This window comes from Komagataeibacter diospyri (assembly GCF_043995075.1).
In the GTDB taxonomy this organism is placed as follows: Bacteria; Pseudomonadota; Alphaproteobacteria; order Acetobacterales; family Acetobacteraceae; genus Komagataeibacter; species Komagataeibacter diospyri.
The window spans coordinates 3,276,201-3,333,871 of sequence record NZ_CP171836.1 but is presented as its reverse complement, the minus strand read 5'-3'; the positions used below and the strand labels follow the sequence as shown (position 1 = coordinate 3,333,871).

The 57,671-nt window shown below is 63.5% G+C and carries 54 protein-coding genes (2 of these 54 cut by a window edge); 19 read left to right on the top strand and 35 right to left on the bottom strand.

What is annotated here, in order from left to right:
* The 11 genes from thiL to ACE2AA_RS15445 all read right to left on the bottom strand — a co-directional run.
* Positions 1-798, bottom strand: partial view of a thiamine-phosphate kinase gene (thiL, locus tag ACE2AA_RS15495; RefSeq protein ID WP_395370383.1) — the 5' portion only. Its footprint begins 198 nt before the window's first position; only the first 798 of its 996 coding nucleotides appear in the window; the start codon lies at positions 796-798; its stop codon lies off the left edge, out of view.
* Positions 799-813: 15 nt separating this feature from the next.
* The gene (gene nusB / locus ACE2AA_RS15490; RefSeq protein WP_141262321.1) at positions 814-1,392 is read right to left on the bottom strand and encodes a transcription antitermination factor NusB; all 579 of its coding nucleotides are present in this window, start codon (positions 1,390-1,392) and stop codon (positions 814-816) included.
* Between the two features lie 72 nt (positions 1,393-1,464).
* Positions 1,465-1,971, bottom strand: a complete 507-nt coding sequence (nrdR, locus tag ACE2AA_RS15485; protein WP_141302489.1) for a transcriptional regulator NrdR — start codon at positions 1,969-1,971, stop codon at positions 1,465-1,467.
* 62 nt (positions 1,972-2,033) lie between these two features.
* The gene (recQ, locus tag ACE2AA_RS15480; protein ID WP_395370382.1) at positions 2,034-3,869 is read right to left on the bottom strand and encodes a DNA helicase RecQ; all 1,836 of its coding nucleotides are present in this window, start codon (positions 3,867-3,869) and stop codon (positions 2,034-2,036) included.
* 23 nt (positions 3,870-3,892) lie between these two features.
* Positions 3,893-4,267 carry an OmpA family protein gene (locus ACE2AA_RS15475; RefSeq protein ID WP_141262318.1) on the bottom strand — a complete coding sequence of 125 codons (375 nt, stop codon included), beginning with the start codon at positions 4,265-4,267 and terminating at the stop codon, positions 3,893-3,895.
* Between the two features lie 134 nt (positions 4,268-4,401).
* On the bottom strand, positions 4,402-6,099 hold the full coding sequence (gene cydC / locus ACE2AA_RS15470) for a thiol reductant ABC exporter subunit CydC (RefSeq protein WP_141302487.1): 1,698 nt from the start codon (positions 6,097-6,099) through the stop codon (positions 4,402-4,404).
* Positions 6,096-7,811, bottom strand: a complete 1,716-nt coding sequence (gene cydD / locus ACE2AA_RS15465) for a thiol reductant ABC exporter subunit CydD (RefSeq protein ID WP_141262316.1) — start codon at positions 7,809-7,811, stop codon at positions 6,096-6,098. The genes cydC and cydD overlap by 4 nt, the downstream gene beginning before the upstream one ends.
* A 98-nt stretch (positions 7,812-7,909) precedes the next feature.
* A complete protein-coding gene (locus ACE2AA_RS15460; RefSeq protein ID WP_193557718.1) occupies positions 7,910-9,712 on the bottom strand; it encodes a sensor histidine kinase in 1,803 nt (600 codons plus the stop codon).
* A 3-nt stretch (positions 9,713-9,715) separates the two neighbouring features.
* Positions 9,716-9,898, bottom strand: coding sequence for a hypothetical protein (locus ACE2AA_RS15455; RefSeq protein WP_010514389.1), 183 nt, complete (start codon positions 9,896-9,898; stop codon positions 9,716-9,718).
* A gap of 146 nt (positions 9,899-10,044) precedes the next feature.
* Positions 10,045-10,608 carry a sigma-70 family RNA polymerase sigma factor gene (locus ACE2AA_RS15450; RefSeq protein ID WP_395372234.1) on the bottom strand — a complete coding sequence of 188 codons (564 nt, stop codon included), beginning with the start codon at positions 10,606-10,608 and terminating at the stop codon, positions 10,045-10,047.
* A 110-nt stretch (positions 10,609-10,718) separates the two neighbouring features.
* Entirely contained in the window at positions 10,719-11,207 is a 489-nt protein-coding gene (locus ACE2AA_RS15445) for a sigma-70 family RNA polymerase sigma factor (RefSeq protein WP_141262315.1), read from the bottom strand.
* A gap of 127 nt (positions 11,208-11,334) precedes the next feature.
* On the opposite strand from ACE2AA_RS15445, the gene ACE2AA_RS15440 reads away from it, so the two are divergent.
* The 3 genes from ACE2AA_RS15440 (at position 11,335) to ACE2AA_RS15430 (ending at position 15,459) form a co-directional block, all read left to right on the top strand.
* Positions 11,335-12,075, top strand: a complete 741-nt coding sequence (locus tag ACE2AA_RS15440; RefSeq protein ID WP_141262314.1) for a response regulator — start codon at positions 11,335-11,337, stop codon at positions 12,073-12,075.
* Between the two features lie 129 nt (positions 12,076-12,204).
* Positions 12,205-13,584: a trehalose-6-phosphate synthase gene (locus tag ACE2AA_RS15435; protein WP_395370378.1), complete on the top strand. Its 1,380-nt coding sequence runs from the start codon at positions 12,205-12,207 to the stop codon at positions 13,582-13,584.
* Positions 13,585-13,632: 48 nt separating this feature from the next.
* Positions 13,633-15,459 (top strand): ABC-F family ATP-binding cassette domain-containing protein, encoded by a 1,827-nt coding sequence (locus ACE2AA_RS15430; RefSeq protein ID WP_395370376.1) that lies wholly within the window; start codon positions 13,633-13,635, stop codon positions 15,457-15,459.
* Here ACE2AA_RS15430 and ACE2AA_RS15425 read toward each other — a convergent pair.
* On the bottom strand, positions 15,447-16,451 hold the full coding sequence (locus ACE2AA_RS15425) for a Gfo/Idh/MocA family protein (RefSeq protein WP_395370374.1): 1,005 nt from the start codon (positions 16,449-16,451) through the stop codon (positions 15,447-15,449). The genes ACE2AA_RS15430 and ACE2AA_RS15425 overlap by 13 nt on opposite strands.
* A gap of 276 nt (positions 16,452-16,727) precedes the next feature.
* On the opposite strand from ACE2AA_RS15425, the gene secD reads away from it, so the two are divergent.
* Both secD and secF read left to right on the top strand, forming a co-directional pair.
* Positions 16,728-18,278, top strand: a complete 1,551-nt coding sequence (gene secD, locus ACE2AA_RS15420) for a protein translocase subunit SecD (protein WP_141262309.1) — start codon at positions 16,728-16,730, stop codon at positions 18,276-18,278.
* A 13-nt stretch (positions 18,279-18,291) separates the two neighbouring features.
* On the top strand, positions 18,292-19,242 hold the full coding sequence (gene secF / locus ACE2AA_RS15415) for a protein translocase subunit SecF (protein ID WP_141302519.1): 951 nt from the start codon (positions 18,292-18,294) through the stop codon (positions 19,240-19,242).
* 146 nt (positions 19,243-19,388) lie between these two features.
* Here the strand turns inward: secF and ACE2AA_RS15410 are convergent, their stop codons facing one another.
* Together ACE2AA_RS15410 and mscL are read right to left on the bottom strand one after the other, a co-directional pair.
* Entirely contained in the window at positions 19,389-19,838 is a 450-nt protein-coding gene (locus ACE2AA_RS15410; protein ID WP_395370372.1) for a hypothetical protein, read from the bottom strand.
* 135 nt (positions 19,839-19,973) lie between these two features.
* On the bottom strand, positions 19,974-20,489 hold the full coding sequence (gene mscL, locus ACE2AA_RS15405) for a large conductance mechanosensitive channel protein MscL (protein WP_141262307.1): 516 nt from the start codon (positions 20,487-20,489) through the stop codon (positions 19,974-19,976).
* 250 nt (positions 20,490-20,739) lie between these two features.
* On the opposite strand from mscL, the gene rpmE reads away from it, so the two are divergent.
* From rpmE to ACE2AA_RS15390, 3 genes are all read left to right on the top strand, one after another.
* Positions 20,740-20,970, top strand: a complete 231-nt coding sequence (gene rpmE, locus ACE2AA_RS15400; RefSeq protein ID WP_010507580.1) for a 50S ribosomal protein L31 — start codon at positions 20,740-20,742, stop codon at positions 20,968-20,970.
* Positions 20,971-21,156: 186 nt separating this feature from the next.
* Positions 21,157-21,690 (top strand): Hsp20 family protein, encoded by a 534-nt coding sequence (locus tag ACE2AA_RS15395; protein WP_395370371.1) that lies wholly within the window; start codon positions 21,157-21,159, stop codon positions 21,688-21,690.
* Between the two features lie 250 nt (positions 21,691-21,940).
* Positions 21,941-22,528 carry a DUF1013 domain-containing protein gene (locus ACE2AA_RS15390; protein WP_141262305.1) on the top strand — a complete coding sequence of 196 codons (588 nt, stop codon included), beginning with the start codon at positions 21,941-21,943 and terminating at the stop codon, positions 22,526-22,528.
* A gap of 42 nt (positions 22,529-22,570) precedes the next feature.
* Here the strand turns inward: ACE2AA_RS15390 and ACE2AA_RS15385 are convergent, their stop codons facing one another.
* Positions 22,571-22,741, bottom strand: coding sequence for a YdcH family protein (locus tag ACE2AA_RS15385; RefSeq protein WP_010507586.1), 171 nt, complete (start codon positions 22,739-22,741; stop codon positions 22,571-22,573).
* A 160-nt stretch (positions 22,742-22,901) separates the two neighbouring features.
* On the opposite strand from ACE2AA_RS15385, the gene ACE2AA_RS15380 reads away from it, so the two are divergent.
* The 3 genes from ACE2AA_RS15380 to ACE2AA_RS15370 are packed head-to-tail and all read left to right on the top strand — an operon-like array spanning position 22,902 to position 24,781.
* On the top strand, positions 22,902-23,102 hold the full coding sequence (locus ACE2AA_RS15380; RefSeq protein WP_010507587.1) for a YdcH family protein: 201 nt from the start codon (positions 22,902-22,904) through the stop codon (positions 23,100-23,102).
* 24 nt (positions 23,103-23,126) lie between these two features.
* Complete coding sequence (gene purE / locus ACE2AA_RS15375; protein ID WP_141262304.1) at positions 23,127-23,642, top strand: 5-(carboxyamino)imidazole ribonucleotide mutase; 516 nt, start codon at positions 23,127-23,129, stop codon at positions 23,640-23,642.
* Entirely contained in the window at positions 23,639-24,781 is a 1,143-nt protein-coding gene (locus ACE2AA_RS15370; protein ID WP_141302469.1) for a 5-(carboxyamino)imidazole ribonucleotide synthase, read from the top strand. The genes purE and ACE2AA_RS15370 overlap by 4 nt, the downstream gene beginning before the upstream one ends.
* Here the strand turns inward: ACE2AA_RS15370 and ACE2AA_RS15365 are convergent, their stop codons facing one another.
* A complete protein-coding gene (locus ACE2AA_RS15365) occupies positions 24,782-25,453 on the bottom strand; it encodes a RadC family protein (protein ID WP_395370370.1) in 672 nt (223 codons plus the stop codon).
* A gap of 83 nt (positions 25,454-25,536) precedes the next feature.
* Here ACE2AA_RS15365 and ACE2AA_RS15360 point away from each other — a divergent pair, with 83 nt between their 5' ends.
* Positions 25,537-26,229: an HAD hydrolase-like protein gene (locus tag ACE2AA_RS15360; RefSeq protein ID WP_110556709.1), complete on the top strand. Its 693-nt coding sequence runs from the start codon at positions 25,537-25,539 to the stop codon at positions 26,227-26,229.
* A gap of 6 nt (positions 26,230-26,235) precedes the next feature.
* Here ACE2AA_RS15360 and ACE2AA_RS15355 read toward each other — a convergent pair whose 3' ends face one another.
* Positions 26,236-26,913 carry a JAB domain-containing protein gene (locus ACE2AA_RS15355; RefSeq protein WP_395370369.1) on the bottom strand — a complete coding sequence of 226 codons (678 nt, stop codon included), beginning with the start codon at positions 26,911-26,913 and terminating at the stop codon, positions 26,236-26,238.
* Between the two features lie 86 nt (positions 26,914-26,999).
* Here ACE2AA_RS15355 and ACE2AA_RS15350 point away from each other — a divergent pair, with 86 nt between their 5' ends.
* The 5 genes from ACE2AA_RS15350 to ACE2AA_RS15330 all read left to right on the top strand — a co-directional run bounded on the left by ACE2AA_RS15350 (position 27,000) and on the right by ACE2AA_RS15330 (position 33,625).
* Positions 27,000-29,213, top strand: coding sequence for an ATP-dependent helicase (locus ACE2AA_RS15350; protein WP_395370368.1), 2,214 nt, complete (start codon positions 27,000-27,002; stop codon positions 29,211-29,213).
* The gene (locus tag ACE2AA_RS15345; RefSeq protein WP_141302463.1) at positions 29,214-30,116 is read left to right on the top strand and encodes a 50S ribosomal protein L11 methyltransferase; all 903 of its coding nucleotides are present in this window, start codon (positions 29,214-29,216) and stop codon (positions 30,114-30,116) included.
* Complete coding sequence (locus ACE2AA_RS15340; protein WP_141262299.1) at positions 30,109-30,627, top strand: GNAT family N-acetyltransferase; 519 nt, start codon at positions 30,109-30,111, stop codon at positions 30,625-30,627. Before ACE2AA_RS15345 ends, ACE2AA_RS15340 begins: the two co-directional genes overlap by 8 nt.
* A 24-nt stretch (positions 30,628-30,651) precedes the next feature.
* A complete protein-coding gene (locus tag ACE2AA_RS15335) occupies positions 30,652-32,424 on the top strand; it encodes a M24 family metallopeptidase (RefSeq protein ID WP_395370367.1) in 1,773 nt (590 codons plus the stop codon).
* A 172-nt stretch (positions 32,425-32,596) separates the two neighbouring features.
* Positions 32,597-33,625 (top strand): isocitrate/isopropylmalate dehydrogenase family protein, encoded by a 1,029-nt coding sequence (locus ACE2AA_RS15330; protein WP_141262297.1) that lies wholly within the window; start codon positions 32,597-32,599, stop codon positions 33,623-33,625.
* 192 nt (positions 33,626-33,817) lie between these two features.
* On the opposite strand, the gene uraH is transcribed toward ACE2AA_RS15330, so the two are convergent.
* From uraH to ACE2AA_RS15245, 17 genes are all read right to left on the bottom strand, one after another.
* Positions 33,818-34,174 carry a hydroxyisourate hydrolase gene (gene uraH, locus ACE2AA_RS15325; RefSeq protein WP_141262296.1) on the bottom strand — a complete coding sequence of 119 codons (357 nt, stop codon included), beginning with the start codon at positions 34,172-34,174 and terminating at the stop codon, positions 33,818-33,820.
* Entirely contained in the window at positions 34,171-34,686 is a 516-nt protein-coding gene (uraD, locus tag ACE2AA_RS15320) for a 2-oxo-4-hydroxy-4-carboxy-5-ureidoimidazoline decarboxylase (RefSeq protein ID WP_395372232.1), read from the bottom strand. Before uraD ends, uraH begins: the two co-directional genes overlap by 4 nt.
* Before the next feature lie 8 nt (positions 34,687-34,694).
* Positions 34,695-35,606: an allantoinase PuuE gene (puuE, locus tag ACE2AA_RS15315; RefSeq protein WP_395370366.1), complete on the bottom strand. Its 912-nt coding sequence runs from the start codon at positions 35,604-35,606 to the stop codon at positions 34,695-34,697.
* A gap of 20 nt (positions 35,607-35,626) precedes the next feature.
* On the bottom strand, positions 35,627-36,856 hold the full coding sequence (locus ACE2AA_RS15310; protein WP_141262294.1) for an alanine--glyoxylate aminotransferase family protein: 1,230 nt from the start codon (positions 36,854-36,856) through the stop codon (positions 35,627-35,629).
* The gene (locus tag ACE2AA_RS15305; protein WP_395370364.1) at positions 36,853-38,124 is read right to left on the bottom strand and encodes an allantoate amidohydrolase; all 1,272 of its coding nucleotides are present in this window, start codon (positions 38,122-38,124) and stop codon (positions 36,853-36,855) included. Before ACE2AA_RS15305 ends, ACE2AA_RS15310 begins: the two co-directional genes overlap by 4 nt.
* Positions 38,118-39,710, bottom strand: a complete 1,593-nt coding sequence (locus ACE2AA_RS15300) for a gamma-glutamyltransferase family protein (RefSeq protein ID WP_141262292.1) — start codon at positions 39,708-39,710, stop codon at positions 38,118-38,120. Before ACE2AA_RS15300 ends, ACE2AA_RS15305 begins: the two co-directional genes overlap by 7 nt.
* Positions 39,710-41,083, bottom strand: a complete 1,374-nt coding sequence (locus ACE2AA_RS15295; RefSeq protein ID WP_395370362.1) for an AtzE family amidohydrolase — start codon at positions 41,081-41,083, stop codon at positions 39,710-39,712. The genes ACE2AA_RS15300 and ACE2AA_RS15295 overlap by 1 nt, the downstream gene beginning before the upstream one ends.
* Entirely contained in the window at positions 41,080-41,316 is a 237-nt protein-coding gene (locus ACE2AA_RS15290; RefSeq protein ID WP_141262290.1) for a DUF4089 domain-containing protein, read from the bottom strand. The genes ACE2AA_RS15295 and ACE2AA_RS15290 overlap by 4 nt, the downstream gene beginning before the upstream one ends.
* 42 nt (positions 41,317-41,358) lie before the next feature.
* Entirely contained in the window at positions 41,359-42,816 is a 1,458-nt protein-coding gene (locus ACE2AA_RS15285; RefSeq protein ID WP_395370360.1) for an NAD(P)-binding domain-containing protein, read from the bottom strand.
* 170 nt (positions 42,817-42,986) lie between these two features.
* Positions 42,987-43,943, bottom strand: coding sequence for a LysR family transcriptional regulator (locus tag ACE2AA_RS15280; RefSeq protein ID WP_395370359.1), 957 nt, complete (start codon positions 43,941-43,943; stop codon positions 42,987-42,989).
* Entirely contained in the window at positions 43,940-44,794 is an 855-nt protein-coding gene (xdhC, locus tag ACE2AA_RS15275; RefSeq protein WP_395370357.1) for a xanthine dehydrogenase accessory protein XdhC, read from the bottom strand. The genes ACE2AA_RS15280 and xdhC overlap by 4 nt, the downstream gene beginning before the upstream one ends.
* Before the next feature lie 5 nt (positions 44,795-44,799).
* Positions 44,800-47,163 (bottom strand): xanthine dehydrogenase molybdopterin binding subunit, encoded by a 2,364-nt coding sequence (gene xdhB / locus ACE2AA_RS15270; protein WP_395370356.1) that lies wholly within the window; start codon positions 47,161-47,163, stop codon positions 44,800-44,802.
* The gene (xdhA, locus tag ACE2AA_RS15265; RefSeq protein WP_395370355.1) at positions 47,156-48,655 is read right to left on the bottom strand and encodes a xanthine dehydrogenase small subunit; all 1,500 of its coding nucleotides are present in this window, start codon (positions 48,653-48,655) and stop codon (positions 47,156-47,158) included. Before xdhA ends, xdhB begins: the two co-directional genes overlap by 8 nt.
* Positions 48,656-49,091: 436 nt before the next feature.
* Entirely contained in the window at positions 49,092-50,465 is a 1,374-nt protein-coding gene (locus tag ACE2AA_RS15260; RefSeq protein ID WP_395370354.1) for an amidohydrolase family protein, read from the bottom strand.
* Between the two features lie 180 nt (positions 50,466-50,645).
* A complete protein-coding gene (locus ACE2AA_RS15255) occupies positions 50,646-52,142 on the bottom strand; it encodes a Ppx/GppA family phosphatase (RefSeq protein WP_141262333.1) in 1,497 nt (498 codons plus the stop codon).
* 45 nt (positions 52,143-52,187) lie between these two features.
* On the bottom strand, positions 52,188-54,458 hold the full coding sequence (locus ACE2AA_RS15250) for an RNA degradosome polyphosphate kinase (protein WP_141262285.1): 2,271 nt from the start codon (positions 54,456-54,458) through the stop codon (positions 52,188-52,190).
* Between the two features lie 90 nt (positions 54,459-54,548).
* A complete protein-coding gene (locus ACE2AA_RS15245; RefSeq protein WP_141262284.1) occupies positions 54,549-55,322 on the bottom strand; it encodes an HdaA/DnaA family protein in 774 nt (257 codons plus the stop codon).
* Between the two features lie 137 nt (positions 55,323-55,459).
* On the opposite strand from ACE2AA_RS15245, the gene purM reads away from it, so the two are divergent.
* The gene (gene purM, locus ACE2AA_RS15240; protein WP_141262283.1) at positions 55,460-56,560 is read left to right on the top strand and encodes a phosphoribosylformylglycinamidine cyclo-ligase; all 1,101 of its coding nucleotides are present in this window, start codon (positions 55,460-55,462) and stop codon (positions 56,558-56,560) included.
* Between the two features lie 8 nt (positions 56,561-56,568).
* The gene (purN, locus tag ACE2AA_RS15235; protein ID WP_141262282.1) at positions 56,569-57,192 is read left to right on the top strand and encodes a phosphoribosylglycinamide formyltransferase; all 624 of its coding nucleotides are present in this window, start codon (positions 56,569-56,571) and stop codon (positions 57,190-57,192) included.
* 127 nt (positions 57,193-57,319) lie between these two features.
* Here purN and ndk read toward each other — a convergent pair whose 3' ends face one another.
* Positions 57,320-57,671, bottom strand: the 3' portion of a protein-coding gene (ndk, locus tag ACE2AA_RS15230) for a nucleoside-diphosphate kinase (RefSeq protein ID WP_010514331.1). It continues 71 nt past the right edge of the window; the window shows 352 of its 423 coding nt (coding positions 72-423); its start codon lies beyond the right edge, outside the window — the gene reads right to left on this strand; the stop codon is at positions 57,320-57,322.

The window sequence follows — 57,671 nt, the reverse complement described above, 5'->3', positions numbered from 1 at the left end:
CCCACCGCTCAGACACGTTGACAGCCATTGCGGGCCAAGTGCGCGCACGGCCGGGGATAACGGCACCTGATCCGCATGGATTACGATCCCTACCCCGCTTTCACGCGCCATGTGCCCCAGATCCTGCAACAGCCCATCTGACACATCCATCCCGGCGGATGCGACATCCCCCAGATCCAGCCCCAGCCGGGGACGGGGCAACTGGTAGCGGCCTGCCAGAAAGCCATCGGGATCGGTCACCTGCCCGCGTCGCGCCAGCAGGCCCATCGCGCCATCACCAATCGTGCCCGTAACCCATATGCCATCGTCCACGCGGGCGGTGCTGCGCCGTAACGCCCGTCCGGGCGCTACATGCCCCAGCACAGTCAGGGACAGCACCAGTGGCCCGGACGTGGATGTCGTGTCCCCGCCCAGCAGCGTGATGCCAAACTGTTCCTGATCGCGCACAAGGCCCGATGCAAAGCCTGCAAACCACGCCTCATCCCGCGCGGGCGGCATGGATACCGTCATGAGGTAACCCAGTGGGGTCGCATCCATGGCGGCAAGGTCCGACAGGTTGCAGCGCAGCAGCTTGCGACCAACGGTGTCGGATGGATCATCAGACAGGAAATGCACGCCTTCGACCATGGCGTCGGCCGCAATAACCAGTTCACGCCCGGCGGGCGGCATGAACACGGCGGCATCATCGCGCAGGTCAAGCGCCCCGTCCCCCGCAAGCGGCCGGAAAATACGGGCAATGAAACCGAATTCCGCCGGCAGGCCATTACCTGACAGTGCGTCCTGTCCCATGGCCGTCATGCCTTTCTTCGGGGTTCAGGCGGGTTTGCTGTCGGGGGCGGCATCAGCCACGGGGGCATCATCCACTACCAAGACCGTTTCACTGCCTGCATCCGTCACGGATGCCGCCGGTTCATTGATCCGCCGCGACAGGGCATCGAGCACGCCGTTGAGCATGCGCGGTTCATCACCGGCAAGAAAACCATGGGCGATATCCATGTATTCATTGATGATGACGCGGGCCGGTATGGGATCCGCCCCCGTCATCTCACCACCCGCGGCATGCATGATCGCCCGCAGCACCGGGTCCAGACGGGCCAGCGGCCATGACGCGGGCAGGATGTCATGCAGCAGCGTGTCAATGCGTTCCTGCCGTGCCATGGCGCCACGCACCACGATCCCGAACAGCCGCGCATCGGCGTCGGGCACGTGTCCTTCGGCATAATCGCACTGATCGGATGCGGACGTGCCCAGCCGGTGACGCATGAACTGATTTATGACGCGTTCCGGGCTTTCGCTGCCCTGTTCGATCTGGAACAGGGCCTGCACCGCCGCAACACGCGATGCGGTGCGGGAACGGACCTTGTGCTGCCGGTCACCGTCTGTCTGTGTCATGGCGCGTTACTCCTGCTGTGACATTGCTGCGAATTCTGCGTTTCATCGCCTCTTTGCGTGGCGGGGTCCAGTTCAATCTTTGTCCCTGGAGCCCGATGGGGGAAAGTCTTCACCCTCCTCACCCGAGACGGAAGCCGAGATCGTGTCCAGAATATCCGCGAAATCCTTGGTTTCACGGAAATCCCAATGCACGCTTGCGAAACGGATATAGGCTACCGAATCAATTTCACGCAGCGTTTCCATAATCAGCCGCCCGATATCGCGTGAGGGAATATCCGTCTCCCCCGTGGCTTCCAGATGACGGACCAGCCCATTGACGATCCGTTCGATCCGATCTGCCTCGACCGGGCGCTTGCGCAGCGCGATACGGACCGAACGCGCCATCTTGTCACGTTCGAAGGGCACGCGGCGGCCATCGGCCTTGACCACGATAAGGTCGCGCAGCTGCACGCGTTCGATGGTGGTGAAGCGCTGCCCGCATGATCCACATATGCGCCTGCGCCGAATGGCCGCGCCATCTTCATGCGGGCGGCTGTCCTTCACCTGCGTATCGTCATTTCCACAAAAAGGGCAACGCATGCAAAACCGTTTCCTGATTACGCAATGGAACAGAACACGCCACGCGAACGCGGCATGACGGGCTAGGCACCGATATCAGTCAGTACATCCAGTACCGCCGCACCATACCGGGCCAGCTTGGAACCACCCACCCCCCGGATCATGCCAAGCTCATCCAGCGTGGTCGGGCGTTCAAGGGCAATATCATGCAGCACGGCATCATGGAAAATGACATAAGGCGGGATTTCCTGTTCCCGCGCCTCCCCCAGCCGCCATTGCCGCAGCGCCTCATAGCGCGCTGCGGCTTCTGGTGTCAGGTCAGCCATCTGGGGCCGCTGGCCGCCGCCTGAACCGCGTCCCGCCGCCTTCAGATCCTCGGCCGCGTCCTCGCGCAGCATGATCTGCTCCTCGCCACGCAATATGGGCCGGGCGCGCCCTTCCTCAAGGGCAAGGGCATTATATTCCCCCGTCACCTTTATCGCGCCACGGGCGATCAGCTGGCGGATCACCCCACGCCAGAAAGGTTCGGGATGGTCGCGGCCGATGCCGAACACACTCAGCTTTTCATGGCCATGGCGGGAGGCCATATCCGATGCCTTGCCACGCAGCACACCCGCCACATGCACCGCACCAAAACGCTGTCCAGTGCGATAGATTGCCGACAGCACCTTCTGCGCCGCCACCGTGCCGTCAAACGTCGCGACCGGATTGCGGCAGTTGTCACAATGACCGCAGGCGGTGGACAGTTCCTCGCCAAAACACGACAGCAGGGCCTGCGTACGACAGCCAGTGGTCTCGGTCAGGGCGATCATGGCTTCCAGCCGGGCGCTCATGATCCGCTTCTGGGCATCAGGCGCGTTGGACTGTTCCAGCCAGTACCGGGCACGGGCCATGTCGTCGCCGCCATACAGCAATACGGTTTCGGCCAGTTCCCCATCACGCCCGGCGCGGCCGATCTGCTGATAATACCCTTCGGGCGAAGATGGCATGTCCAGATGCACCACGGCGCGCACGTCAGGCCGGTCAATGCCCATGCCAAAGGCGATGGTGGCAACGATCACCACCGGCTCGCCCGAACGGAACCGCATGAGGGCAGCACGCTTTTCCACCGGCGACAGGCCGGCATGGAACGGCAGCGCGGCATATCCCTTGCCTGCAAGTGAGCGTGCAATCCGTTCGGTCTTGCTGCGGCTGCCGCAATAGACGATGGATGCCGCCCCGCGATGGCGGTCCAGTATCCCGGTCAACTGACGCAGTTCCGATGTCTTGGGCTTTACTGCAATATCAAGGTTGGCCCGGTGGAAACTTGCCTTCAGCACCGTGGCATCCGGCATCGCCAGCGCATCGAGGATGTCGGTACGCGTGCGCGCATCCGCCGTGGCCGTCAGGGCAATGCGGGGCACATTGGGAAAATGCTGCGGCAGGGCCGCAAGTTCACGGTATTCGGGCCGGAATTCATGACCCCAGGCGGAAATGCAGTGGGCTTCGTCAATCGCGATGACCGACAGCGTCAACCGCCCCAGCCGTTCCAGCATACCGGGGGAAAGCAGCCGTTCTGGCGAGACATAAAGAATGTCCAGCCGCCCGGCCATAAGGTCCGAACGGACACGGGCGGCATCATCGGCTTCCTGTTCGGAATGCAGCGCGCCCGCATTTACCCCCAGCTGGCGCAGGGCCGCGACCTGATCATCCATCAGCGCGATCAGGGGGGAAATGACAAGGCCGGTGCCGGGCCGCGCAAGGGCGGGCACCTGATAGCATACGCTCTTGCCGCCGCCGGTGGGCATGAGCACCAGACAGTCCCGGCCTGCCATGACCTCATCCACTGCCTGCTGCTGCAGCCCACGGAAATCAGGGAAGCCGAAAACCTCGGCCAGCACATCACGCGGGTTGCGTGCTGCGCCGTCACCAGCCGTCATATCATCAGGAGGGAGGCCGTCGTTCAGCGTCCACCAACCTCGATTTCGACGCGGCGGGACGCCAGGGCGCCGTTTTCGTTGTTCAGCGGGCCACGCGGCTGCTGGCTGATCCGGCTGGCGTCCACGCCATCAACCGCCAGCTGGCGGGCCACGATCTTGGCGCGGTCGATCGCCAGCAGTTCATCTGCCGACAGGTCATGACTGGCGGCGGCATAGCCTTCAACCCGAACCCTGGCGTGGGTCGATACCGCACGCTGGGCGGCCTGTGTGATCACCATCTGGGCCGGCGTGTCGAGCTGGGTGGAGTTCTGGGTAAAGAACACGACATATTTACCCGGATGGCCACCAGCACACCCTGTCAGCAGACCAAGACCAAGAAGAAGGGACAGGCGACGCATGATGGATTCACTCCTGATTCAGGGATTCAAGACGGATCGCTATCAGCCTTCTGGTATACCCGATCCGGTTTTCCGCTACTTCGTGCCCTGTGGAAATAGCCGCGTCAATCCTTTCCACCAGCATGGCCACCCCTTCATGAATGGGCACTGACCATTTTTCCGTCAGAAATACGCCATACTTTATCCAGTTTCTCGACACCTGTCAGACGATGCGCAATTAGGATGACGGTACGGCCATGGGTCACATCATTCAGGGTCTGGAGGAATTCCTGCTCGGTACGCGCATCCAGTCCGGTGGCCGGTTCATCCAGTATCAGGATGGGCGCGCGTGACAGCAGCACACGCGCCAGCGCCAGCCGCCTGCCCTGCCCGCCTGACAGGCTGGCGCCCCCTTCCCCCAGCCAGCTATCCAGCCCATCGGGCAGTTCGCGCACGACGTCCGCAACCCGCGCCTGTTCCAGCGCGATCCACAGATCGGCTTCACCCGCGTCGGGACGACCAAGCAGCAGGTTGGCACGAATCGTATCGGCAAACAGGTGCGTCGCCTGCGACAGCCACGCAATCCGCCCGCGCAGGTCATCATCACGGATGGTGGCGATATCACGCCCACCCAGCGTAATGCACCCCGCCTGAGGCGCCACCGCCTTGAGCAGCAGCGCCGCCAGCGTGGACTTGCCCGCACCCGACGGCCCCAGCACCGCAATACGCTGGCCCGCCGGAATGGACAGGTTCAGGTCATCCAGCACCGGGGCACGGTTCGCGCTCCAGCGGAAGGATACATGCCCAAAGCTGATATCGCTGCCTGCCGGTGCGGGTTCGGTACCTTCAGGGGGCGCGTGTTCAGGCATTTCACTGACGGCCACGACCCGGGCCGCAGCCCGGGTAATGCTGCCCGCCAGCGCGCCAGCACGGGTCAGGCCGCCCACACTTTCAAATGCCGCAACCGTCAGGAACAGCACGGCCGCCGCGGGCAGGGGCGCAATATGCGGCAGGCCCAGGCCAAGAGCGGCAGCCAGCACCGCCACCACCGCCGCCTGCCCGCACAGATAGGATGCGGCCCCAGCCATGGCCAGCATCCGGGCCTGTTTCATCTGTGCGCGATACAGCGCGTCATCACGGTCACGGACATGGGCCAGCATGCGCCCCTCCGCCCCGAAGGTCGCGATTTCGCGCAGCCCCCCCACCATGTCCAGCACGCCAATACGCAGCTGCGCGCTGGCATGGTTGACCTGACCACCCTCACGCCGCCCCATCATCGCAGCGATCAGGGGCAGGACAAACGCACCGCAGACAAACAGTCCCGCCACCACGACCGCCAGCACGGTGTTGACCATATTGATGGCGATGAACAGGAACGGCAGCACCAGACATGCACCAAGCAGCGGAATGATGATGCGCAGGTACAGTCCGTCCAGTGTCTCGACATCGGACACCAGCCGCGACAGCAGGTCACCCGCGCGGCGGAAGCCCAGACCAGCCGCCGCACCCCGCGCCAGATTACGGAAAAACCATACCCGCACATCCGCCAGCGCGCGGAACATGGCATCGTGCGTGACCAGACGTTCGGTATAGCGCAGGATTACCCGTGCACTGCCGAAGATACGCAGCGCGCCGGTCGTCACCACGATCACGCCCACCGTCATGGCCGCGACCCGCATTCCCGCCTCGCGCATCAGCACAAGGCCGATCAGCACGGCCAGCAGCGACAACAGCGCGCCCGCCGTCAGCAGCGGAGCGCGACGCTGCCATATATGCAGGATCTGCAGCACCGGCCCCATCACGCCTTCACGCCGCGCCAGCCGTGCGAATTCCCGGTTTTCCGAGGACTTCACGATGCATTCTCCCCACTGGTGACAATACGGCCATGATCGAGATCCACCCGCTGTCCCCCGAACCCTTCCACCGCAGCAGAGTGGCTGGCAAGGATGACCGTGCGATGGGCCGCAAGCGCACGCAGGCTGGCGAACACGTCGGCTTCGGTCTGCGGATCAAGGTGGGCTGTCGGTTCATCCAGCAGAAGCAGCGGCGCGTCCTTGAGGAAGGCGCGCGCAATCGCCACGCGCTGCGCCTGCCCGCCCGACAGACCGAACCCGCCTTCGCCAATCAGGGTCTCAAGCCCGCGTGGCAGATTGGCGATGAATGCATCCGCCGCTGCCGCCCTGATGGCGGCCTGCAACTGATCGTCCGTCGCATCGGGACGGGCGAACAGGATGTTTTCGCGCAGGGTGCCTGCAAACAACACCGGCTTCTGGCCAATCCATGATGTCATGGCGACCAGTGTTTCAGGTTCGATGGTGGCCATGTCGACACCATTGATGGTGATGCGCCCGCTTTCGGGCTGGATGAAGCCCAGCAGCATTTCGATTATGGTCGACTTGCCCGACCCCGACGCCCCCCACAGCACCAGCGTCTGTCCGGCGGGTGCGGTGAACGAGACATCATCCAGCGTCGCTCCGCGTGCGGGGTCCCATGTAAAGCCTACATGTTCAAACGCGACACTGACGCCCTGCCCCGTTTCGCACACCGCCTGACCAGCCGCGCGCACTGCCGCCGCGTCCGGCAGGATCCGCATGGCCGCAGCCGCGCCCGATGCATGGGCGCGATCCTGATACGCCAGCGCAAGACTGCGGAAAGGGGCAAAGAATTCCGGCACCAGCAGCACAACAAACAGCCCGCGCGCGACATGGGCTGCCATAACAGTCGCAGGCACGCCCCCCTGGTCATGCAGCGCCATGAGCTGCGCGCCATTGCGCAGCGCCACCAGCACAAGGGCCACGACCAGCGCGCAGTCGATGGAGGCCGATGACAGGAACGCAACCCGCAGCACCTTCATAGTGCGCACGCGCAGTTCCTCCGCCGCGGCGGCAAGCCTGCGGGTTTCATCTTCCGTCCGGCCTGACAGGACAATGGTGGCGATGCCGCGCACACGGTCAAGGAAGCGCGCCTGCAGGCGCGTCATGGCAAGGAACTGGTTGCGCGAGGCAACCGCCGCCCCGATCCCGAACAGCGCCTGCCCGAACGGTACGGCAATACCGCATATCGCCATGATCAGAGCCGAGCCCGGCTGAACGAAGGCGGCAAGGACACCGATGACAAGCGGGGCCGCGACCCACAGCACGGAAGCCGGCAGCCAGCGGGCGAAGAAACCATCCAGCGCCTCGATCCGGTCAACGGCCAGTGCAGTCAGTTCCCCCGTATGGTGCCTGCGCAGCAGTCCCGGCCCACCGCGCAGGATGGCGTCCAGCACCCCGCCACGCAACCGCGCGCGCGCCTTCATGCCCGCACGGGCGGCAAGGATGTCCGCCCCCATCTGCAAGACAGCGCGCACGATGGCCAGCCCAACCAGCCCCGCAAGCGCCCACGTCACCGCCGGTTCCCCGCCAGGCACCAGCACGCTGGCCAGCACGCTGGCAATGCACCAGACCTGTCCCACCGCAGTCGCGGCCAGGGCCAGCCCGAGCAACACAACCGGCATGGCCTGCCGGCGCCCAAGACGCGACTGTGCCCTTGTCCACGCCTTCATCACTGTCTTGTCATCGTTCATGACCGCTCCCTATACCGAAGGACACGACACAGGGACAGCCATCATCCACGGCCGGAAACTGACGACACCATAACTCTGCCATGCATTTTTGCATGGATTCAGCCCGCCATTTCATCCTGTTCGGGCTGCTTTAGTGGAAAAACAAGGACATAACGTGTCCCGTTTTCCTCGAACATCTGCAGTTCACCACCCAGTTGCCGGGCAAAGCCACGGATCAGCTGCATGCCGATGCCGCTGCGCCCTTCCTCTGTTCCGGGATGATTGCGCACCGCCGCCATGCCCACGCCGTTATCGGCGATCCACAGGCACGCCCGGTTACCGGACAGCGCGCGCAGCCCGACTTCCAGCGTGCCGTGCTGGCGGTCGGGAAACGCGTATTTGATCGTATTGCTGACCGCTTCCGTCACGATCAGCGCCAGCGGCACCGCCTGGTCGGGCACCATCAGCAGATCATCGACGCGGATATCCAGCGTGATGCGGCTTTCGTCGGATTCACCGATGGCATGCATGATCTGGCCACACAGTTCGCGCACGAAGCTCTGCATATTCAGGCTGTACAGTTCGCCATCGGCGTAAAGATAGCGATGCAGGGTGGCCAGCGCACGCACACGGTCACGCGCCTGCGCGAATTCCTCACGTGCGGCGGGCTGGCGGATGCGGCCTGCCTGCAGGTTCAGCAGCGACGCTACGATCTGCAGGTTGTTCTTGACGCGATGGTGCATTTCCTTAAGCAGCAGTTCCTGCCGCGCCTGCGCGCGTTCCAGCCGCTTTTCATGTCGCGCCAGCTTGCGGGTGGCCTTGCTGAAGGCATGGGCAAGCTGCCTGACCTCCAGCGGCATGGCCCAGTTGGAACGCACGTCATACATGCCACCCAGCTGCCACTGATTGACCGACGTGGTCAGCTGGCGCAACGGCGTGATCACCAGCACATCGGCACTCTTGGATGCGCCCAGCAGCCCCATCAGCAGCAGCAGCCCGCTGCTGACCAGCGATATGGCGAACATCACCACCGCGTGCCGCTCCCCCGCGTTGCGGCGCGTCATGGTCAGGACATGCACGCCATCCTGCACACGACCGATGGAAAACGACCCATCGGGCAGGGTGATGTGGGCATGTTCCTCCCCCATCGCCAGGGTCGCGCGTGCCCACTGCATGATACGTTCGGGCGGATGAGGCGACCAGTTGCAATCCGAACACAGGGGGACGGCGGCATGGGCGTGGCTGTCCACCACCCATACCTCGACCGGGCCATTCTGCTGCACCAGATCCATCCGCGGGTCACTGGCCTGCAGTATGGCGCTGCGCCATGACAGCGGCATGACCGCCGTCAGGTAGCCCGGACGGGCCGGCCTGCCGACATCATCATAAATGGTGGTGGAAACCGTAATGCGGAAATAGGCGGGCACATGGGTGAGCGGATCGGTCAGCGCCACCAGCCCGACATCCCCCTGGAAACGGGGCATGGCGTCCATGCCCAGTGGGGTGGATCCCTTCTGCGGCCCGACAGCGGTCAGGATGTTGCCCCGGTCATCCGCCAGCGCAATCTGGCTGTAATGCCGCCCGGTCAGCGACTGCACCAGTTCAAGCATATGGCGCAGGCCCGCATCATCCAGCCGCATGCGCGAGACGGCCTGCAGCAGGGAACTTAAATGTTCGGCTTCATGACGCAGTTCAAGATCGATGCGCGATACCGTAAGGTCGGTACGGTCCCCCGGCGCTTCAAGCGTGGCGCGATAACTATGCCATGCCTGTACCGCCCCGATCAGGGCAATGGGCATGGCAGCCAGCAGAATGATCGCCATCATCCGCCCACGCACGGCATCGAACACGCGACCGACACGGCTGAACAGGCTCCGGTGGCGGACCTGCCTGCCGTGACCGGAAGATGGGAATACGGACATCCGTTATTTTGTCCGTTTCCGGTCTTCCTCAATCAGACGCAGGAGTTCCTCGGGAACGGGCTCTTTCGTCACGTCGTCAAACAGCTGATGCAGCCCCCGCTTCAGCCATAGCTCGAACGCATCATCCGATCTGTTTATGGACTTCTTTCCTGGTTGCCTGGGAGGACACTTGTCCTTCAGAGCCATCGCATTATCCCGAAGTAAATTCCCACTTCACACAATCCCTGTCTGGGTCAGGGCTGCATCTTACCCTGCAAATTCCAAGATACTGTATGGAGACAGCACTGTCAGTGCCATACTCATGCCGCAATTCAAAGTGGGAATCCACCCAATCAGACTGATGCCGCAGGGCGTGCCTGCACACGTGTGCGCAGGCGCTGCACCGCGCCGCGCAGCTCGACAGTGGAAATATCGCGTTCTTCACCATACAGCCATGTGGCCAGCTGGCGACGGGCGCGGAAGACGCGGCTCTTGGCGGTACCGACGGCGCAGCCAGTCGCCGCAGCCAGTTCGTCATAGCTCATGCCCTGCATCACCACCAGCACCAGCGCCTCGCGCTGGTCGGCGGGCAGGCGGTTCATGGCTTCGGCCAGTTCCTTGACCACCAGGCGTTCCTCATGCGCGCCGCTACCCGCCATGGCGGAAGCGGGCACATCCTCGATATTCCCGGTTTCGCGCTTCTTGCGCAGGTCGGAGATGAAGCGGTTGCGCAGGATGCGGTGCATCCACGCGGAAAAATTGGTACCCGGCGTAAAGCTGTACTGGGCTGCCAGCGCATTGCACACGGCGTCCTGCACCAGATCATCCGCTGCCGCACGATTGCGTGTCAGCGACAGGGCCTGAACGCGCAGACGGGGCAGGATTGCAATCATCTCGTCATGAAAGCTGTTGGTCATCTTCTTCTCCCCTGTGTTGTCGTTCTTCATGCCGGTGCAATGAACGGGGAAGGCAAAAGGTTACATCCACCCATATAACGAAAACGCGAGCAGGCGGGCCGTGGTTTCATTCAGCCGTCATCAGGGCGGGTACCCATGTAATCCACGATCTGGGCGCGGGCGCGGGAGACGCGGGCCTTGATGGTGCCGACCGTCACACCACATACATGTGCAGCTTCCGCATAGGTCATTTCCTGCACGCCAACCAGAACCAGCGCCTCACGCAGGCGGGGGGACAACTGCCAGATCGCGCTATTGAGGTCGCGCAGAGCGTCCGCTTCCCCTTCCCCCGTGCCACTTTCGGGCTGATCGGGGCGATGGGCATAGTCAGACATCACATCACGTTCGCGTCGGCCGTGGCGCACCTGTTCATAAAAAAGGTTACGCGCGATCGTGTACAGCCATGCCTTCATGCTGGTGCCGGGGGTAAACTGCTCAAGGGCCGCCAGCGCGCGCAGCACGGTTTCCTGGACAAGGTCGTCCGCCTGCGCGGCCTGCCCGGTCAGAAAACGGGCAAAACCACGTAATTGCGGCAGAAGGGACAGGATCTCCCCACGCAAGTGCGTGACCGCTGACGGATCGGGTGGTATTCTGGATTCCAGTTTGTTTACTCTTCAACTCTTGCAGCACAGCCTAACGCTGTCATGATCCGGAGTGTAACAGTTTATCTGGGGAGATGAATGCCTCATGCCGCTATCACGGCGTCAAGACCTGCTTCGCGCCCTGCCCTATGCCCGGCGTTACGCCCGGGCGTTATGTGGCAGCCAGTCGAGTGGCGACCTGCTGGTCGCCGAAAGCCTGCGCGAACTCATGGCGGTGGATGATCCATCCATGCCACCAAGGCTGCGCCTTTACCAGTGGATATCCCGCCACCACGCCGAACATGGTGGCGGCGGAGACGCGGCAGGCGGCATGCCGCCGCTGGGACGCAAGCTGCTGCTGCTGACCTCGCTTGAGGAACTGTCGGTGAACGACGCCGCCCGTGTCCTGTCACTGCCCCCCGCACAGGCCACCACCATACTGGAGGATGCCCACGCCCGCCTGCGTTCATGCGCCCAGACCAGCGTGCTGATCATCGAGGACGAACCGATCATCGCGATGGATATCGAGGAACTGGTGCGCCAGTGCGGCCATACCATCGCAGGCGTCGCCAGCAGCGAGGCGGAAGCCATAAAGCTTGCGCGCGAAACCCGGCCCGGCCTGATCCTGGCCGATATCAACCTGGGCGACGGTGGCGACGGAATGAAGGCGGTGTCCAGCATCCTGCAGCATCAGGACATTCCCATCATCTTCGTCACAGCCTACCCCGAGCGCCTGCTGACGGGCGATACGATCGAACCGGCATTCGTCATCACCAAGCCTTTTGAACCGCTTACGCTGGCGGTTTCCACCTATCAGGCGGTTTCGGGTGGCGTATCCCTGAACTGACACAGCCGCATGCCAGTCCCGCGCCTGTGCCATCCCCCCTGTATGGCCCGGCGTGTATGGTGCCAGTCGTCGGCCGCACGGTCGGCTGGGGCTGATCCGCCATGCGACAGCTTATCAGAAAGGGCAGTAATGAAACGGCTGGTCATCGTATCCAATCGCGTTCCCGTTCCCAAGGAGGGGCTGCGCCCCGGCGGCCTCGCGGTTGTGCTGAAGGACCTGCTGGCGCGCAAGGGGGGCATGTGGTTCGGCTGGAACGGCACCTGCCATCCCGATGCGGCGCACCTGCCACCCGAAATCCAGCAGGCGGAAGGGGTGGAATATGCCACCATCGGCCTGACGCCCTCGGAACACCGCAACTACTATACCGGCTTTTCCAATTCCACGCTGTGGCCGCTCATGCACTCCCTGCCCGAGCACATCCATTTCGAGCGGCGGGAACTGGCTACGTACTGGTCGGTCAATGAACGGTTCTGTGAAAACCTGCTGCCGCTGCTGCGCGCGGATGATGTCATCTGGATACACGACTATCACCTGCTGCCGCTTCCCGCCCTGCTGCGCCGCCATGGCGTGCGTCAGCCCATCGGCTTTTTCCTCCATACCCCCTTTCCCGCACCCGACATGCTGGCCACGGCGCCTGATGGCGGCACGTTCCTGCGTGACCTGCTGAAGGCGGACCTGCTGGGATTCCAGACGGCGGACGACACGGCCAACTTCATTTTCGCCGCCACCCGCAAGGCCGGGGCCATAGCAGAAGATGACCATACCCTGACATTCGAAGGGCGCCGCGTGCATGTCGGCACTTTTCCCGTGGAAATCGATCCCCAGACCTTTGCCCAGACAGCCGTCACCGCCGCCGGATCACAGGACCTGCGCCGGCTGTCCGGTTCGCTGGCGGGACGCAAGCTGGTCTTTGGCGTGGACCGCATGGACCCGACCAAGGGGCTGGACCACCGGCTGGCGGGCTATGAACGCCTGCTGGAAACCTATCCCGGGCGGGAACGGCAGGTCACGTTCCTGCAGATCGCGGCCGAAAGCCGGACAGACGTACCGTCCTACCAGGCGTTGCGCAACAAGCTGGAACACCAGATCGGCAAGCTGAACGCCCATAAGGGCCAGGCCGACTGGACCCCGCTGCGCTTCCTGACACGTGGCAGCCCCCGGCCCACCGTGGCCGGTTACATGCGGCTGGCGGATATCGGCTACATCACCCCGCTGCGCGATGGCATGAACCTTGTAGCCAAGGAATTCATCGCAGCCCAGGACCCCGAAAATCCCGGCGTGCTGATCCTCTCGCGTCTTGCAGGCGCCGCAAAGCAGCTTGAGGCGGCCTTACTTGTCAACCCGCTGGATCATGATGAAATGGCCGATGCGCTGGAACGTGCGCTGGCCATGTCGCCCGAAGAACGGCGCGAACGCTGGCAGGCATGCTGGAACAGCATCGCCAACCGCACGGCCCTTGGCTGGGGGCTGTCGTTCCTGAACATCCTTGAAAACGCGGCGCGGCGTTAAACCCACACCGGCCTTGCGCATGGGGTGGTTGAGAATACATAAGTGGGCATGGCTTCACCTCCCCTTCTTCTCCTTCAGGACATCACCCTGACCCTTGGCGGTGCGCCGCTGCTCAATGGCGCGGGCTTCGGCGTTGGACCGGGCGAGCGCGTCTGCCTTGTCGGGCGCAATGGCTGTGGCAAATCCACCCTGCTGCGCATCGCGGCGGGTGAGATACAGGCTGATGACGGCACCGTTTTCGTACAGCCCGGCACCACCGTGCGCTACCTGCCGCAGGAACCCGACCTGTCGGGCTTCGCCACCACGCTGGATTATGTCCGCGCGGGCATGGGACCGGGTGATCCGGAATACCGCGCCGAGCTGCTGCTGACCGAACTGGGCCTGAACGGCACGGAAGACCCGGCTACCCTGTCGGGCGGGGAAGCCCGTCGCTGCGCGCTGGCGCGTGCCCTGGCCCCCGAACCCGACCTGTTGCTGCTGGACGAACCCACCAACCATCTGGACATGCCCACCATTGAGTGGCTGGAGCGCGAACTGCTGTCGCTGTCATCGGCCATGGTCATCATAAGCCATGACCGCAGGCTGCTGGAAACGCTGTCGCGTTCGGTCGTATGGCTGGACCGGGGCGTTACCCGCAGGCTGGATCAGGGATTCGCCCGGTTCGAGACATGGCGCGAGGAAGTGCTGGAGCAGGAAGAACGCGACAGCCACAAGCTGGACCGCCAGATCGCACGTGAAGAAGACTGGATGCGTTACGGCGTGACCGCGCGGCGCAAGCGCAATGTCCGTCGCGTGGCCGAACTGGCCGAACTGCGCAATACCCGCCGCACCGCCATAAGGCAGCCCGGTGGTCTGAAAATGGAAGCCCGCGAAAGCGACCTGTCGGGCAAGCTGGTCGCGGTGGCGGAAGACATGTCACGCGCCTATGATCCTGCCCTCCCGGTAGTCAGCCATCTGGACCTGCGTGTCCTGCGCGGGGACCGGCTGGGGATTGTCGGTGCCAATGGCGCGGGCAAGAGCACCCTGCTGCGCCTGCTGACGGGGCTGGACAAGCCGGATTCCGGTACCATCAATATCGGCAGCGCCCTCAATGTCGTGACACTGGACCAGCAGCGCCGCTCGCTTGATCCCAACACCACGCTGGCGGATACGCTGACGGGTGGCGGCGGCGACATGGTGCAGGTTGGCGATGAAAAACGCCATGTCATCGGCTACATGAAGGACTTCCTGTTCCGCCCCGAACAGGCGCGCACACCGGTAGGCGTGTTATCAGGCGGGGAGCGCGGGCGACTGATGCTGGCCTGCGCACTGGCGCGGCCATCCAACCTGCTGGTGCTGGATGAACCGACCAATGACCTTGATCTTGAAACGCTCGACCTGCTGCAGGACATGCTGGCGGCCTACTCCGGCACGGTGCTGCTGGTCAGCCATGATCGTGACTTCCTTGACCGGGTCGCGTCCTCCATCCTGATGGCGGAAGGTGACGGGAAATGGGTGGAATATGCCGGTGGCTACAGCGACATGCTGGCCCAGCGGCAGGATGCCACGCTGGCTGCACGCCCCCGTCAGGACCGCGCGGAAACGACACCGGCCAAGACCGATGTGACGCCTTCCGCTTCCCCCCGGCAGCCAGCGCGCAAGATGTCGTACAAGGACAAGCACGCGCTGGAACAGCTACCGAAGCAGATGGCGGCGCTGGAGGCGGATATCGAACGCCTGCGCGCCATCCTGTCCGATGGGGGACTGTATGCGCGCGACCCGGCTGTCTTTACCACCACCACCGCCGCGCTGGAAAAGGCGGAAGCCGACCTGACAGCGGCGGAAGAACGGTGGCTGGAGCTCGAAATGCTGCGTGAGACGCTTCAGTCTTCCTGAACGGGGGGGATAATCAGGCCGGACGCCTCCATCCGCGCGCGGGCGGCGGCGATTCCCTGTGTCACCGCCAGTGCCGCGGCCAGCGCCCGGCGGCCCGCCGCAGCATCCACCAGCACTTTCGCGCCATCAAGGCAGGACGCCGCGAAGGCGGTATGCTCCGCCGCCAGCGTATCATGATCCCGCCACGTCACGGATTCGCGCCGGAATCCGCCCGATCCGGGCAAAGGCAGGCCACGCGTGCGCCCGATCATGGTCAGTTCGCGCTTCATGAAATCGGCAGACAGGTAGCCTTCCTGTGAAAAGACGCGCATTCGCCGCTCGGTCTTGAGCGAAATGCGGCTGGCCGCGATGGTGGCGACACAGCCGTTTTCAAAACGCACGCGGGCGTTGGCGATGTCCTCGAAAGGTGAACTGACGGCAGCCCCCAGCGCATCGACACTTTCGATCGGGCTGTCCACGATGGACAGCACCAGATCAAGGTCATGGATCATGAGGTCAAGGATCACCGATACGTCCGTCCCGCGCGGCTTGTACGGCGCAAGGCGCGTGGCCTCGATATACAGTGGACGCGAAATCCGGTCAGTAATGGCCTGATGTTCAGCGGAATAACGCAGCAGGTGCCCGACCTGCAGCACAACGCCATGCACCTGCGCCAGATGCGCAAGCTCATCAGCCTGCGCCAGTGTTTCCGCCATGGGCTTTTCCACCAGCACATGCTTTCCCGCAGCCAGTGCAAGCCGGGCGAGGTCGAAATGATGCTCGGCGGGGGCCGCGACAATAATGGCATCGGAACAGGCCAGCAGGTCGGGGTATGACACGACGGGCGCACCGCCCGCCTCCGCCGCGACCTTGCGCGCACGCGTGGTATCGGGATCGTGGATGCCGGTCAGGACCTCACGCGCGGACGCCCGTACCTTGAGCGCGTGGAAACGGCCGAAATGCCCCGCCCCCACAATGCCGACGCGTAACAACCGCATTCCCGCCTGCGTCATGTCCTGCCCTTCCTGCCTGTTTCGGGTCCGTAGCTGTTTTCCGGATTAGCAGCCCGCCACCCCGTCGCACACCCCCGCTGACCGCACGGGCGGCATGACAGGGCGGGAAAATTGCGGCAAAACGGCAACGGCGGCGGCCCTGCCGGCGTATCAGCGGTTGCATCATCGGGCGGGGACCGGCATGTTCCCGCCACTGATTTTTCGCACACGCGATACACTAGACCATGCCGGACAAGGGAACCGGCCAGCCGGGCGTAGGGAGCTCTCCATCAAGTCATGATGTATTACAGTCGGCTCAGAATGGCTTCGGTCATTGGCGTATGTCTGATCGGGCTGGCGCTGTGCCTGCCCAATGTCATCCGCCAGCCCATGGCGTCCCTGCCATGGCGGCAGATCCATCTGGGTCTTGACCTGCGGGGCGGGTCCTACCTGCTGCTGCAGGTTGATATGAACAGTGTGACAGCCGACAGGCTGCGCGGACTGCAGGATGAAACACGCCAGACCCTGCTGAAGAATTCGCTGGGCTACCGCAATCTGACCACCAGCGCACATGGCGTGACATTCACGCCCCGCACACCGGAAGAAACGCAGCCCGACCTGAAGGTGCTGCGCGCCATGCCGATGAACGTGCCGGACGAATTCAGGGTAGAACAGGCCGAAGGCGGTCAGGTCACCATCACCCTGTCGGCCGAGGCCGCACGCCAGCGCGCCTATGATGCGGTGACCCAGTCGATCGAGATCGTACGCCGCCGTATTGATGCAACCGGCGCCATCGACCCCGAAATCACCCGTCAGGGCGATGACCGGATCATTGTCGAACTGCCCGGCATCAGTGACCCCGAACGGGTGAAAAACCTGCTGGGCACCACGGCGAAGATGACGTTCCACCTGGTCGCGGATTCCGCCATCGGGTCCGCCGTGCCGCCACCGGGCGTGGAAATGCTGCCCATGACCGACGGGCAGAGCAAGCTGCCGGTCTTCTCGCACGTGGATGTGGATGGCGCGGATCTGACCAACGCCAGTGCCTCGATCGACCAGCAGAGCGGCGAATGGGCAGTGAACTTCACCTTCGATTCGACCGGGGCGCAGGAATTCGGGGAGGTAACGCGGGCCAATGTCGGCAAGCGCTTCGCCATCGTGCTGGATAACAAGGTGATCGAGGCCCCGGTCATCCGTACCGCCATTACCGGCGGCAGCGGGCAGATCACCGGTGGTTTCAGCGCGCAGCAGGCAACCGACATGGCGCTGCTGCTACGTGCCGGCGCACTGCCCGCACCGCTGAACGTGATCGAACAGCGGTCCATCGGTCCGTCGCTCGGGGCTGATTCGATCCGGGCGGGCGGCTACAGCCTCGCCGCCGGTTTCGTGCTGGTGATCGCATTCATGGCGCTGTTCTATGGCCGGTTTGGCTGGTACGCGAACATTGCCCTGCTGGCCAACCTAGTGCTGATGACGGCCATCCTGTCGCTGTTCGAGGCAACGCTGACCCTGCCGGGCATGGCGGGCATGCTGCTGACCCTGGGCATGGCGGTGGATGCGAACATCCTGATCAACGAACGCATCCGCGAGGAAGTGGCCCGTGGCCGCAGCGCGCTGCAGGCCATGCAGGCAGGCTTCGAACGCGCGACCGGCACGATCGTGGACAGTAATGCCACGGCCCTGCTGGCGCATGTGATGCTGTTCGTTTTCGGGACCGGGCCGGTCCGGGGCTTCGCGCTCACGATCACGATCGGTATCGTGACCACCCTTTTCACCACCCTTCTTCTATCCCGGATGCTGATGGTACGCTGGTATGCCCGCACACGTCCCAGCACCCTGCCGGTCTGAGGCGCGCCGAATGATGTTTGATCGTCCCCTTCTCCGGTTCGTGCCGCGTGGCACGAAAATCAACTTCATGCGCGGCCGCTTCATCGGGCTTGCGACATCGGCGGTGCTGTCAGTCGCCTCGCTGATCCTGTTCTTCCATCCCGGCCTGACGCTGGGGCTGGATTTCCGGGGCGGCATCGTGGTGGAAGCGCGCACGCAGGGACCAGCGGATTTCAACACCATCCGCGCGGCCCTGAGCGCCCAGCACGTGAATGCCGCGGGCGTGCAGTCCTTTGGCGGACCGGATGACGTGCTGATCCGCCTCGATACGCCACCGGACAGCGAACCCGACCATGAAGCGCGCACGCAGGCCATGGTCGATTCCGTGCGCCACGCCATCGGCACCCTGCCCGGCGCACAGGTGCTGAGGGCTGATGCGGTCGGCGCTTCGGTGTCAAAGGAACTGTTTCGTAACGGCATGCTGGCGCTGGGCATCAGCCTGCTCATGATCCTGGCCTATATCTGGTTCCGCTTTGAATGGGAGTTCGCGGTCAGCGCGGTGGTGACACTGGTGCTGGACCTGACCAAGGCCATTGGCTTTCTGGTCATCACGCATTTCGAATTCGATCTGGTGATGGTGGCCGCCATTCTGACCATCCTTGGCTATTCCACCAATGACAAGGTGGTGGTCTATGACCGCGTGCGTGAAAACCTGCGCAAGTACCGGACCATGCCGCTGGCGGAACTGATTGACCTGTCGATCAACGAAACACTCAGCCGTACGCTGGGCACGTCATCGACCGTGTTTCTTGCAGCCCTGCCGCTGGCGCTGTTTGGCGGGGCCAGCCTGTCAGGATTTGCCTGGGTAATGCTGTTCGGGATCGTGGTGGGCACGTCGTCCTCCATCTTTATCGCGGCACCGCTGCTGCTGCTGATGGGGGAAAAGCGCCTGCGTCGCGACGCAAGGCCAGCCGCGCGCAACTGACATCGGGCATGGGGCACCCGCGCGACGGATACGTGCGGGACCAGCCCTGACATAAAGACGTTTTTCGGTGAAGCTTTTCCAAAAATGCTTCAGGAAGGTGACGCCTTAAAAAATGCGGCACCCAGAACTTTAATTTATCAATATTCTTACTTATGGGCGGATGTGGCCGGTTGCGGCGGCATCCGCCCTTTTGCATCAGGACTGGCGGGACCGTTCGGCAGACAACTGGCCGGCATCCTGCCGCCCAGCGTGGACGGGTCGGGCTGGTTGGTGCACGCCACCATCAGTTCCACCGCCTGCCGCCCATTACGGCGCGCCTTGCGCGATGGCCTGGTCAGGGCAGCGAGGATCATGCTCTTGCCGTATTTGAGCGAGGTCGCCATGTCGTACACCTGCTGTCCTGACAGCCCGCCATCCTGCAGACGGCTGACCATGCCCCCTTCGGCCATGAAATAGGATGTAATCAGCAGGTAATCCTGTGCCGGGGCCGATAGGCGGGACATGTCCGCCCGCGGGGCTGCATGGCACCCCGCCAGCAGGACCACTGCCGACAGGACCAGCCGCCGCCCGCGCACATATCGTGTAATATCAATCATAAGCCAGCCACCTTCGCCATACCGGGGGATATTGGGCAGTCCTGCCCCCCGGCACAAGGGCGGTCATGGGCACGCCAAAAAAAACGGGCACCCGTCCGGGTGCCCGTCCTGCAGTCCAGAAACCAGTATGTGGGATCAGGCCTTGGGCGCGGTCGTGGCCGCCTTCTGGGCCGCTTCCGTCTTCAGCACGTCAAGGATGTCCTGCAGCAGCACTTCATTGCGCGGCGGTGCAGGCGGGGTCGCGGGCTTTTCAGCTTCCTTTTTTACCGTCAGGCGGTTGATGGCCTTCACCACCCAGAAAATCACGAAACCGATGATGACAAACTGGATCACCGCGTTCAGGAACAGGCCGATATTGATCGTGACCGCACCGGCCTTCTGTGCATCGGCCAGTGTCGCCATGTGCGGGCCACGCAGGGTGATGAACAGGTTGGTAAAGTCGATACCACCGATCAGCAGGCCCAGTACCGGCGTGAACACATCCTTCACCAGGCTGTTCACGATGGCGGTGAACGCAGCGCCCACGATTACACCGACCGCAAGGTCAACCACATTGCCGCGCATGAGAAATGAGCGGAATTCCCCCAGCCAACCGGGTACATGAAGATCCTTGACGTGCAGTTCGGGCACGTGATCCGGCAGTTTCGCCATGAATGCCAATCCTTATTTGATGGAATACGTCCTAGCTCTAGCAACATCCTGACATCATGACGACTATATATTATCGTATTGCTTTTCCATTCCGCCAACATGATGCAAGCGGGTAACACCGGGGGACGAAGCAGGCAGGACGGGCTTTTCTTGCCATCGGGTGTTGATCTTGCCGGCACTTGTCGTCTATACGCCTGCCGATACAACGCCCCCGGTCGGCATCGGTGGGCCCAGCGCGAAAGTGTTTGAAATGAAATCCGGCATCCACCCCGACTACCACGAAATCAATGTCATCATGACCGATGGCACCGAATACACGACCCGTTCGTGCTACGGTAAGGCTGGCGATACGCTGCGCCTGGACATCGATCCGAAGTCCCACCCGGCGTGGACCGGCGTGCAGCGCATGATGGACACCGGGGGCCAGGTCGCCAAATTCAACAAGAAGTTCGGCGCACTGGGCCAGCGCAAGAAGGGCTGATTGCCCCTTCCTCCCGATCAGGTCTGAAGTCTGTGGCAATGCCCGGTCCCTTGAACAGGGGGCCGGGCATTCCCATGTCTGGGATGTGCCGGACGCCCGTGGCGGGTCCGTGCGCATCACCCAAAATCGCGGTTCGCCCGATCGGGGAACCGCATGACAGCAGACCTTGCTTCATGGAGGTTTCACATGGCTTATGATTTCGCACCGCTGTTCCGCAGCGCCATAGGATTTGACCGTCTGGCCCAGCTTGTCGATACGGCGGCACAGAACCCGGTCGGTTCGTCCTATCCCCCCTATAACATCGAAAAACTGTCCGACGCGCAGTATACGCTGACAATGGCGGTCGCGGGCTTTGGTCCCGATGACATTGAACTGACGGTACAGGACAATACCCTGATCGTGTCCGGCCGCGTCAGCGACGCCACGCAGGGCAGCAGGGAAATACTCTATCGCGGCATTGCCACACGCGCGTTTGAACGCCGTTTCGTGCTGGCTGACCATGTCGTGGTGGAAAAGGCCGACCTGACCAACGGCCTGCTGCGCATTGCAGTGCGCCAGATCGTGCCCGAGGCGCTGAAGCCGCGCCGCATTCCCATTTCCTCCGGTCAGGCCGTGGCGGACGACAACGCCCCACCGGTCGAAGCCGCAACCGACGGGGTGGCCGGGGCGATCACGGCAGATGCCACCGCGACCTCACAGCGTGCAAGCTGTGCCGCATAAAAGGGCGATCATAGCGTATTTGCTGCGGGGGCAGGCCATGGGCCTGCCCCTGTTTTTATTGATGGGAAACATCCGGGGCGGGTGGATTGAAGTCTTGACCTTTGCCACCCGCAACCGTCATATCACTTCCACGAGTGTTTTCTGTTTCTGGCGCGCCAGCAGGTACGCACGGTTCCCGTTTTGTCAGGGGGCTGTTTCAAACACCATTTCAGGTGCCTGCGTGTGGCGCCACACGCTGTAGGACCTGAGAATGACTGCCCTGCCCTTAATGCCCAAGGCAACCGCCGTGTGGCTTATTGAAAAGACGGCGCTGACCTTTACCCAGATTGCCGCATATTGTGGAATGCATCCCCTTGAAGTCCAGGCCATCGCGGACGGGGAAGTCGCACAGGGAATCCGGGGCTATGACCCGATTGCCCACCACCAGCTGACACAGGCGGAAATTACGCGTTGCGAAAAGGACCCCGAGGAACGCCTCAAGGGACTTCCGCCCGCAAACCCGATCAACCGCCGCTCCAAGGGCGCGCGCTATACTCCGGTGGCCAAGCGTAATGACCGTCCGGACGCGATCGCCTTCATTCTGCGCAATTTCCCGCAGCTGTCGGAACAGCAGACCAGCAAGCTGCTGGGCACCACCAAGGACACCATTGAGAAAGTGCGTACCAAGCAGCACTGGAACAGCGCCAACATCAAGCCACGTGACCCGGTGACGCTGGGCCTGTGCAGCCAGACGGACCTGAACGCCATGGTGGCCGCCGCCAATGAACGGCTGGCACGCGAAGGCCAGGCCGTACCGCCGCCGCTGGAACTTGATGACGACAGCGAACACGGCATCTGACACACATCCCGCCGCCCGGCATGCCGGGCGGCGGGGATGGGATCAGCCCAGCCGGGCCAGGCGCTCGATCTCCTCCTTCACACGAAGTTTCTCAAGCTTGAGCCGCCGCAGCGCGCCCTCATCGGGCATGGGCCTGCGGTCTTCATCGAAAATACGGGCATCAAGCCGCGCATGACGGGTTTTAAGGCTGTTGATACGTGCTTCGTACGACATGGAATCCTCCAGCGTCTTTACTGCAACCCGATCAGGCTAGACCAGACGATGCTGCAATTTCCATGCTAAAATTGCAGCACCTGGGGATCGTGTCCGGCATTTCGCCTTTTGCGGCGGATATGCTTAGGATACGACATGTCCACTTAACAGATGAGCCGCCATGCTGACAGATCGGGACACCCTTCTTCGCAAGCTGCACGAACTGCGCAGCGAACATCGCGACCTTGATACGGTCATAAGCCGCATGGCCCAGCAGGTGACGGACCAGTTGCAGCTCCAGCGCCTGAAAAAGCGCAAGCTGCTGCTGAAGGACGAAATCACGTGGCTGGAAAGCCGCATGATCCCCGACAGTATCGCCTGATTCCCTGACGAGAGTATTTCAATCGTGAGCCTTTCCCCCCTTCCGTCCTCCGGCACGAAATCCCCGCGCGTGGGGCTGATCATGGGCAGCCAGTCCGACTGGGAAACCATGCGCCATGCCACCGCCGTGCTGGAAACACTGGATATCGCGCATGAAGTGCGCATCGTCTCCGCCCACCGCACGCCCGACCGGCTGGCGGAATATGCAAAATCGGCGCAGGGACGTGGCCTGTCGGTCATTATCGCGGGTGCCGGGGGGGCCGCACACCTGCCGGGCATGTGTGCTGCGTGGACGGCGTTGCCGGTGCTGGGCGTTCCTGTCGAATCACATGCGCTGAAGGGGATGGACAGCCTGCTGTCCATCGTGCAGATGCCCGGCGGCATTCCCGTGGGCACGCTGGCAATTGGCAAGGCGGGGGCGACCAACGCGGCGCTGATGGCAGCGTCCATCCTTGCCCTGTCCGACCCGGCCCTTGGCGCACGACTGGCGACATGGCGGGCGAAACAGACGGAAGCCGTGGCGCAGGAACCGGTGCAATGACGCAGCTTGCCCCCGGTTCGGTCCTGGGCATCGTTGGCGGTGGGCAGCTTGGCCGCATGTCTGCCATTGCTGCCGCCCGCCTTGGCTACCGCGCCCATATCCTGACGACCGAATCTGACGGGCCAGCCGCACAGGTGGCGCATGCCATCACCCTTGGCCGGTATGACGACCATGACGCCCTGCGCCGCTTTGCCGACGCGGTGGATGTCATCACATTTGAATTCGAGAATATCAGCGCCGACGGGCTGGACCTGCTGTCCAGCATCCGTCCGGTGCACCCCGCCGGTCATATCCTGCGCACGAGCCAGGACCGTATCGCCGAAAAGACCTTCATGGCGGAAAACGATATTCCGGTGGCCCCGTGGCGGGGCGTGCATGCCCGCGCCGACCTGGACCAGGCGGCGGAAGCGCTGGGCTACCCCTTCATCCTCAAGACCACGCGCCTTGGCTATGACGGCAAGGGGCAGGCCCGCATCCATGATGCGTCGGAACTGGACGCCGCATTCGACAGCCTGCGCCCCCACCCGCTGGTGGCCGAGGGCATGGTCCAGTTCGCCTGTGAAGTCAGCGTGATGGTCGCCCGTAATACGTGCGGGGATATCGTGACCTTTGACGTGACGGAAAACCGCCATCGCAACGGCATTCTGGACATAAGCCTTGCCCCGGCCCGAATCGCACCCGACCTTGCGGCACGGGCGCAGGATCTTGCACGCCGCATTGCCACGGCGCTGGATCTGACTGGCCTGCTGGGGGTCGAGATGTTCGTGGACCGTGACGGCAGCCTGCGCGTGAACGAAATTGCGCCCCGGCCCCATAATTCCGGCCACTGGACCATGAATGCCTGTCCCGTGGACCAGTTCGAGATGCATGTCCGCGCCGTGACCGGCCTGAAGCTGCCATCCGCCAGCCGCCACAGTGACGCCGTCATGAAAAACCTGATCGGTCCCGATGACATGGCCCTGTGGCCTGAAATCGTGGCGGCACCCGGCCTGCTGGCGCACCATTACGGCAAGGCGGCAGCCCGCCCCGGGCGCAAGATGGGGCATGTGAACGTGCTGTTCCCCAAGGGCGCGTTGCCCGGTGAATTCGGGGTGGAAGCAGCCCTCGGCCCGCTGGCGCGCCCGTTGGATGATGCGTAACTAGACCAGCAGGCCCGCTTCGCGGAAGCTGTGGGTGCAGCCATTGCCCACGATGATGTGATCATGCACCGTGACCTGCATGATCCTGCCGATCTGGGCGATACGCAGGGTCATTTCGATATCGGCAGGCGAGGGTTCCGGCTGGCCGGCAGGGTGATTATGCGCCAGCACCAGACGTCCTGCCCCCAGCGCCAGCGCGCGACGCATGATTTCGCGCGGATAAACCGGGGAATGGTTGACCGTGCCGGTGCCCATCAGTTCATCGGCCAGAAGGTGGAACTGTTCATCAAGGAACAGCACGCGGAACTGTTCGATCACTTCATGGCCCATGCAGGCCTGCAGGTAGGCCACCAGCCCCGCATGCCCCGCCAGTATGTCCGTGCGCCGCACGCGGGCGCGGTGCAGGCGCAGCGCCGCCTCCCGCACCACCGCCAGCAGGGGCGGCAGGACGGTTTCACGTCCCGTTACTTCATCCAGTCCCCCCACATGCGCCGACAGCGCCATGCCTGCCGAGCCAAATCGGGCAAGGAAACTGGCCGCCAGCCGGTCTGGCGCGGGATGGGATGGATCAAGCGTGCGGATCAGGCGCTGCAGGAAAGCATGGTCATCCGCCCGGCTGACGCCGCCGCCAAGGGGAATCGTGACCGGTTCGGGCGATGTGTGATCGTGCAAACGGTGATTTCCCAACAATTTCAGGACAAATGCCGCCTCGATGGTGCATGATGCGGATCAAAATAAGGAGGTTATGAACCTGCATGCCGTTTCATGAAAACCATACCGTACTTTTTGACCTGGACGGAACCATCGTCCGTTCCCGCGATGGCATTGTGGAGTCCATTTACGCCGTACTGCGCGACCTTGGGCATGAGCCCGACATGTCGGTCGACCTGACATGGGTGGTCGGCCCCCCGCTGGAGGAACTGATCGCCCATATCCTTGCCCATTATGGCGATGACCGGGTGCAGGAGGCGATGGCGCTTTACCGCAAGCATTACGAATCGGAAGGCATGCACAAAAGCCCGGTTTTTGACCACATGCGCAACGTGATTGAAACCCTGTCGGCAGAAGGGGTGCGGCTGTTTGTCGCGACATCCAAGCCACGCCACCTTGCGCGCAAGATCCTGCACCTGCGCAACCTGGTGCAGTATTTCGATGGTCTGTCTGGCGCGCGCGCCGATGACAGCGGCGCGGAAAAGCCCGAACTGATCGCAGCCGTGCTGCGTGAACATGACATCCGGCGTGAAGACGCGCTGATGATCGGTGACCGGCGCTTTGACATAAGCGGTGCGCATGCCAACCACGTCCGCGCCCTTGGCGTGCTGTGGGGATATGGCACGCGGGAAGAACTGACGCAGGCTGGCGCCGATGCGCTGGTCAGCCAGCCATCCGAACTGCTGGACGCCATCCGCCAGCAGTTTGCCGCGGCCGAAGCCCATCCGCACGCCTGATCGCGTCTATTCCGGCAACATCGCCCGCATGCTGACGCATGTTCCGCCGCCGCGCACCACGCAGTCGTGCATGACCAGCCCCAGCAGGCGGGCATGGGTATGCAGCATGCGGGCAAACCGCAGGTCGGCGGCACTTCCCCCGTCAGGCGGTCTCTGCTGCCCCATGTCCCTGACCGCGACAAGCGATACGGCATGCAGTTCCAGCGCGCGCGAGAGCACGGCGCGGCACATATCAGCCGGCGGGGCAGTGCCGACTGCTTCATCGGCCAGTACGTGCCGCACGGAATCAAGATGGAACAGCCGCCACCCGTCGGGATCATGCGCGGGCAGCCGGTCACAATAGGCCAGCACCGCCGCCATGTCCGCGAAAATCACCTGTCCGCGCAGGTCAGGATGGGCCAGACGCCGCGCAACCTGTGCCGGACAACCCAGCACCGCCACCCCGCGCGGTCCCAGCCCCGCCGCGCGCAAGGCAGCCGGGCTGGCGTCCAGCACGGCTTCAAGACTGCCAAAACCGGCTACAAGCGCCTTGGCCTGCGGCTTGGTATCGCGCCGTGGCACGGCCGCAAACAGAAGAACCTCCAGCAGTTCATAATCAGCCAGAGAATGCGCGCCCGCCGTGCGGATACGCCTGCGCATGCGCGCCCGGTGGCCGCCTGGTCCCGTTCCCCTGCCCGTATTCATGCTGTCCTGTCCCTCACCGCATTTCCCCACATCATGATTGATAGCATTGGTTACCCGGCGACGGGATTGCTATAGAAGATAATGTCATGGACAGCCTTATCCCCACCGGCCGCGTGCCGGATTACCTGAACCGCCTCAATCCCGAACAGCGGGCCGCGATTGAAACCACGGATGGCCCGCTGCTGGTGCTCGCCGGCGCGGGCACGGGCAAGACGCGGGTGCTGACCACGCGGTTCGCGCATATCCTGCTGTCGGGCCGCGCACGGCCCAACCAGATCCTTGCCGTAACCTTTACCAACAAGGCCGCGCGCGAAATGCGCGAACGTGTCAGCGCGCTGCTGGGTGAACCGGCGGAAGGGCTGTGGCTGGGCACGTTCCACGCCCTGTGCGCGCGCATGCTGCGCCGCCACGCGGAATATGTGGGACTTACCAGCAGTTTCACCATTCTTGATACCGATGACCAGCTGCGCCTGCTCAAACAGGTACTTGAACCCTACCGCATCGACACCAAGCGCTGGCCACCCCCGGCCATCATGGGCGTGATCCAGCGGTGGAAGGACCGCGGGCTGGTGCCCGATGCCATCACGGCGGCCGAGGACACGGATTTCGCCAATGGGCGCTGTGCCGAAATCTATACGGATTACCAGTCCCGGCTGCGGCAGCTGAACGCGTGCGACTTTGGCGACCTCATGCTGCACATGACGGAAATCCTGCGCAAACACCCCGATGTACTGGCGCAGTATCACCGTTTCTTCCGCTACATCCTGGTGGACGAATATCAGGACACCAACACCATCCAGTATCTGTGGCTGCGGCTGCTGGCGCACCGGTCAGACCAGCCGTCGAACATCTGCTGCGTGGGGGATGATGACCAGTCGATCTATTCCTGGCGCGGGGCGGAAGTGGAAAACATCCTGCGCTTCGAACGCGACTTCCCCGGTGCGAAGGTCGTGCGGCTGGAACGCAATTACCGCTCCACCCGACAGATCCTGGCTGCCGCGTCGGGCCTGATCGCGCATAACGAGGAACGTCTGGGCAAGACCCTGCACCCCGGCCGCGAGGATGCGGAAGGCGAGAAGGTGCGCGTCATTTCCGTGCAGGATTCGGATGACGAAGCCCGCATGGTCGGCACCGAGATCGAACGCCTGCGCGCCGATGGCCACACGATGAGCGAAATCGCCATCCTTGTCCGCGCCGGTTTCCAGACCCGCGCGTTTGAAGAACGGCTGATTACCCTTGGATTACCCTATCGCGTGGTCGGCGGCCTGCGCTTTTACGAACGCGCCGAAATCCGCGATGCCATCGCCTATATGCGCGTGGTCAACCAGCCATCCGACGATCTTGCGTTTGAACGCATCATCAACGTGCCGCGCCGGGGCGTGGGCGCCACGGGCCTGCAGAAAATGCACATGCACGCCCGTGAACGCCAGATCCCGCTAACCGCTGCCGTGCTGGAAATGCTGGGCACGGGCGACATCAAGGGCCGGGCGAAGGGCCAGCTTGCCGCCCTCATGCATACGCTGGGCACCACACGCGACATGCTGGGACGCGAAGGGCATGTCGTCGCCATCGACCACCTGCTGGAGGAGAGTGGGTATATCGACATGTGGAAAGCCGACAAATCCCCCGACGCGCCCGGACGGCTGGAAAACCTGAAGGAACTGGTGCGCTCGCTGGCGGATTATGAAAACCTTGGCGGCTTTCTTGAACACGTCGCCCTCGTCATGGATACCGAGGACAGGGCGGGTGAAGACAGCATGAGCATCATGACGCTGCATGGCGCCAAGGGGCTGGAATTCGACACCGTGTTCCTGCCTGGATGGGAGGAAGGTGTCTTCCCGTCCCAGCGCACGCTGGATGAAGGTGGGCTGAAGGGGCTGGAGGAAGAACGCCGCCTTGCCTATGTGGGCATTACGCGCGCGCGCAAGCTGGCGATTATCAGCCACGCCGCCAACCGCCGCATATACGGCAACTGGCAGTCCGCCATTCCCAGCCGCTTTGTCGAGGAACTCCCCGCCGAGCACACCGAGACACGCGGCGATACATCCAACAGCCGGCGCAGCTTCCTTGGCCGTCCTGCCGTGTTTGGCAGCACGCCTTTCCCGCTGGTGGCGTCCCGGCGGGTGCATGATGTCACACCTTCCACGTCCAAGGCTTCGGGCATGAAGGTGGGAGTGCGTGTATTCCACCAGAAATTCGGCTACGGCACGATTACCTCGGTCGAGGGAAACCGGCTGGAAGTCGCGTTTGAAAAAGCAGGCCCCAAGCGGGTGATCGATACATTTGTTGAGCAGGTATAGATGAGCCTTTCCCCCCGGCGTCACGCCACAGAACTGGAAACCATATCGGTCACGGTCCCGCCTGACGCGGTTGAAGCGTATGAATCCGCCCTGTCCACCGTCTGCACCACCATCGGCATTTTCGAAGTCGATGACAGCCAGACCCTGTGGCGCGTTGAAGGCGTCAAGGATACCGGCAGCGGGGAAGACGAACTGCGCGCTGCCCTGATCGTGGCGGCCCTGACCAGTGGCGTCGATGCCGAACTGGAACGCAGCCACACGGAATCCGAAGGCTGGCTGGCACGCACCTACGAATCCTTTCCCGAACAGCTTGCGGGCAGGCGCTTCGCCATCCGGGGCACGCATCTTGAACCCACCACCAGCCCACAGCGCATCACCATCACGCTGGATGCGGGCGTCGCCTTCGGGTCGGGGGAACATGGCTCGACCCGTGGCTGCCTGCGCGCGCTGGAAATGATCGCCTGTCGCAGGCCGCGGCGTATCCTCGACCTTGGCTGCGGGTCGGGCATCCTGGCCATGGCGGCTGCATCCCTGCTGCACAAACGCGTGCTGGCGACCGATATCGACCCGTGGTCCGTGCGCGTGACCCGGCGCAACGCGGCCATGAACGGGCTGTCCAACCTGGTGGAATGCCATCTGGGCAATGGCTGGTCCACGCCCGCCATCCGCCACCATGCGCCCTATGACCTTGTATTCGCCAATATCCTTGCCCGCCCGCTGTGCAGCATGGCGGCCGATCTTACGCGCAACCTGCTGCCCGGTGGCACCGCCATCCTTGCGGGGCTGCTGAATACACAGGTGCGCATGGTACTGGCAGCCCACCGCCGCCACGGACTTGTGCTGGAACGCCACCTGCGTGAAGGGGACTGGGGCACGCTCATCCTGCGCAAACCCAATGGCTGATACCGCGCGCCTGCTGATCCGTGATGCGACGGATGCGGATATTCCCGCCATTGTCGAAATCGTCAATCACGCCATCCGCAACAGCACATCCATGTGGGAAACCCACGAAACCACCATCGCCGCCCGGCTGGAATGGCTGCATACCAGTCAGGCCAGCGGGTTTCCCGTGTTGGTGGCCGAAACGGATGACGGCCACGTGGCGGGTTACAGCAGCTGGAAAACCTTCCGACCCTTTTCTGGCTACCGGCATACGGTCGAGCATTCGCTGTACATCGCCCCGGCGTACAAGCGCCGCGGCATTGGCAGCGCCCTGCTGCAGGCATTGTGCGACCGGGCGAAGGAGGCGGAGGTGCATGTCATGATCGCAGGCATTACCTCCACCAACATCGCGTCACGCAGGCTGCATGAACGCTTTGGTTTCCAGCATGGTGGCCTGCTGCCCGAATGCGGCACGAAATACGGGCGGTGGATGGACCTTCTGTTCCTGTACCGCATCATGTCCGTTTCCTGATCCCCCACCCAAAAGGATATGCCCATGCCCCCAGCCCCAAACCGCCCCGACGCACTGCGCGCCGTGCTGAAGCAGATGGGCGTTGACGGATTTATCCTGCCCCGTGGGGATGAACACCTGGGCGAATATGTCGCCCCCTGCGCCGAACGTCTGGCGTGGCTTACCGGCTTTACCGGCAGCGCGGGAATGGCGGCGGTGCTGCCAGACGTGGCCGCCGTCTTTTCCGACGGCCGCTACATCACCCAGATGGACCAGCAGGTGGACGGCTGTGCATGGGAACGGCTGCATATCAGCAGGGTCCCGCCCGCCACATGGCTGGCGCGGCATGGCGCAACCTGCCGGATTGGCTATGACCCGCGCCTGATAAGCGAAAGCGCACTGCGTCCGTTCAGTGATGCGGGGCTGGCGCTTGTCGCCCTGCCCGCCAACCCGGTTGACCGGATCTGGACCGACCGCCCTGCCCCGCCCTGCACGCCCTGTGTCCCGCAACCCGAGGAATGGGCCGGGCAGTCCAGCCGGGACAAGCGCGCGACCATGGCGTGCGCCCTGCGCGACGCGGGTGAGGCGGCGCTGGTGCTGAGTGACCCGGCATCAATCGCATGGCTGCTGAACATCCGTGGCCGCGACGTGCCGTACACGCCGCTCAGCCTGTCCTTCGCCATCGTGCATGATACCGGGCGCGTTACATTACTGATCGACCCGGCCAAGGTCTCCGGCACGACGCGGCAGTGGCTGGGAGATGACGTTACGATTGCGCCGCCTGCCGCGCTGGAAGATACCCTGCGCGTCCTGTCTGGCGCGCGCGTGCAGGTGGACCCGGCCAGCAACGCCGTATGGTTCATCCAGACGCTGGAGGATGCAGGGGCCACGGTCGTTCGCAAGGGCGATCCATGCCTGTTGCCCAAGGCGATCAAGAATGAAACCGAACAGGAAGGCAGTCGCCGCGCCCACCTGCTGGACGGGATTGCCATCTGCCGTTTCCTGCACTGGCTGGATGAAAACGCCTTGATTACGGCGGAACTGGCAGCGGCGGAACAACTGGACCGCTTCCGCGCCGCCTGTCCTGACTACCGGGAGGAAAGTTTTCCCGCCATTTCCGGTTCCGGCCCCAACGGCGCGATCATCCATTACCGCGTAACACCCGAAACCGACCGCAGGCTACAGCCGAACGAGGTCTACCTGATCGACAGCGGCGGACAGTATCCCTTTGGCACGACCGATATCACCCGCACGGTCTGGACCGGGCCTGACGCACCGGGGACCGACGTGCGTGATGCCTTCACCCGCGTGCTGCGCGGGCATATCGCGCTGGCCCGCGCGCATTTTCCGCATGGTGTGACCGGCCATGCGCTGGATGCCCTCGCCCGGCATGCGCTATGGGAGGGCGGGCTGGATTATGACCATGGCACCGGGCACGGAATTGGCAGTTATCTGTCGGTGCATGAGGGCCCAGCCACCATTTCCCCCGTTTTCCGCCCCGTAAAGCTGCACGCGGGCATGATCCTGTCGAATGAGCCGGGCTATTACCGTCCCGGCGCGTTCGGCATTCGCCTGGAAAACCTGCACCTGGTCCAGCCATCCCCCACGGCGGAGGCGGGACGCAGTTTTCTGGAATTCGAGATCCTGACCCTGGCCCCGTTCGACCGGCGGCTGATTGATGTGGCCAGCCTTCAGGAAAATGAAATTGCCTGGCTGGATGCCTATCATGCACGGGTTTTTGAAAGGGTCGCCCCACATCTGGGAAGTCAGGAACGCACATGGCTTGGCGTTGCATGCGCGCCGCTGAACGCCGGATAATGTGACTGCAAAACCACGACCATGACCCGGTGGCCCGATTGTCACACGGGGCGTGGGGGCCTAGGACTTTTAACCAGTTCCGACGGGGCACCCGGCAACGAACCGGGTCCGCCAAGCCGGTGCGCATGCTGAAACGCTTTTCAGTAGCAAGCACAAAGGGAGACGTTCGAGAATGTCTACAGAAAAAACAATTCCCGCCACCCTGATTCCGGGTGACGGAATCGGGCCTGAAATCGTCCAGTCCGTGACCGAGATCCTGGATACGGTCGGTGCCCCTTTCAAATGGGAAAAGGCTCTTGGCGGTGTCGCGGCTCTTGACGCCACCGGCAGCCCGCTGCCCAAGGAAACGATCGAAAGCATCCGCCGCACCGGCCTTGCGCTGAAAGGCCCGCTGACAACCCCGGTCGGTGGTGGCTTCAAATCCATCAACGTGACACTGCGTCAGGAGTTCGGCCTGTTCGCAAATGTCCGTCCCACCAAGACGATCGTGCCCGGTGGCCGTTTCGAGAACATCAACCTCGTCATCTTCCGCGAAAACCTCGAAGGGTATTACGCGGCGATGGAAAACTACATTCCCTACGGTGATGACCCGCACGCCATCGCCACCAGCGCAGGCTACACCACGCGCAGGGAATGCAACCGCATCGTCCGTTACGCCTTTGAATACGCGGTCAAGAACAACCGCAAGCGCGTGACCCTGGTGCACAAGGCCAACATCCTGAAGCTGCTGACGGGCCTGTTCCTTGAAGAAGGCCGCAAGGTCGCCAAGGAATACGAAGGCCGCGTGGAAGTGAACGAGCGCATTGTCGACGCCTGCGCCATGCAGCTTGTGACCGATCCGTGGCAGTATGACTGCATCGTCACCACCAACCTGTTCGGTGATATCCTGTCCGACCTGACCGCCGGTCTGGTTGGCGGCCTTGGTCTGGCGCCGGGTGCGAACATTGGCGAAAAGGCCGCCGTGTTCGAAGCCGTTCATGGTTCCGCACCCGATATCGCGGGCCAGAACAAGGCCAACCCGACCTCGCTGCTGCTGGCTGCCAACATGATGCTGGCACATGTGGGCCGTCAGGATCTGGCCACCCGCATCGACAAGGCCATCGAGAAAGTCATCACTTCGGGCGCCGTACGCACGGGCGACCTTGGTGGCAAGGCCACCACGACCGAACTGACCGCCGCCCTGAAGCAGGCGCTGGTCTGATACGGTTTTTCCCCGCGGCGGCCAGCCTGTCGCGGGATACGAACAAGGGCCGTGGCAGGATATGCCACGGCCCTTGTTGTTCAAGGCATTCCTGGTGAAGCTTTTTTCAAAAAGCTTCACCAGGAAACACCGCCGGTTTGAAAAAAGGCGGCGCCAGAAAAATTTCTATTCCAAAATAATTCCTTAACCCGCTCAGCTACCGCGATAGGTCGAAAACCCATAGGGCGAAACCAGAAGCGGCACATGATAATGTCCCCCCTTTTCCCCCGGTGCCACCTGCGCCATGCCAAAGACGATAGGCACGACATCAAGGAATGGCGGGTCCGACAGGCTGACATCACGGCTGCGGAAATAATCCGCCACGGTGAATTCCAGCCGGTAGGTACCAGCTTTCATGTCCCCCGTCTGCTGGCCCAGTTCCGGGCAGCGGCCATCCGCATTGGTTACGCCACGGAACAGGCAGTCCTGACCCGTCCACAGGCTGATCGCCATGCCTGCGGCGGGCCTGCCTGATACAAGGTCAAGAACGTGGGTGGAAAGGGTGCTCATGGTTCCTGCTCCAGCCGCGCCAGCACATCCGCCAGACGCAGGGCGGCAATCTTGTTGATTTCACGCAGGGCAGCCTGCTGTTCGGCTTCGGGCGTGTTTTCCAGACGGCTACGCATTCCGTTCAGGATGCCGTCCTTGTCCGATCGCCGCACGCAGATAATGAACGGAATGCCGAATTTGGTGGCATAAGCGTCATTCAGCGCGCGGAAGGTGGCGAATTCATCCGGCGTCAGACGGTCCAGCCCGGCGGAGGCCTGCTCGGCCGCCGAAGCCGATGTCAGCGTCGGGTCCACCCCCATGCGCTGCGCCAGTTCGGGGTGGGCGCGGATCAGCGCCATTTTTTCCGCACTGGTTGCCCGGTCCAGTTCATGGCGCATGGCAGCCAGCATCGCCTCCATGTCAGCGAAGGGACGATGGGCATATGCGCGCTGGGCGATCCAGGGGGAATGTTCGTATATCGGGCCAAACAGCTCCACAAACCTGACGGTGGAGGCGCGATTGACCCGGTCCATCACGTCTGTCATGCCGGATGCACCGCCAGCCAGTGCCGGGCGATATCCAGCCGGGTCGCGACCCAGACCTTTTCCCGCGTGGCGATGTAATCAAGGAAACGCGCCACCGCACGCGCACGCCCCGGACGGCCCGCCACACGGCAGTGCAGGCCAACCGACATCATGCGCGGCCTGTCAGCCCCCTCCTCATACAGTTCATCGAAGGTGTCGCGCAGATAGTTGAAGAACTGCCCGCCTTCGGTAAAGCCGTTGATCGCCACAAAACGCATGTCATTCACATCCAGTGTATAGGGCACGATCAACTGGGCACGACCATGGCTGCGATCATAATACGGCAGGTCATCAGCATAGGAATCCGCGTCATAGACAAAGCCGCCTTCTTCCGCGATCAGCCGGGCGGTATTGGGGCTGGTCCGCCCCTGGTACCAGCCCAGAGGGCGTGATCCGGTCAGCTTTGTATGCAGCGCGATGCATTCCTGAATATGTGCGCGTTCCACTGCTTCAGGCACATGCTGGTAATCAATCCAGCGTAACCCGTGGGATGCGATTTCCCATCCTGCTTCCTTCATCGCCGCGACGGCGGCCGGGTTGCGCGCCATGGCCGCTGCCACACCAAACACCGTCAGCGGCTGCTGGCGTTGGGTAAAGATGCGGTGCAGCCGCCAGAACCCGGCACGAGAGCCGTATTCATACAGGCTTTCCATCGCGATCGCACGCGCGCCGGGAATGGACTGCGCCCCGATCATTTCCGACAGGAAGGCTTCCGACCCGCGATCGCCATGCAGGACCGAATTCTCGGCCCCCTCCTCGTAATTGATGACGAACTGTACCGCGATCCGCGCGCCACCCGGCCATTGCGCATCTGGCGGATTGCCGCCATAGCCGACCAGATCGCGGGGATAGACACCTGTTTCAGACATTTACGCCATATCCCCCGTTCTTATGCGTTATAGGCCGCAAGGGCGGCATCGACGCCGCTGCCCGCGACAAAGGCATGACCTTCGTGACGCAGGACTGTTTCCAGCGCACCGATGGTCAGCAGCACCTTGTGCTTTTCAGCATTGTAGCCCATGGCCCCGATGCGCCAGATCCTGCCCTGCAACGGACCGAAGGCGGAGCCGATCTCGATCTCGAAATCCTCACGCATGCGGCCACGCACCCGCTCGCCATCCACACCCTTGGGAATGTACACACCGGTCACGTTGGTCATGCGGTAGTCATCGCTACCAAACAGTTCCAGCCCGATGGCCCGCATGCCAGCACATATCGCGCGTGAGGCTCGGGCATGGCGGGCGAAGCGGGCCTGCAGCCCCTCCTCCAGCACCACGCGGGCGGCTTCACGCGCGCCGTAGAGCATGGTGGTGGCTTCTGTATGGTGGTTCAGGCGCTTTTCGGACCAGTAATCCATGACCATGGCCAGATCGAAATAGTTGGACGGAATGCGCACCCGCGTACCATCGCGCGTGTCGCTGCCCCGGATACCGGCCTCGACATGGCGACGGGCGAAGATATGTTCCGCCGCACGGTCGGAAATGGTGATGGGGGCCGAACCCGGCGGCCCGCCCATGCATTTCTGCAGTCCTCCGCTGACCACATCCACGCCCCAGCGGTCGGTTGCGACCTCCATTCCGCCCAGCGTCGCGGTGGTGTCAACATAGGACAGCACGTCATACTTGCGGCACAGCGCCCCGACCCCATCCAGCGGCTGGGCAATGGTGGTGGACGTATCGCCATGGATGCATGCCAGCACATGCGGGCGGTGGGTGACGATCGCGTCCTCGATCTGCTCCAGCGTCGCAATCTCGCCCCACGGAATGTCCAGCGTCACGATCTCGGCACCAATGCGCTGCGCGATTTCGGACAGCAGCAGCCCGAAACGGCCCGCGCGCACGATCAGCAGCTTCATGCCCGGTTCAACCAGCGATACAAGTGACGCCTCGATCCCTGCGCGCGCCGTGCCATCAACCAGGAAGGTCCAGCGGTTGCTGGTCATGAACACCTGACGGTACAGTTCCATCGTCTGGTTCATGTATTCGGTCATTTCCGGGTCGAACTGGCCCAGCATGTCAGCCGCCATGGCCCGCAGCACGCGCGGATGCGCATTGACCGGCCCCGGCCCCATCAGCAACCGGGCGGGAGGATTGATCTGGCCGAAAAAGGTCTGGGTCATCCGAAACGTCTCTCAAAAAGTCCGATAAAGGTAATCATCGCGCGCAGGGCCGCATCCGTATCGGCATCGGTTACGGATTCCGCCGGGTTATGGCTGATGCCGCCCGCACACCGGATGAACAGCATGCAAACCGGGGCCAGATGCGCCATGATCATGGCGTCATGTCCCGCCCCGCTGACCAGCAGGGGCACGGGCGCACAGGTCACTTCGCGCACGGCCTGTTCCATAAGGTCCGCAAGCATCGGATCACAGGGTGTCGCATCAAGGTCCTGCTGCAACGCCACATCCATTTCCAGCCCGCGCCGGGCTGCCACAGTGCAGGCAATGTCCAGGATTTCACGCGCCGCACGGTCGCGCGTGGCATTCGTCCCGGCGCGAACATCAATGGTGAACACCACATCGCCCGGCACGACATTGGCCGCCCCCGGCATGACGTCCAGCGACCCGACTGTCGCCACCAGCCCATCCGTGCCCGCACGACCCACACGTTCGGCAGCAAGGATGATTTCCGCAGCCCCCGCCAGCGCGTCGCGCCGCAGCTTCATGGCAACGGTGCCCGCATGACCCGCCATGCCGCGCAGTGTCACGCGATAGCGGTGCTGGGCCGCAATCGCGCTGACCACGCCAAGGGCGCGGCCTTCGGCTTCCAGCGCCGGCCCCTGCTCGATATGCGCCTCGACATAGGCAACGACCGGATCGCCCTTGCGGGATGCAGCATGCATACGCCCCACATCCAGCCCGAAACCTTCCAGCGCGCTGGCCAGCGTCGCGGTCTCGGCCCAGTCTCGCATGGCCGGGTCCGGTGTTTCCAGCACCCCCGCCACGGCGTGCGAAGTCAGCATGCCGGATGGAAAGCGCGATCCTTCCTCATCCCCGAAGCCCACGACTTCCAGCGCGAAGGGAAAGCGTTTCCCCGATCGGGCGAAATGGGCCACGGTTTCAATGCCAAGGACCACACCCAGCATCCCGTCAAAAAACCCGCCGTCACGCACGCTGTCGATATGCGATCCCAGCAGCACGACCGGGGCATCAGGTACAAGCCCTTCGTACCGTCCGATCAGGTTACCCGCCGCGTCCATGCGCGTGGCCATACCCGCATCGTGCATCCATGCCGCCAGCCGGTCGCAGGTGGCGCGGTAGGACGGGCCGAGATAGGGGCGGAACAGCCCGCCTTCCATCTCGGAATACGGCGCGCGGCCCAGTTCGGTGCAGCGCGCGACGGCGCGTGCGCCGGATGGGTGATCCATGTTGCCTGCCTGCATTACCATGCCGCGACGCACCCGTCGCTGCGCGGATCGGTCGCCCCCTCCAGCAGACCGGAGGGATGGCGCACCAGTGCGCCCGCATGGCCCATTTTGGAAGAAAACGGCGCGACGCGTTCCACCTGGTGCCCCGCCGCCTGCATCCGTGCAATCACTGCGGGATCAAAGCGGTCTTCGTATTTCAGGCTGACGCTGCTTTCGCCCCACGTGCGCCCCAGCAGCCAGCGCGGTGCCGTGACTGCTTCCTGCAGTTCCATGCCGTAGCGTGCGTAACGGGTGAAGATGGCGGACTGTGTCTGCGGCTGTCCCTCGCCCCCCATGGTGCCATAGACCATGGTGCGCCCGTCATCAAAACGGGCACCGGCGGGGTTGAGGGTATGGAACGGCTTGCGGCCGGGGCGCAGGCCATTCCACCCCTGCGGATCAAGGCCGAAGCTGGTGCCACGGTTCTGCCAGACAACGCCGGTGCGCGGCAGCACGATGCCCGATCCGTATTCGAAATACAGGCTCTGGATCATGCTGACGGCCAGCCCGTCGGAATCAATCACGCCCAGCCAGACCGTATCCCCCGCCTGTGACGGCCACGGCCACGGGGCCGCGCGTTTGGGGTCGATGCTGGCCGCCATACGGTCCAGCGCCCTGCGGTCATCAAGGATGTCCTGCGCCTGCACGGTCATGTAGGCGGGATCACCCACATGGGTATCGCGGTAACGGAAGGCCTGTTTGGTCGCCTCGACCAGCCCGTGCAGGTAATCGAAATCATCCGCCCTTGCCGCCTTCAGCCGGTCGAACAGCGCAAGGATCAGCAGGGACGCAACCCCCTGTGTCGGGGGCGCCATGTTATACAGGTCCGCACCATGGATACGGGCGTGAAGGGCTGGCTGGTGGGTGGCCCTGTGCGCCTGCAGGTCCGCAAGGGTCAGCGGGCTGCCAAGGTCATGCAGGTCGGCCGCCAGTTCACGTGCGACATTGCCACGATAGAAGCTCGACAGCCCTTCATCCGCCAGTTGCCGCAATGTGCTGGCAAGGCGCGGATTATGCAGGATGTCGCCGGGCTGTGGCAGCCTGCCACCGGGCATGAACAGGTCCGCGAAACCGGGAATATCCTTCAGTTCATCGGCTTTTTCAGCTGTGATCCCGGCTGCGCTGTCGGTTACGGGCGCGCCCTGTTCGGCATAGAACAGCGCGTCACGCAATACGCGGCCCAGTGGCAGTGCGGGCGCCATCGCATGGCTCCACGACAGCGCCAGATCCCAGCCCGAGACCGTCCCCGCCACGGTATTGGCCGCCAATGGCCCACGCCACGGTATCGTATCCAGCCCCGCCGCATGGTAAAAACCGGCGTCGGCCTTCTGTGCCGCAGCGCCACAGGCATCAATGGTTTCCACCCGTCCATCGGGCCACATGGTCAGCCAGAAGGCATCACCGCCGATACCGGTCATGTGCGGATAGACCACGGCCAGCGCGGCGGCAGTGGCGACTGCGGCCTCCAGCGCCGTGCCACCGGCCTTGAGCACGTCAAGGCCGGCCTGGCTGGCCAGATGGTGGGGGGATGTGACCATCCCCCGGCATGAACGCGGCGTGTTCAGCATCAGCTGTCCTTTCGTGCGTATCCCGCATCCAGCGGACGGCAGGCCGCAAGCCCCGCGCGCTGCAGTTCGGCCGCGACCGCGAACAGCTTCGCCTCGCCACCCGGCGCGCCGATAAGCTGGATACCCAGCGGCAGGCCATCAACCGCCAGAGGGGCCGCCAGCACCGGCAGGCCCGCAAGGCTGATCGGCTGCGTGAAAATGCCAAGATTGGCGCGGGCTGACACTGTCTTGCCATCCACCACGATGGATGGCTGGTCAATGCGCGGTGAGACACCCACCGTTGTGGGCGCAATCAGCACATCCGCATGGGCAAGGGCAGCGTGCACCTGTTCACGGAACCAGCGACGGAAACGCTGCGCCTGCACAAATGTTGCCGCTGGCAGCATGGCCCCGGCCATAAGCCGCCCGCGGGTTGCGGGATCATACTGCATGGACCGACGCCGCAGGCGCGCAAGGTGCAGGTTGCCCCCCTCCGCCGCGCTGATAAGAAAGGCGGACGCCCGCGCCCGTGCGACTTCAGGCAGTTCGATCACCCGGTCCTGCCCCAGATGCGCCATGACGGCGTCAATACCCGCAGCCAGTTCCGTGCTGATGTTGTTGGCAAACCAGCCACCAAGGCGGGCGACACGCACATCACCCACATCGGGTTCGCCCACTGGCGTGCCACCGGCCATGATGGCGTAGACCGCCCGCAGGTCCTCCACCGTGTCCGCCATGGGACCAACCACATCCAGGCTGGCCACGAACGGATAGACACCACCCAGCGGCATCTGCCCATAGGTCGGCTTCAACCCCCATACCCCGCACAGCGAGGACGGGATGCGGATGGACCCGTTGGTGTCCGACCCCAGCGTGAACGGCAGCAGACCCGCCGCCACCGACGCTGCCGACCCGCCCGATGACCCACCGGCCAGACGCGCGGTGTCATGCGGGTTGCGCGTGGTGCCGGTATGGGCATTTTCGGTTGAAAAGCCGTAGGCGAACTCATCCATGTTCAGGGTCGCGACCGGCACCGCGCCCGCGGCCCGCAGGCGTTCGACAACGACCGCGTCACGCGTGGCGGGCAGGTTGTCACGCAGCACGATGGACCCTGCCGTAGTCACTTCGCCCCGGACGTCAAACAGGTCCTTCACCCCGAAGGGCACGCCCGCCAGCGGGCCGGGATCGCGGCCTGCGGCAATGGCCTGGTCCACTTCTTCGGCCTGCGCCACCGCGGCAGCGCCAAGGATGCGGGTGACACTGTTGAAGCGCGTGTCACGGGCTTCGATATCAGCGATCACATCCGTCACGACCGATACGGCGCTGCGGCGGCCTGCACGCACATCCGCCGCAATGGCCAGGGCCGCACCCGCCTTGTGTCCATGAATGGTCATGGCACGTACTCATAAGCGGGTTCACAGTCATCAGGCAGCACGAAGCTGCCGACCAGATCGGCATAACCGTGCAGCAGGGCGGTATTCGCCACCACGTCGGGCATGCAGGCGGCCGGAATGGACAGACCGATAATCCGCGCCATGTCGGTCACGGGGGGAACCTTGTGGTCATCATGCCCCCCCGTGCCGGACAGACCCGGCGCGGAAGGTGAAAGGCGTGCTGCGCTGCTCATCTACTCACTCTCTCCCGAATGGATAAATCTACCCGGGGCGCATCATGCAACAGGAGGATCGAGACTGACCAGTTCCGGCACGTCATAGGACAGCAGACTTTCAAGATGCTGCCTGCCATCGGCTACGTACAGGTCACGCCCCAGCCCGTGGGCCAGACGTTCCACGCCAAAGCGCATGCCACTGATCGACGCGCCCGAAAGGCCCATGCTGGGCGTGGCCGAGAACGTGAAATTATGGATGTTCGCCAGCATGGGCGCCAGCGCGTCATCCGCCCGGCGCGGCAGGAACTGGTAGTTCTCACCCAGGTAGGGATAGCTTTCCAGCACGGCGCTTTCCGCACCCGCGGGTGCGGTATAGCGATCGCCCCACAATGCCACGGAAGACGCAAAGGACTTCGTTTCCGGCCGTCGCGACAGGTCGGTCGTGAAACCCGTGCCGATGATCACGAAATCAAAGCGCATTTCACCCGTGGGCGAATCGACCACGATCTCGTCGCCATCCATGCGTGTGCCCGTCCACGGGCATCCCGTGCGGAAGGAGAAGTTTTCATGCCGGCGGCAGCGCCAGAACGTATCCTGCGGTGGCGGCTGGTTGAGTTCGAAAATCCGGCGCATGAAACCCCAGCGCAGGTCGTCCGGCAGGGCGGGATAGTATGCGAGGAAACCGGTATTTTCCATCCACCGATATGGGTTGATCGACGGAATTTCCTTGCGCCGCAGGCACAGCGTGACACTGCCCGCCCCTTCTTCCAGCGCCGTGGCCGCGTTGTCGAATGCGGAAGCCCCGGCCCCCAGCACGCCAATGCGTTTGCCCTTCAGCGCTGCGAAATCGATGTTTTCCGACGTATGGGCATAACGCGCGCGCGGCAGGCCATCACGGATGAAATCGGGCACATGCCACGAACCACAGCCCTCGATCCCGGTGGCCAGCACCAGCTTGCGGGCATAATGCACATGGGTGGCCCCGTCAGGGCAGCGGAAGGTCAGGCGCAGCAGGCCATTTTCCCATGTCACGCCCTGAAAATCATGGTCGTTTGCAACCGGCAGATCCAGGATATCGCGATACCAGTCCAGGTAGTCCTGCCACTGCCCACGCGGGATTTTGTCCAGCTTTTCCCATGCTTCGGCGCCAAACTGCGCTTCGTACCACGAACGCGGCGTGAGCGAGGGCACCCCGAGGTCGGGGCCGGTCACGTATTTGGGCGTGCGCAGCGTGATCATGCGCGCGAATGTCACCCACGGGCCTTCGCCGCCCTTCGCCGCACGGTCGAAAATACGGACATTGGTGATGTTGTTGCGCTTGAGCGCGAAAGCCGTGGCAAGGCCACCCTGCCCCGCCCCGATAATGGCTACGTCCAGCACACGCTGGCCGTCACGTTCCATGGGGGGAACCCATTCCTTGCGGGGATAGCGGATGATTTCCAGATCCCGGCGCACCGCCACATCCAGAGCTGCAAGCCCGCTGTCCATCCCGGCATTCGGCTGCGTTGTGGTGTCCATCTGCGGGTTCCCATCATGTTTTACTGTTTGTCGATGCAGCCCGCATGGCGTCCCCCGACGCCATGCGGATAGTCCCCAACCGCACCATGATGGATAAATCTAATCAGCCCGTTACGTGTTCCGTCTAGTATAATGATCTGACCGTTCCGTTGCCCAAAACGCAACACGGATCAGACCACCCGTTCGTCGCTGACCCCCTGTACGCGACGCAGCTCCAGCCGCAGTTCCTCGATCACCGTTTCCAGCAGGGGCGGCAGCCAGCGGGATTCGCGCACATAGGCCCCCAGATCCGTCACCGCGCGCGTGTCGCGCAGCGGCACATGGCGCAGGCTGTCCTGTCCCGGCTGCGCGCCCACTGCCAGCGGTGACTGGAATGCAAGCCCCGCCCCCGCCCGCACCATGCGATTGGTCAGTTCGATCGACCCGGTCTGCAGCACCACGTTCAGCCTGTCCTGCCACGGGCGCAGCATGGGTTCCATGACACGATACAGAGACAGCGTACGCGTAGGCAGGATCAGACGATAAGCCGTACATTCTTCCACCGTGACGGTACGCAGGTGCGCCAGCGGATGATCCGCACGAACCACAGCACCCACCGGGAAATGCCCCACTGCCACACGCCGCAGTTCGGGATACAGCGCCAGTGAAAACGCAATGCCCAGATCCACCCGCCCATCCTGCAGGGCGGATACGATGGTCTTGGGCGCGCCGACCTCCACATGCAGTTCAACGGCCGGATAGGCGGAAATGATGCGTTCCAGCAGGGCGGGCAGCAACTGTCCCGCGATCCCTTCCACCGCCATGATGCGCAGCCGTCCGTCATGGCGGCCGGACAGGGCATTGATCTGTTCTTCCGTCCGGGCAGCGTCCTGCATCACGGTCACGATATGGCGCGCCATGATCGTGCCCACTTCCGTCAGCACCATGCCATCGGGCAGGCGGTCGAACAGGGGGGCGCCGATTTCGGCTTCCATCTGCGCAAGCTGCCGGGTCAGGGCGGATGGCGTGACGTTCAGCCTGCGCGCGGCCTCCCGGATCGACCGGCATTCCCGCACGGCGTTGAAATAGGAAATGCCCCGTGCATGCAGCCGCATCATGCGGGGGGGACGGGAAAGCGGATCGTTCATGGGCTGGTGTCATCCCCGTTTGCATGACCGCCCGCCTGCATCGGGTGCAGGAAGCGGGTGACGATTTCCGCCGCGACCAGCGCGGCGATGACGGCGGGCCGTTTGTCGCGCACGCCGTGGTCCCCTATCGGGCAGACCATGGCGGCGATCCGGTCTTCGGGCAGGCCGATCTGGCGGAAGCCCGCCTCGAACCGGCGGCGTTTCGTGTGCGAGCCTATCAGCCCGACATAGCGAAAATCACCCCGTTCGAGGAGGGATGCAACAATCAGGCTGTCCAGCGCGTGGCTCTGGGTAAGGACCAGCGCGCCGGAACCCGGCGGGGCATGGGCCACAAGAGGCTCCCATGCGCCATCATCATGCACCTCCACGCCTGCGGGAATGGAGGGACCAAATTCATGCGGGCGCGAATCGCACCATGCCAGGCGCAGCGGCAACGGGGCCAGCACATGCGCCAGCGCGCGCCCCACATGTCCCGCCCCGAACAGCAGCAGCAGCGGCTGCGTGCGGCGCAGGTGTTCAAGCTGCGCCATGATGCCATCCAGCCCGGCACAATCCGGCACATCAAGGGTCAGCCGGACTTCGCCCCCGCAGCACTGTCCCGAATTCCCGCCAAGGCTTATGCGCTGCACCAGCCTCTTCCCACCCGCATCCAGCAGCCTGCGTGCCTGATGGATTGCGTTCCATTCCAGGTCGCCACCGCCAATCGTGCCCGACTGTTCGGTGGGCGTGACCAGCATGAAGGTTCCGGCTTCACGCGGGGTGGACCCGCGCGCATCCGACACACTGATCCGGGCGACCGGCTGGCCTGACAGCCGCCATCGCACCAGATCCGCGCGCATTTCCATGCTCATGCCGATCAGGTGGGCGGATTGCCGTGCCGCATGCGTTCGGCCACGCGCAGGATCATTTCCGGCGTGGCGGGCGCGTCCAGACGCGGGCAGGTGCGGTAGCCATCCAGACTGGCCAGCGCATCGGACACCGCCTGCAGCACCGACACACCATGCACGAAGGGCGGTTCCCCCACCGCCTTGGATCGGAAAATGGTGTATTCACGGTTGGGCGCGTTTTCCAGCAGTTCGACATTGAACACCCTCGGACGATCGGAACAGGCCGGAATCTTGTACGTACTGGGCGCATGCGTGCGCAGGCGACCCGCCTTGTCCCATACCAGTTCCTCACACGTCAGCCACCCGGCGCCCTGCACGAAGCCGCCTTCGATCTGGCCGATATCCAGTGCCGGGTTCAGCGACTGCCCCGCGTCATGCAGGATATCCACGCGGTCGATCTTCATCTCGCCGGTCAGCAGGTCGATCACGACCTCCGAACAGGCTGCGCCATAGGCGAAATAATAGAAGGGACGGCCCTGCCCCGTATCCCCGTTCCATGAAATCTTGGGCGTCTTGTAAAATCCGTTGGCGGACATGGATACACGCGCGAAATAGGCCTGACGTGTCAGTTGCGAAAACGCGATCACCTTCTGCCCCACATGCACGCCATCAGCGGCGAAGCGGACTTCATCTTCCCCCACATTCCAGTGGGCGGCCGCGAATTCCACCAGCCTGCGCTTGATACGCCGCACCGCGTCCAGCACCGCCATGCCATTGAGATCAGCACCTGAGGATGCCGCCGTGGCGGACGTATTGGGCACCTTGCCGGTCGTGGTGGCGGTAATGCGCACCTGATCCGTGCCCAGCCCCAGTTCACGCATGGCGACCTGTACCATCTTGGTATGCAGGCCCTGCCCCATTTCCGTGCCGCCGTGGTTTACCTGTACCGACCCGTCAGTATAGACGTGCACCAGCGCACCGGCCTGGTTGTAATGGGTGGCGGTAAAGGAAATGCCGAATTTGACCGGCGTGATCGCAATGCCGCGCCGCAGGTAGGGGCTGCCTGCATTGAACGCGCGGCAGGCTTCGCGCCGTTTTACATAATGGCAGCGCCGCGCCAGTTCGGGCAGCAGTTCGGCGGTAATCGAATCCTCGACCACCATGTTGTAGGGTGTCACGTTGCGGTCATGCGTGCCGTAGGCATTGCGCAGGCGGACTTCCAGCGGGTCAAGACCGGTGGCGAACGCGATTTCCTCGATCACGCGTTCCGCCGCGACAACGCCCTGCGGACCGCCAAAACCGCGATAGGCGGTGTTGGACTGCGTATTGGTCCGCAGTGGCTCGGACCGCAGGCGCACATCGGGATAGAAATAGGCGTTGTCGGCATGGAACAGCGCGCGGTCGATCACGGGACCGGACAGGTCGGCTGACCACCCGCACCGCGCCGCCAGCACCATGTCCACCGCGACAATCCGGCCTTCATCGGTAAAGCCGACATCGTAATCAATGACAAAATCATGCCGCTTGCCGGTCATGGTCATGTCGTCATCACGGTCCAGCCGCATCTTGGCCGCGCGCCCGGTCCGGTCGGCCACCAGTGCGGCCAGGCAGGCGCAGGCATTGGCCTGCGTTTCCTTGCCACCAAAGCCGCCGCCCATGCGCCGGACCTCGACCGTAATCAGGTTGGCGGGACGGTCCAGCACATGGGCGACCATGTGCTGGGTTTCGGTCGGGTGCTGGGTGGAGGACGTGACATGCATCTCTCCCTCCTCGCCCGGTCGGGCAAGGGCGATCTGCCCTTCGAGGTAGAAATGCTCCTGCCCGCCTACGGTCACGCGACCCGACAGCCTGCGCGGCGCGTGTTCAAGACCCGCCATCACGTCGCCACGCTTCATTTCCATCGGTCGCCAGACCATGGGGCTGCCAGCGGCACGGGCCTCGGCCACATTCAGGACGGCAGGCAGGTCTTCATAATCCACCTTCGCCAGACGCGCGGCCCGGCGCGCGGCGCCACGGGTGGTGGCCGCAACCACGAATATCGGCTGACCATAAAACGAGACCCCGGTCGTGGCCAGAAGCGGCTCGTCGCCCTTGCCCACGGGGCTGATCTGGTTGTCGCCGGGAATGTCGGCGGCGGTATAGACGCCCACCACGCCGTCCGCCTGTCGCACGGGATCAAGGTCCATGGAAAGGATGCGAGCATGGGCGCGGGTGCTCAGCCCCGGCACCAGATGCAACGTGCCACGCGGTTCAGGCAGGTCATCGATATAGGCAGCGCTGCCCTGCACATGCATGGCGGCACTTTCATGCCGCAGGCTGCTTGATGCGCCCCCGGGCACAATGCCATCACCCGCCGACGGGGATACATCGGCAAAGCTGTTTCCATCAGCCATGGGCGTGTCCTCCCGCAGTGGCGCAGGCCGTGCGCACGCTGATATCGGCGCGTGCAGTCTCCGGCCCGCAATCGGCATAAAGCCGGGTCAGCAGATTGGCTGCAACCGTGCGGCGGTACCAGTCGCTGGCCCGCATGTCGGTAATGGGGGCGAAATCGTCCATGATGGCCTGACGTGCGGCTGCGAGCGTGGTTTCGTTCCAGTTGCGTCCCTCCAGCGCGGCTTCCGTCCGACAGGCGCGACGCGGGGTCGCCGCCATGCCGCCAAAGGCCACGCGGGCGCTGGCAATGGTGCCATCAGGCGCAAACGTCAGGGAAAACGCCCCCAGAATGGCGGAAATATCCTGATCGAACCGCTTGGAAACTTTCCATGCACGCACAACCGTATCCGCTCCGGGACGGGGAATGCTCACACCTTCCACGAACTCACCGGGCGCACGGTCCTGTTTGCCATAATCGATAAAGAAATCTTCCAGTGCCATGACACGCCGCACGTCGCCACAACGCAGGTGCAGCTTCGCACCCGCCGCGATCAGCACCGGTGGCCCGTCGCCAATGGGTGAGCCATTGGCGATATTGCCGCATACCGTCCCGCTGTTGCGTACCTGCACCGAACCGATGCGGCGGATCACCTCCGTATCCGGCTGCGGCAGGATATCGGCCAGCGCCGCACGCGCTTCCTGCCATGTGACTGCGGCACCAAGATACACCCCGTCCGCATCACATGCGATCCGGCGCAGGTCCGGCACCTGCCCGATCATAACGACATGCGGCAGGTCCCGCATGCCCTTGGTCACCCACAGGCCAACATCGGTTGCTCCTGCCACGATCCGTGCATCAGGGTGTGCCACCATGGTGCATGCCAGTGCATCGGCACTTGCGGGAATGGTCAGGCGGCCCGCAGGCCCGTCGAGTTCGACCGTGGTCCCATCACGCAGGGCGCGCAGGCGGTCGGCCATCTCGCTGGCCATGGCGTCAAAATGATCCGCTCCCGCCTGCATGGCCTGCCGCATGGCGCGCACGATCGGCGCATATCCGGTGCAGCGGCACAGGTTGCCCGCCAGCATGTCGTCAATACCGTGCTCATCCTGCGCCAGCCCACCGGCCTTGCGCCCCGCCACCATGGACATGACAAAACCGGGCGTGCAGAAACCGCATTGCGACCCATGCTGGTCCACCATGGCCTGCTGTACGGGATGCAGGCTGCCGTCAGGCGCGCGCATGTCCTCGATAGTCAGGACCTGCGCGCCATCCAGCATGGATACGAACTGGATGCACGCATTGACCGCGCGCCAGACCAGCCGGTCCCCTTCCAGCCGCACCACCAGCACGGTGCAGGCGCCGCAATCGCCTTCGTTGCAGCCTTCCTTGGTGCCGGTCAGGCCACGGTCCTCCCGCAGCCAGTCCAGCAGCGTACGCGTCGGCGCGACATCGGCCAACGTATGGCATTCGTTTCCGACATAGAAACGGATGCCGTGTCTGATCCCCGTCAAATCTGTTCCCTCTATCATGGCCACAGGACTGCCTCACCCCCCTCAAGGCAGACAGCCGGAACAGCCTTTCATTCTGATATGCTTAATATATGGAACCCGGTCCGGCCTTGTCACCCCGGCAAAGGACAGGAGACTGTCTGAAAAGTCTGCCCTGGGGATATCCAGAAAATCATAAGGAGGCTTCTGGTAGAGCTTTTTTCAGAAGACTTCAGGGAACACCACCTTTTTGAAAAAAGGCAGAACCCAAAAATTTATTATTTTTATCAACAGGTTAATTTTATATCGCCTATCACAGACCGTGTGAAAGGCGGCCCGTCAGACAGCCTGCAGATTGTCGCGGGCACTTTTGCCACAAAGGGCATGAAAAGACTTCACCTATGATATTTTATTAATATTATCAGAATGTTGTTCTGAAACATTTCCCAAGGCCACGATCCTATATTTCATCGTCACGCATGGACAGATGCGCCGCCATACGCATGCGTTCCGACAGCCTGGGGCGAAAGGCCGGACACGGTACATAGGCCCCGTATCCAGCACCTTCGCATGGCATGTCATCCTTCCATACCGTTACGCCACCACGAATGACCTGCACCGCCCGGCCACCCAGCGTGATCCCGGCATACAGGCCGGATGTGCATGTTTCCTGCGCATCGGGGTCCCACAGCACGATATCGGCATCCGCACCCGGCATGATCGCGCCCTTGCGGGGATAGATATTGAAAGCGCGGGCCGCCGCCTGCGATGTGACGGCCACGAATTCCTCCGCCGTCAGGATGCCCGCGCGCACGCCATGCAGCCAGACCACGCGCATGCGTTGCGCGAGACCGTCCACCACCCCGTTTCCGCCCGCACCTGCCGGGCGGAAACCGCTGGCGACCATGCCGATAGTACCCGACGCCAGCCCACCCCATAGCGCCCGCCGATGCGTTCCATCGCGAAAGGGTGGCAGGGTGATGCAGAAATCCGTGACCGCGTCGCCTTCAGGATCATGGACCGCTTCATCCACCACCAGATGAGGGGCCAGCACATGCCCCTCAACCCGCTGGCCGTGCAGGCGGGCCTGCGCAAGAACTTCCGTGGCGCCAATGGTGGATACAGGTCCCACATGCACCGGCCCACCGGACAGTCCCGCCAGCATGATGGCGCGGCCCACCGCTTCGGCCTCGACCTGCGGCGGGGCGGACAGCAGACAGGCCTCGCCGCCGGTAATGCCCGCATGGTCCAGTTCCGCGCGCAGATAGGCCACGGCCTGCGCGTTCTGGGCCTCGATCATGCATAAAGCGCCACAATTGGCGGCATGGCTGGTCAGTTTCAGGATATCACGGTCGGACAGGCCTTCCGGCATGGACAGGTGGAAGGCATTGATCCCCTGATCCGTTACCAGCGAATCCATCTGCCGCAGGACGGCTGTGCTGGAATCCGGCAGCGCCATATGCAGCCCGACATCGACATGGGCATGGCGTGCGGCATGCTGCCAGTCCCGCCATGCCCCGTCCAGCCTGCCGCTGTCGGGATGCATGGTATCGAGTATGGTGGTTGTGCCACCGGACAGCGCCGCCGCCGTCAGGGCGAAGCCTGCTTCATCCGCGCCGATGCCGGTCTGCGGGTCCACCCCGCCGGGCATGACCAGAAGGCCACCCGCATCGACCACCGTGCAGCTGGGGGGGATGTCCAGATCGGGACCAACAGCTAGGATTTCCCCCACGCCGCCACACAGCACATCCACCCGCAGGGATGCCTGTCCCGTTACCACCGTCCCGCCACGGATCAGCAGCAGGTCGCGCGTCTGTCCATGCCGCATGCCCATGTCGTATTATGTCCTGCCCATACCAGAAAGACCGCCTGAAAAGACCGCTTCTGCGCCATCATGCAAATTACAGAAAAGTTTTTGGGTGCCCCTTTGCTTCAAAGGGACAGCATTCCCTGAATGCTTCTGAAAAAAGCTTCACCAAAAAACTTTTATTGTTTCCCGTAAAATTAGAAAGGATCAGTGATCGCGTATCCGGACCGTCATATCCAGCGCGCTGCCCAGCCGTTCCAGCCTGCGGCGTACGCTTTCGCCTTGCACCACGTCGCGGCCCGGCGCGAAATGCAGTGACAGGATCTGGTCCTCACATTCCAGTCGCGTGCCATCCAGCAGTGCCTCGGTCCCGCCACTAACGGTATAGGCCAGTCGCAATGCCTGCCCCAGCGCCACGGCGCGACCGAACTGCACCTGATCGAGCAACTGGCGCGACGGCTGCAGATACGCCACCGACAGGTCGGCCCCGTACCGCACCGCAAGTGTCAGCGACAGGAAGGCGCGCGCCTGATGGGTGAAGCCCACGCCCTGCATGCGCAGGATACGCAGGTAGGTCTGTTCGGCCCGGTATTCGGGATGGTCATGCGCACCGACATCCGACAGCCAGCACGCAACACCGCGCAGGCGGGTCGCCACCTGTCCCTCATCGGGGAAAAGGGGCGTGGTCCATTCCGCCAGCCGATCGGGCAGGGTCATGCTGCGGCCCAGCATGCTGCACATTTCACGCGCCACGGCATCCTGCGGGTCATTGTCGGCGACACTTGCGGCGACATTGCGCATGTACCATCCTTCACGCAGGCCATCGACGCAGAACACCAGCCCCGTCGAACGCGTGCGCCGCATGAGCCTGCGCAGCACGGTCGCGGCATAAGGCGCGTCCTCCAGCCGCTTGCGCGGCACACCGGGCAGGCGTTCAAGCGACCGCTTGCCCGCGCCGATGATCCAGTCCGCCATTTCCCGCCCCGTATCGGGGGCAAGACGATAGAGATGGACAATATTCAGCGGATAGGCCGTGCGCGCGATCTGCATGCGCGCCAGGGCACGGAACGCACCGCCAACAAGGTACAGATCCTGATCGTGCACATCATCCAGCCAGCCTACCCTGGCCAGATCCTCATCCACCAGTGCGCGCGCACGGGCAAGGTCGCCATCAGCACGGTCATTCAGCCGGATCACACCCAGCGGCAGGGTGCAGGCATTAAGCTTGCGCCCGTTTTCCAGCCGGATCAGTTCCAGCGACCCGCCACCGATGTCAGCCACCAGCCCGTTGGCGTCCGGTATGCCGCACAGTACGCCGGTTGCGGAATAATCGGCTTCTTCCTCCCCGCTCAGGATACGGATCGGCACGCCGGGCAGGCGTGATTTCAGGCCCGCCACGAATTCCGGCCCGTTGCTGGCGTCACGCACGGCGGCGGTGGCCAGTACCTCGAAGGGACTTGCCTCCATCCCGCGCGCAATGGCGTTGAACCGGGCCATGACCTCCATCGCCAGTGGTACGGCTTCTTCATTCAGGCGTCCCGTCGCATTCAGGCCCCGCCCCAGCCGCAGGACCACCTTTTCATTGAAGATGGGAGCCGGATTGCGTGAAATCCCGTCAAACACCACAAGGCGGACGGAATTCGATCCCAGATCTATGACCGCCGAACGGCGAAACCCGCCCAGACCCGTCACATCCGGCCCCATACGTCGCCAGCCCACCATGCCATGACCGCACCCATACCGTAATCCTCAGTCCTCAATAGTCTGTTCCGCATGCCATGGCTGCGACGCGCTGACCCGGATCGGGGCTTCCCCCACCGTAGCACCACGCCCTGCATGAACCGGATGTTCCATGAAATATTCATGCGACGAAAATGGCCTGCGTCCCGGCTCCAGACGCCGCCATACACCATTGCGCTGTAAAATCCACGACTGCAGGTTGTCCTTGAGGTCGATCATCATGATCTGGTCCAGCACGCGGGCATGCACCTGCGGGTCCAGCATGGGGACCATGCTTTCCACACGCCAGTCCATGTTGCGCTGCATCCAGTCCGCCGATGAGATGTACAGCTTCGCCTGCCGGCTGGGCAGGCGATGCCCGTCGCCAAAGGCATAGATGCGCGCGTGTTCCAGAAACCGTCCCACAATCGATTTGACCCGGATGTTTTCCGACAGTCCCGGCACGCCGGGCCGCAGGCAGCAGATGCCGCGCACCACCGCCATGACCTTCACGCCCGCGCATGACGCCGCATACAGCCGGTCGATCAGGTCGGGATCCACCAGTGAGTTCATCTTGAGCCAGATCTGCCCCGGACGGCCTGCCTGCACATGGGCGATTTCGCCCGCGATCAGATCTTCCAGCGTACGGCGGATGGTCACGGGGGAGAACGCGATCGCCTCCATCCGCGCGGGCACAGCATAACCGGTCATGTAATTGAACAGCCGTGCCGAATCGCGCGCCAGTTCAGGGTTGCAGGTGAAGAACGACAGGTCTGTGTATATCCGCGCCGTGATCGGGTGATAGTTGCCGGTGCCAAAATGGGCGTAGGACCGCAGTGCGCCGCCCTCACGCCGCACGACCAGGCTGAGCTTGGCATGCGTCTTGAGGTCGGAAAAACCAAAGACCACCTGCACACCTGCCGCTTCCAGCGCGCGGGCAAGGCGGATATTGGCTTCCTCGTCAAAACGGGCGCGCAGTTCCACCATGGCGGTCACCGCCTTGCCGGCCTCCGCCGCCTCGATCAGGGCCTTGACGATGGGGCTGTCGCGCGATGTGCGGTACAGCGTCTGCTTGATCGCGACCACGGCAGGGTCAATGGCCGCCTGCCGCAGAAACTGCACCACCACGTCAAAGCTTTCGAACGGGTGATGGACGATCATGTCGCGCGCGCGGATGGCGGCGAAGCAGTCACCGCCGCAATCGACAATCCGTTCGGGAAAGCGCGGGGTATAGGGCGGGAACAGCAGGTCGGGCCGGTCATCGACGATCAGTTGCTTGAGGTCCACCACCCCGATCAGTCCCGACTGCACGAACACCTCATCCGGTGGCGGCGCAAGCCCTTCGGCCATTGACCGGGCCAGGTCTTCGGGCATGCGGGATTCGATATCGAGGTGGATCACCACGCCACGCCTGCGGCGCTTGAGCGCGCTTTCATACGAACGGACCAGATCCTCGGCCTCGTCCTCGAATTCCACATCCGTATCGCGCACCACGCGCATCACGCCCCAGTCCCCTGCCACAAGCCCGGGAAACAGGCGGTCGATGCACATGACGATCAGGCGTTCCAGCAGGATGAAGCGCGTCACCCCCGGCGGCGACAGCGCGACAGGCAGTCGTATGAAACGTTCGATCCGCGCGGGCAGCAGGATCAGCGCCTCCATAACGAACTGCCCGGTTTCGGCATTCATCAGACGCAGGGCCTGTGCGATGCCCATGTTTGGAATGAAGGGCAGCGGATGGGCAGGGTCAATCGCCAGCGGCGTCAGGACGGGAAAGACCCGTTCCATGAAACAGCTTTCCAGCCAGGCCTGTTCTTCCGCAGTGAAGGAGATTTCATCGCATACGACAATCCCCGCCCCCTCAAGCTCACGCTGCAGGTCACGCCAGATTCGCTGCTGTTCCTGCAGAAGGCGGCCGGTGCGCTCCCGCACGGCGGAAAGCTGCTGCTGTGGCGTCAGCCCATCGGGCGAGGTCTTGACCAGCCCCTCGCGCACCTGTCCCACCAGCCCCGCCACACGCACGGAATAGAATTCATCAAGGTTGCTGGCGCTGATCGACAGGAAGCGCACGCGTTCCAGCAGCGGATTGCGGGGATTGTCGGCTTCATCCACCACGCGCTGGTTGAAATCGAGCCACGACAGTTCACGATTGATGAAACGCTTGGGTGACGTGGCGTCGGGTGCCGGTTCCACCGGCGCGCGCACCGCGACCTGTCGCCCGGTCGCAGCCTTGCGGCTGCGCGTGCGGGCACGGGGCTTGGGGGCAGTGCCGTCAGGGGCTTTGCGTGGCGTTCTGGCCAATGGATTCGATCTCCCGTTCGGGGGTGATGTTCTTTATTGCATACGACCCTAGGCCAGTGACACGTCACCTGGCCAGAGCAGGCGGTCTGTTCAGGTGCCGGGCTCCATATCCATGGCCCCCATGGCGTCGGCCACCAGCATGTCGGCCAGCACGCGGGTGGCAAGGGCGCGGGTCACGGGACGGCCGGATGCAAGGGCGGCGTGGTCCAGCCGGTCCACCGCGTCCTGCATGGCCTGCGCCGTGCGGGGCAGGCGGCGCAGCAGCCATTCCACGACCGGCTGCGACACGACAATCTGGCGTTCCGCCAGCAGACGCAGCAGCAGCACCCGTAAAAGTCCATCACCGGGCTGGCGTATGGCCACGGCCATGGTCGCCCGCAGCCGACTTGCCAGGTCAGGCAGCGCCACGGGCCAGCGCGCCGGGGCCTTACGCCCGCCCAGCAGCAGCGCAATCCCCTGTTCACGCGCCGTATTCAGCAGATGCAGCAGCGCACGTTCATCCGTGCATTCATCGGCCCGGTCCACCACCATCGCCATGACCGGCACCCCGGTGGCGCGGGCTGCGAACAGGGCCGTGACATGGGCATGCGACAGGCTGCCACCATGCAGCAGCACCGCGTCATGCAGCCGCGCCCATATTTCCAGCATGTGGGTCTTGCCCGTTCCCGCCGCCCCCCACAGCGCCAGCCTGCGCTCGGGCCAGGGCGTGGAGCCAAGCAGCCAGCTGCGCGCGGCCGCGTTGGAGGCGGAAAAGACAAAATCCCCGGCGGCAAAACGTGGCGTGTGGGCAAACGGCAACACCAGTTGCCCGATCACGCCCGCAACCGCGTTTTCATCCGTTTTCAGCTTCGTCCGCTCAACCACAGCTTTGTGCGTTGCCCCGCCTTGACGTAAAGAAGGCCGGAAGTCCCTCTGACCCCGGTCCTGCATGACGGTTTTCATAACCTGCACGCGGGTGTCCGGGAAAGTGATAGTTTGATTACGGAAAAAAAGGCCCCCGCATGACATCCGCCTCCTGCCCGCCCAACGCGTCTTCCGCCACCCCGTCTGGCGCCACCTACCGGGATGCCGGGGTGGACATTGAAGCCGGTGATGCGCTTGTCGAAGTCATCAAGCCCGCGGCCCGCGCCACGGACCGTCCCGGCACCATGGGCGGACTGGGCGGTTTCGGTGCGCTGTTTGACCTGAAGGCGGCCGGTTTTTCCGACCCCATCCTTGTTTCATGCACCGATGGCGTGGGCACGAAGCTCATGATCGCCATCGAAAGCGGCCTGCATGAGACGGTGGGCATCGACCTGGTTGCCATGTGCGTCAACGACCTGGTGGTGCAGGGTGCAACGCCACTGTTCTTCCTGGACTATTTCGCGACCGGCAAACTGTCCATCGAGGACGCGGCCAAGGTCGTACGCGGCATTGCCAGGGGCTGCGCCGACTCCGGCTGCGCGCTGGTGGGCGGGGAAACGGCGGAAATGCCGGGCATGTACGCACCCGGGCATTACGACCTTGCCGGATTCTCGGTCGGGGCAGCGGAACGCACGGCGCTGCTGCCCGGTGATATCCGGCCCGGTGATACGCTGATCGCCCTGCCATCGGCGGGCGTGCATTCCAATGGTTTTTCGCTGGTACGCAATATCGTCACCCGCAGCGGACTGGCATGGGATGCGCCCTGCCCGTTTGCCGATGGCCAGACGCTGGGTCAGGCGCTGATGACGCCCACCACGCTGTATGTCCACCCCGTGCTGGACCTGCACCGCGCCGGCCTGCTGGTGGGGGCGGCCCACATTACGGGTGGTGGCCTGCCCGGCAACCTGCCGCGCGTGCTGCCCAAGGGCGTGCAGGCGGTGATTGATGGCACGGCATGGCCGGTCCCGCCGGTGTTCCCGTGGCTGGCCAGCACCGGCAATGTCACGACCGAGGAAATGCTGCGCGTTTTCAACTGTGGTGTGGGCATGGTGCTGGTGGTGCGGGACACGGATGCCGCCATGGCACGCCTGTCCGAACGCGGGCAGCAGGCTTTCGTCATCGGCACGATCACGCAGGGCGAAAATCCCGACAGCCCGGCCACGCTGAGCTTTGACGAACTGCCCGAACTGCGCGACTGAACCAGACCGTGACCTACAAGACCCCCATCGCCATCCTGATCAGCGGGCGCGGCAGCAACATGCGCGCGCTGATCGAATCGTGCGCCCGCCCTGACTATCCCGCCCGCATCGCCCTTGTGCTGAGCAACAACCCCGATGCGCCGGGACTGGAAGTCGCGCGGGATGCAGGGCTTGCGACACAGGCCATCGACCACCGCGATTACCCCCGCGACCGGCCCGCGCATGAACGCGCGCTGGATGCGGCCCTGCGCGCGGCGGGCGTGGAATATGTCTGCCTTGCGGGCTACATGCGCCTGCTGACGCCGTTCCTGACCACGGCATGGGCGGGCAGGATGCTGAACATCCATCCCAGCCTGCTGCCTGCCTATCCTGGCCTGCACACGCATGAACGTGCGCTGGAAAGTGGTGCGCGCATCCATGGCTGCACCGTCCACTGGGTGACGGAAGGCATGGATGAAGGCCCCATCATCGGACAGGCGGCCGTACCCATACTGGCCGGTGATACGCCCGATGTGCTGGGCGCGCGGGTATTGCGGCAGGAACACCGCCTGTATCCCGCAGCACTGCATCGCGTTCTGGTGCCCGACGGGGCGCCCGCCGCCACCGCATCAGACTACCTGCTATCGGTCTGATTATTGATAAATAACAGCTTTTGGGGGCTGACTTTTCAAACAGTCTCCAGACGTGAAAAAAGCCGGCCTGAAGGCCGGCTTTTCCATTGGCGGGGACAAAAGCCCCCGCCATCCTGATCCGTACGGATCAGGGCAGGATTTCCGTGCCGGCGAAGAAGAAGGAAATCTCGTTCTTCGCGTTTTCCAGGCTGTCGGAACCATGGACGGAGTTTGCTTCGATGCTTTCGGCAAACTGCGCGCGGATGGTGTGGGCTTCGGCCTTCTTCGGGTCGGTAGCGCCCATCACTTCACGGTTCTTCAGGACAGCGTTCTCACCTTCGAGAACCTGTACCACAACCGGGCCTGAGATCATGAAGGACACCAGGTCGTTGTAGAACGGGCGTTCCTTGTGCACTTCATAGAACGCGCCAGCGGTCGCCTTCGTCAGCTGGATGCGCTTCTGGGCGACGATGCGCAGGCCATTGCCTTCGAACACGGCA

Coding starts and splice junctions, on each gene's coding strand:
- nrdR (WP_141302489.1), bottom strand. CDS start 1,971: ATGCGTTGCCCTTTTTGTGGAAATGACGATACGCAGGTGAAGGACAGC.
- ACE2AA_RS15390 (WP_141262305.1), top strand. CDS start 21,941: ATGACTGCCCTGCCCTTAATGCCCAAGGCAACCGCCGTGTGGCTTATT.
- ACE2AA_RS15370 (WP_141302469.1), top strand. CDS start 23,639: ATGACGCAGCTTGCCCCCGGTTCGGTCCTGGGCATCGTTGGCGGTGGG.
- ACE2AA_RS15395 (WP_395370371.1), top strand. CDS start 21,157: ATGGCTTATGATTTCGCACCGCTGTTCCGCAGCGCCATAGGATTTGAC.
- ACE2AA_RS15255 (WP_141262333.1), bottom strand. CDS start 52,142: ATGGGGCCGGATGTGACGGGTCTGGGCGGGTTTCGCCGTTCGGCGGTC.
- ACE2AA_RS15475 (WP_141262318.1), bottom strand. CDS start 4,267: ATGCGTCGCCTGTCCCTTCTTCTTGGTCTTGGTCTGCTGACAGGGTGT.
- ACE2AA_RS15290 (WP_141262290.1), bottom strand. CDS start 41,316: ATGAGCAGCGCAGCACGCCTTTCACCTTCCGCGCCGGGTCTGTCCGGC.
- ACE2AA_RS15385 (WP_010507586.1), bottom strand. CDS start 22,741: ATGTCGTACGAAGCACGTATCAACAGCCTTAAAACCCGTCATGCGCGG.
- mscL (WP_141262307.1), bottom strand. CDS start 20,489: ATGGCGAAACTGCCGGATCACGTGCCCGAACTGCACGTCAAGGATCTT.
- ACE2AA_RS15295 (WP_395370362.1), bottom strand. CDS start 41,083: ATGACCATTCATGGACACAAGGCGGGTGCGGCCCTGGCCATTGCGGCG.
- rpmE (WP_010507580.1), top strand. CDS start 20,740: ATGAAATCCGGCATCCACCCCGACTACCACGAAATCAATGTCATCATG.
- ACE2AA_RS15425 (WP_395370374.1), bottom strand. CDS start 16,451: ATGACGCAGGCGGGAATGCGGTTGTTACGCGTCGGCATTGTGGGGGCG.
- ACE2AA_RS15340 (WP_141262299.1), top strand. CDS start 30,109: ATGGCTGATACCGCGCGCCTGCTGATCCGTGATGCGACGGATGCGGAT.
- ACE2AA_RS15345 (WP_141302463.1), top strand. CDS start 29,214: ATGAGCCTTTCCCCCCGGCGTCACGCCACAGAACTGGAAACCATATCG.
- ACE2AA_RS15300 (WP_141262292.1), bottom strand. CDS start 39,710: ATGCTGAACACGCCGCGTTCATGCCGGGGGATGGTCACATCCCCCCAC.
- ACE2AA_RS15455 (WP_010514389.1), bottom strand. CDS start 9,898: ATGGCTCTGAAGGACAAGTGTCCTCCCAGGCAACCAGGAAAGAAGTCC.
- ACE2AA_RS15305 (WP_395370364.1), bottom strand. CDS start 38,124: ATGGTAATGCAGGCAGGCAACATGGATCACCCATCCGGCGCACGCGCC.
- secD (WP_141262309.1), top strand. CDS start 16,728: ATGATGTATTACAGTCGGCTCAGAATGGCTTCGGTCATTGGCGTATGT.
- recQ (WP_395370382.1), bottom strand. CDS start 3,869: ATGACGGCTGGTGACGGCGCAGCACGCAACCCGCGTGATGTGCTGGCC.
- ACE2AA_RS15435 (WP_395370378.1), top strand. CDS start 12,205: ATGAAACGGCTGGTCATCGTATCCAATCGCGTTCCCGTTCCCAAGGAG.
- cydD (WP_141262316.1), bottom strand. CDS start 7,811: ATGAACGATGACAAGACAGTGATGAAGGCGTGGACAAGGGCACAGTCG.
- ACE2AA_RS15285 (WP_395370360.1), bottom strand. CDS start 42,816: ATGGACACCACAACGCAGCCGAATGCCGGGATGGACAGCGGGCTTGCA.
- ACE2AA_RS15310 (WP_141262294.1), bottom strand. CDS start 36,856: ATGACCCAGACCTTTTTCGGCCAGATCAATCCTCCCGCCCGGTTGCTG.
- ACE2AA_RS15430 (WP_395370376.1), top strand. CDS start 13,633: ATGGCTTCACCTCCCCTTCTTCTCCTTCAGGACATCACCCTGACCCTT.
- purM (WP_141262283.1), top strand. CDS start 55,460: ATGACATCCGCCTCCTGCCCGCCCAACGCGTCTTCCGCCACCCCGTCT.
- ACE2AA_RS15355 (WP_395370369.1), bottom strand. CDS start 26,913: ATGAATACGGGCAGGGGAACGGGACCAGGCGGCCACCGGGCGCGCATG.
- secF (WP_141302519.1), top strand. CDS start 18,292: ATGTTTGATCGTCCCCTTCTCCGGTTCGTGCCGCGTGGCACGAAAATC.
- uraH (WP_141262296.1), bottom strand. CDS start 34,174: ATGAGCACCCTTTCCACCCACGTTCTTGACCTTGTATCAGGCAGGCCC.
- ACE2AA_RS15350 (WP_395370368.1), top strand. CDS start 27,000: ATGGACAGCCTTATCCCCACCGGCCGCGTGCCGGATTACCTGAACCGC.
- xdhC (WP_395370357.1), bottom strand. CDS start 44,794: ATGAGCATGGAAATGCGCGCGGATCTGGTGCGATGGCGGCTGTCAGGC.
- ACE2AA_RS15440 (WP_141262314.1), top strand. CDS start 11,335: ATGCCGCTATCACGGCGTCAAGACCTGCTTCGCGCCCTGCCCTATGCC.
- ACE2AA_RS15380 (WP_010507587.1), top strand. CDS start 22,902: ATGCTGACAGATCGGGACACCCTTCTTCGCAAGCTGCACGAACTGCGC.
- uraD (WP_395372232.1), bottom strand. CDS start 34,686: ATGGACCGGGTCAATCGCGCCTCCACCGTCAGGTTTGTGGAGCTGTTT.
- ACE2AA_RS15410 (WP_395370372.1), bottom strand. CDS start 19,838: ATGATTGATATTACACGATATGTGCGCGGGCGGCGGCTGGTCCTGTCG.
- ACE2AA_RS15460 (WP_193557718.1), bottom strand. CDS start 9,712: ATGTCCGTATTCCCATCTTCCGGTCACGGCAGGCAGGTCCGCCACCGG.
- ACE2AA_RS15280 (WP_395370359.1), bottom strand. CDS start 43,943: ATGAACGATCCGCTTTCCCGTCCCCCCCGCATGATGCGGCTGCATGCA.
- puuE (WP_395370366.1), bottom strand. CDS start 35,606: ATGTCTGAAACAGGTGTCTATCCCCGCGATCTGGTCGGCTATGGCGGC.
- ACE2AA_RS15360 (WP_110556709.1), top strand. CDS start 25,537: ATGCCGTTTCATGAAAACCATACCGTACTTTTTGACCTGGACGGAACC.
- xdhB (WP_395370356.1), bottom strand. CDS start 47,163: ATGGCTGATGGAAACAGCTTTGCCGATGTATCCCCGTCGGCGGGTGAT.
- nusB (WP_141262321.1), bottom strand. CDS start 1,392: ATGACACAGACAGACGGTGACCGGCAGCACAAGGTCCGTTCCCGCACC.
- ACE2AA_RS15335 (WP_395370367.1), top strand. CDS start 30,652: ATGCCCCCAGCCCCAAACCGCCCCGACGCACTGCGCGCCGTGCTGAAG.
- ACE2AA_RS15450 (WP_395372234.1), bottom strand. CDS start 10,608: ATGACCAACAGCTTTCATGACGAGATGATTGCAATCCTGCCCCGTCTG.
- ACE2AA_RS15260 (WP_395370354.1), bottom strand. CDS start 50,465: ATGGGCATGCGGCATGGACAGACGCGCGACCTGCTGCTGATCCGTGGC.
- ACE2AA_RS15330 (WP_141262297.1), top strand. CDS start 32,597: ATGTCTACAGAAAAAACAATTCCCGCCACCCTGATTCCGGGTGACGGA.